Consider the following 57671-nt stretch of genomic DNA (forward strand, 5'->3'; position numbering starts at 1 on the left):
CCCGTTGCAATGCACGCCTCCACCCGCGCAAGCCGAGCAGCCTCGCACGCTGCTGGGCACTCCTGCTCGCAGCCGTCGCCCTCTATGTTCCTGCCATGATGTTGCCAGTCATGGTGACCACAAGCCTGGGCATCACGCAGGCCGACACCATCATGAGCGGCGTCGTACTTCTCTGGTCGTCTGGATCGTGGCCGCTGGCCGCGATTGTTTTTATCGCAAGTATTGTTGTTCCCATGCTCAAAATCGTCTCGCTGGCCTATCTCGTCTCGAGCACACAGTTGCGTTCATCCCTGATCCCAAAACAGAGAACGCGCATCTACCGCATCATTGAGTTTGTCGGCCGCTGGTCGATGCTCGATTTCTACGTCATTACGATTCTGGTCGCACTTGTCCAGTTCGGTCAGATTGCGACAATCGCGCCGGGGCCCGGCGTCATTACGTTCGGCGCAGTCGTCGTGCTGACCATGCTTGCCTCCCAGTCATTTGATCCAAGGCTGATGTGGGATGCCGTGGAGAAAGAAGGTGAATAATCTCCCCGAGAAAAAAGATGATCCCGAGACGAGACGCGAGTTTCCGGTGGCCGTCACGGCCACGGGGTCGAAGTGGGCGCTTCGACTGGTCTGGCTCGTTCCAATCGTAGCAGTACTGATCGCTGGATGGATAACAACGCAATCAGCCATGCAGCGTGGTCCCACCGTCACAATCCGTTTTGCCACAGGAGACGGCATTGAGGCCGGCAGAACCCGGGTCAAGTTCAAGAACGTTGACGTCGGCGTGGTCAGGAGCATGACGCTATCGGACGATCATAAGACCGTGATTGCCAGCGCTGAAATGTCACGGAATGCATCGAGCATGCTCGTTGAGGGCACGCGTTTCTGGGTTGTGCGACCGCGCATTGCTGGGGGAACTGTCTCGGGTATCACTACCCTGATTTCTGGCTCTCATATCGGCATGGATATTGGTACATCAATTACGGCCCGTCGTGATTTTGTGGGTCTCGAATCGCCTCCGGCCATTTCCTCCGGTGCACCCGGCCGGGAGTTCGTGCTCATGAGCACGAACATCGGCTCGCTCGATAACGGCTCCCCCATCTACTTCCGGCGGCTTCAGGTCGGGCAGGTCATCTCATATGAACTCAATTCCGATGGCAAAGGCATGACGCTGCATGTTTTCATCAACGCACCATATGACAGGTTCGTGACGAGCGACTCGCGCTTCTGGCACGCGAGCGGTGTGGACGTAACGCTGGACACCACAGGCGTGAAGATCGACACGGAGTCCATGACGTCGATCCTGACAGGTGGCCTCGCGTTCGAAAATCCGCCCGACACGACCACTGCCACGGAAGCAGTCGCAGGTTACCGGTACACGCTCTTCGCGAATCGGGCAGCGGCAATGAAACGACAGGACGCGACCGTTGACAGTTATGTGCTGAACTTTAAGGAGTCCGTACGCGGACTGAGCGTTGGCGCTCCGGTGGACTTCCGCGGGATCGTTATCGGTGAGGTGTCGGAAATTTCCGCGCACTTCGATCCGGTTCGGAAGGAATTCAGTATTCCGGTTGAAGTCAACCTCTATCCGGAGCGCCTGATCCCGCGTCGAAGCTGGGACCCGCACATTGGGACCCGCCAGTCGGCGCACAGACAGTTCGCGGACTATCTGGTGTCACAGGGAATGCGGGCGCAACTGCGTACGGGAAGTCTGCTCACGGGGCAGCTGTATGTAGCCATCGACTTCTTCCCAAAGGCCCCAAGGGCCACCGTGGACTGGAACGCCGCCACACCGCAGTTACCCACGGTGCCGGGAAATCTGCAGACGCTGCAGGACTCGATCACAAGTCTTATAACAAAGCTCAACGCGATTCCGTTCGACGGGATCAGTTCGGACCTGCGTAAAACGCTGGCTGACGCCGATGCGGTCCTGAAGACAGTGAATATGGAGGTCGCACCCGACGCAAAATCGACCATGGCAGCCGCCCGGCAGGCGTTGGACTCGGCGAATCGCGCCTTACAGAGCGATTCGCCTTTCCAGCAGAACACAACCGAGACGATGCAGGAACTGTCTCGTGCCGCGGTTTCAGTTCGTTCGCTGGCCGAGTATTTGGAGGCTCATCCAGAGTCCCTGATCCGGGGCAAGCAGGAGGACAAGCCATGAGCCGTTTCGCCGTGCTGTTCTGGACAGCGCTCGCCCTGACCCTTACCGGGGGTTGCGCAAGCTCGCCGGCCACGAAGTTCTATACCCTGAGCTCCGCAGAGGTGATCCGGCAACCGTTGAACGTCCAAACGATCACGATCGATGCGGTGAGTGTGCCCGAGTTGATTGACAGGCCACAGATCGTATCCACCACGGATGCAACTCGAGTATCCATTGACGAGTTTGCAAGGTGGGCCGAGCCGCTGAAGCGGCAGATTGGGCGGGTGCTAGCGTCAGACCTGACTCAGTCGTTTCCGGGGGTAATGGTCTCGGCTTACCCCCAGCGCGCGGCGGGGAACGCCTGTCGTGTTTCGGTGGACGTTCAGAGTCTAAAGTCAGCATCCCTCGGCCCGGCAATGCTTACGGCAATCTGGACGGTCAAGCCATCGGAACGCCAGGACGCGGTGAGAGGAAGGACCGTTGCCCAAGAAAGAGTCAGTGGGCCGGGCTACGAGGTGATTGTAAATGCATACAGTCGTGCGATCGCGACCATGGCAAACGATATCGCAACCGCGGCCAAAGTTTGCACGCAGCAGACACCGCCATGATTCTCCAGAAATGATTCGCCGCGTACCCGCTGCGAAACGGTGGACCTCTTACCCGACCTCGCGGCATCTGACGCGAACGGGCTTCACAAAAAAATGGCCGCTCAGACAAGGAGCAGAAACGCAAATGCCACTTTCGGAATTTCCCACGGATCTCCTTTCCCCGGCATCGCACATTGTCGAAACCGAGCGAAGTCTATTTTCGGGCCGGGGTGTCGTACAGACTCCCTGCGATTGGAGTAGGGCCGATATCACGCTCGTCCCCTCCCCCGCCACACAGAAGACAGCCTCTCAAGTCCTCTGGTCAAAGTACCGTCAGGCAGCAATTGATCCGATTATCGTGCGATTCCAGCATGACAGGTCTGGAGGGACAGGAAACGCGGATATGACCCAGCTGGGTGCTCATATGAAAAAAACTATTTGCGAGAAGCTCTGTGAACACTCTGAAATTATGAACTACGCCGCACGTGGCGTGCTTCGAGTCGCGCTCACCCTGACGGGGATCCATTCGACCGGAGCTTCAGACAGAACACCAGCGCAGTGTCAAGATGGCGCGAAATTGTCCAGTGCTACGGCGAGCTCCTGCAGGAGCGCATCGATCAACGCAATTTCCCTCAAGGCAATGATCTACGATGGGGCTAGCAATCGATTGCTGCATACGTACGAAGCAGAGAAGAGGATGAATCCGATCGCTATCGCGACTTCCTTCGGCGCGATCAACGCGGCAAGACGTTTCCTGACAGGAAGCGCGAACGCGCTGGCCATGCAGATCAGACCCGGCGTAAATCAGACACATTGAACCTCGTCGACACGATTTCTGCTCGTTATCTTTCTGCCGCAGTTCATGTTTTCACCCACAACGTTAGAAGCGCCTCTTCGGTTATCTATATTCTCATGTCTGGTTCTAGAGCGTGTGGAGCGAGACGAGAAGGCTTCAACGGGCACTCTGCCAGTCTTTCTAAACATTAACCTGATCTCTAAGGAATACGAAAATGGTAAAATACAATATCCTCCCTATTCTTCTCGCAGGTTCCACCGTGCTGGCGCTATCCGCATGCGCCGGTGTCCAGCCTGTCGCATACTCTGGCCTCTCGTCCTCCCCACAGTTGACGCAAAACCGGGACGACGATTCGGACAAAGTACCGTATCGGTACACAGCGCCGGTAGTCTGGTCCCGATATTCACAAGTCGTTCTGGATCCAGTCGTCGTTTATAACGGATATGACGCCCAATTTGGTGACCTGAAAGCTGAGAATAAGGCTGAACTGGCCGACTACATGACGAAAACGTTTTCGGAGAAACTGTCGAAGCGATTCGATATTGCGAAGCAGGCAAGCGCGAGTTCGCTGCGGATACGGTTGACGCTGACCGGTGTCGAAACGACAAAACCATTCGTGGGCCAATTCACCCACTTCGGTATCGGTGGAAACGTCTATAACGGCGTACAGGCGATTCGTGGCGGTAAGGCAATGTTCGGTGGCTCAGTGTCCTATGCCGTTGAAGTGTATGACGGGTCCAGCGGTCGGTTGCTGAGGGCCTATGTTTCGAAACAGTATCCGAATGCGATGAACCTTCCTGCCGCATTTGGTTCATTGGGTGCAGCGAAGACCGGACTCGACAAGGGAGCGGAAGCGCTGGTTACGCAACTTCGATAGAAATTGAGGACTGGAGAAAAAAGTTGTGGCTCCGCAAGAAAGCTCGTGATGCCGCAATTCGTTCTTCCCATGCTTTTGTCAAAACATCGCGCCGTCCGCGCGGATCGATGCATCGAGATGCCCAGACTTCACGTCCTAGAGCCGACTACTCGCATGCGGTAAATCGATTCACACGGGATTGAGCGCGACACTTAAATGCAATAGGATCGGCTTTCGACACTAAGGTATTCCTCCATGCACGAGATATAGATGTTTCTTGGGGCGGCGGCCCCGCCTCCGTTGGTGGTTGCACTCGTGTTCCTTGCTGTCTATCTCGCCGTAGGTATTCCTATCCAACTACTGAGAGGCAGTCTTTCAAGAAACCTCTGGGGAACGTTCGCAGGCGTTGTTGCTGGCCTGCTATACATCACGTTTATCGTTGGAATCTATCCCGATGTACGAACCAATCGGATTTCCGGTTCAACCCACCAACAGGTGGTGGCGAAGAAATGAAGTCTGCGGCCTCGGTCCTATGCACGCGCCGTATGGCGAAGCCTCTGTCAAACATATCGCACGGCCTATGGCAGAAGCCGCTATGAAACGAAGCGTGCTCCGTTTTGTTCGCCAGTTAGCTGTGAGGATCGGTACCTTCGCGAGAGCGATATACCTTGTAATTAGAGGCGAACTCTGACCGGCCCGTGCATTGACGGGCCCCACGAGGAGCCTGGACATCACCGCAACCTCACATCAATGTTTAGGGAGAAAATTTATGGGCCATTGCAATCCAGCCCTAACGCAACGCACAAATTTGCGCCCATTCGTCGTATTCGTTGTTCCAACTATTGTGGTCCTTGCCAGCGTCTGCATATCGACGGTTGTTTTCTCGCAAGCGGTGCCAAAGATTTCGGCGGGATTTCCTTCGGTCTCTTGCGCTCCATCACTACAGAAAGGTGCGCCAGGGGACTGTCCTTCTCCGGAGCAAACCTAACCCCTTAACGCGTGTTTGCAATGTGCATCGTGAAAATCGGCAACTTGCAGCAACTGCCGCCGAACCGGCATAAACCTAAAAACATGCCGGCCTCCACGTTTCCCGGAGCGGTTCACAATAAAACGGCGCTCTATTGCCGAGATACTGTGAGGGCAGCGAGCGCGAAGCCGGTGGAGTAAAACGGGTATGTGTACGTTGTATTCTTCGTGGGAGCACGCAAATGGACACGACACGGATGATCCGTAATGGAAGGGATGCAGAGGTGATCGGCTCGCTGTATCTGGCTTTCGAGTCGGGCGATAGAACTGGAAGCTTTGTCTAGGCGATGGTGTGCGCTCACCGAGTCGATGTACGGTGAATGCTGGCGATACAGATGCCGTCCTGAAGGCCATTGCGCGGTAAGCGTCGCGGCAAGGCCGTCCTGATTCGCGCAATCAGAGACGCCAAAGTGGTTTTCACCACTTCAAGTAGCGGGAACCACTTTGGGATCGGAAGAGAAGCTGGCCTCAGGAACGCGTAGAGGAAGCCCATACCACAGCCCTAAATTTCGACGCCGTCTGGCCGCAGTGGCGTGTGAGCCGGGCGTCTCGGTTTCGAAACTCGCCAGAGAGCATGGCATCAACGCCAATATGTTGTTCAAGTGGCGACGTCGATATCGGGCCGAGCAGCTCGCCGTATCAACCGAGCTTGTTCCGGCGACGGTCGTGGAGGACGCGCCGGGCACAGTCACTCCGACACCGTCGGTCCAACAGGAACAGCTAATCGTAAAGCCCGCCGCGAGCGTGGGCACGATCGAAGTTCGGATCGGACGTGCTATGGTCAAGGTCGATGGAGCGGTCGACGCCGAAACACTATGTACGGTACTGAAGAGTGTGCGATCGTGATCGGGCTTCCAACAGGTACGCGCGTGTGGATCGCAGCAGGTGTGACTGATATGCGCAGCGGATTTCCGGCGCTGGCCGCGAAGGTACAGACCGCACTTGAAGACAATCCGCTGGGTGGCGACGTGTTCATCTTTAGGGGGCGTCGCGGCGATCTAGTAAAGATCCTTTGGGCAACCGATGACGGACTATGGCTGCTTGCAAAACGACTTTCGCATGGGCGATTTATCTGGCCCCAAGCCGATGGCGGCAAGATCTATTTGACGTCCGCGCAGCTATCGATGTTGCTGGAAGGCATCGACTGGCGACAACCCCGTCGCACGACCGCGTTGTCGATGTTGTAAACCAAGTCAAAGGCTCGTAAACTGCCGTGCATGCCCGATCATGCTCCTCTTCCGGACACCGTTGCCGAGCTCCGCGCCTTGGTGCTCGAGCAGCAGGCGTCAATGACGAAGATGCGTCAGGAGATCGCCGAACGCGACCGGGAGATCGTTGAGCGAGGCCAGGAGCTCGATCGCCTGAAGGCACAGATCGACAAGCTCAGGCGCATGCACTTCGGTCGCAAATCCGAACAACTCGACCGGCATATCGATCGGCTCGAAACTCAACTTGAGGATCTGGCAGCGGGTAGCGGCGTCGCCAAAGTTCGACGCGCGCGTGCTCGTGCATCGAGTTTAGGCGCGTCTGCCACATCTTCGAAGGAAGCCTTAGCGCCGCATCTTCCACGCGAAGAACGCGTGCTTGAGCCCAATTCGATCTGCCCGAAATGCGACATCGGCATGGGCCTGCTCGGCGAGGATGTATCTGAACAACTCGCGCGCGTCACAGCGATGTTCAAGGTGATCCGCACGATCCGTCGCAAACGGGTTTGCGCCAACTGCGGCCATATCGAGCAACGTCCCATGCCCGGGCTGCCGATTGAGCGCAGCATCGCACATCCGCGCTTGCTGGCCGAGATCCTTGTTGCGAAATATGCGAACCATACGCCGCTGTATCGGCAGTCCGAGATCGCGGCGCGCGACGGCGTCCGTCTCGATCGAGCGACCATGGCACGTTGGGTCGGGCAATGCGAAGAACTGTGTCGACTGCTGACCGAAGGCCTGCGTCGCTACACGATGGCGACTGCGAAGCTCCACGCGGACGACACACCGATCCCGGTGCTCGCGCCCGGCAACAAGAAAGCCAAAACGGGTCGGTTGTGGGTCTACGTGCGTGACGATCGACGCTCAGGTTCGAGTGAGCCTGCTGCGGTCTGGCTCGCGTACTCGCCGGACCGCAAAGGCATCCATCCCCAGACCCATCTTGCCGAATTCCGAGGTGTCCTTCAGGGTGATGGCTATGCAGGTTTCAACGAGATAACCGAAAACGGCGAAGTTCGACTGGCATCGTGCTGGGATCACGCCCGACGATACGTGTTCAATGTGCACGAGACGGCCCCATCGGACACCACGAAAAGATGGCTTGACATGATCGGCGATCTTTACGAAATCGAGGCTGCTATCCGCGGTAAGCCACCCGATGAGCGGCAACGCGTCAGGCAAGAGAAGAGCAAACCGCTGCTCGATGGCATCGAGACGTCGATGAGGGAGAAGCTAGCGACGCTATGGCCAAAGGCGCCATTAGTCGAAGCCATTAACTACTCTCTAAATCGCTGGGACGGACTCACGCTATTCTGTGATGATGGTCGGGCCGAGAGAAGCAACGTCCTTGCCGAAAACGCTTTGCGATGCGTCGCGCTTGGTCGGCGCAATCTTATGTTTGCTGGCTCAGACAGTGGTGGTGAACGAGCCGCCGCGATGTACAGCCTCATCGGCTCGTGCAAATTGAACGACGTCAATCCACGCACCTACCTGGAATACGTGCTCACGCACATCGCAGATCATCAGGCCAACCGCATCGACGAATTGCTGCCTTGGAACGTCGCGAAGCACCTGCACAGGCCTGCAACGCTCAACCTTTGAACCCTTCTGCCGGGCGACACTCCGCAGGTGCAGCGCTTAACGTCTGTCCAGGAAAATCTAAACGGCCCTCACGCGACGCTTACATTGCGCGCGCGAAGACGCGCTGCAATCTGTTCGATGATGCTCCGCTTCGAAACTGCTACGAAGCCGGACGTGACGGCTTCTGGCTGCATCGGTCGGCGAGCGCCCAGAAGATCTTTAACCTGGTCGTGGATCCTGCCAGCATCGAGGTAAGCCAACATGCACGGCGCGCAATGACCGACAGGCTCGACGCTGACCGCCAACATCTCGATGTTGATTCGTTACCACGAGGGCGAGTGGGCTTTGGGCGATCGCGCGGGTCCCGAGCGCTGAAAAGGAAAACGAACGGCGCGTTCATCGAGAAGTTGAACGTCTGCGGCAGGAGCGTACTGCGCACAGCAACCGTGTCCGCTCGCTCCCGGTGCTTCACGACCTGCGCACTGAACACATCGGCGGGCGTAGCTGGGCAAGCTGGTGGACTGAACATGCTGCGAAGCTCCTTCCCGACTCCGCGCCGAGATCGATCGCGAGCTCGAGCGACTCGCGCTTCTTGTGCGGCAGATCAAGACGCTCGGTTCAACGCAGATTCGACAAGAACGCAACGGCGAGCAACCCGCCATCGCCAGGCTGGCAAGGCTCGCGGGCATCGGCACAGGCAGTGCCTGGAGGCTCGTCAAGGAATTGTTCCGATGGCGGCGATTTGCGAGCGGGCGACAGCTCGCAGGCTATCTGGATTTGGCGCCAACCCTATATGCAAGGTAAGCGTCGCGGCACGGCCGTCTTGATTCGCGCAATCAGAGACGCCAAAGTGGTTCCCACCACTTCATGAAGTGAACCCCGAAGGTTGGACTCCGACCTGAAGGGACTATGGGAAAATACACGGACCAAGCCAAGCTGGTGGCCGTCAGAGATTACTGTTCCGGCGAGGGTGGCCTCAAAGCGGTTGCTCAACGGCATGGCGTCAACGTTTCATCGCTGCGGCAATGGATTGCCGGCTATCGGGCTCATGGTGAAGAAGGCGTGCGCACGAAGAAGCGGGCTCCCACGAATTTCAGCACCGAATTCAAGCTATCGGTTCTGAAGCGGATGCACGAGGAAGGCTTGTCACAGCGACAAACTGCAGCCCTGTTCAATCTCCGCCGCTTCAACGTGATCGGCGAGTGGGAAGATAAATTCAAACAAGGCGGTTCGAAAGCACTCGGCCGAGTGTCTGGCGAACGCCGCAAGACGATGTCAAAGACACCCTCTGACCAAGCGAAACAACAAAATTCGGATCACGATCGCAGCCGCGAGGACCTGATCGATGAGCTGAACAGCCTACGGATGGAGAACGCATACCTAAAAAAGCTCGAGCCCTTGGTTCGGGCGAACGATCGGCAACCGCAAAAGAGCGGACGCTGATCGTGCTTGAGCTGAGGCAACATTACCCGCTTGCCGGCCTGCTGCAGCTTGCCGGACTTGCTCGCAGCACGTTCTACTATCAGCAAAGGGCGCTGCAGCGGGAGGACAAATATTCAGACTTGAAGCTGAAAATTCGGGAGCTGTTCGACCGACACAAAGGGCGTTATGGCTATCCGGGCCGCCAGGCGCGCCGGCTCGTTCGCGACGCCGCCCGTCATAATGGCCGCCGCATTGCGAATCAGGGTAGTCGTCATGCCGTTGCGTTCCTTAGAGTTCACTTTCATGCCAGCCGCGCAGGCCCAGCCGGGACGCCCAGACAGTAATGCCGAACAGCACCACGCCCGTGACGGTAATCAGAACCAGCGCCGCGAACAGGCATGGAATGTTCAACTGAAAGCCGGCCTGCAGGATTTGGTACGCGAGCCCCGACCCCGTGCCGCCCGTTCCCGCGACGAACTCCGCCACCACCGCGCCGATCAGCGAGAGGCCGCTCGAAATGCGCAGCCCGCCGAAGAAATACGGCAGCGCGCTTGGAATGCGCAGACGCACCAGTGGCTGCCAGCGCGTCGCACGATTGATGCGGAACAGGTTGACGTGGCCCGGATTGACGCTGCGCAGGCCGAGCGCCGAGTTCGAGATGATGGGGAACAGCGCGACGAGCGTGGCGCAGATCACGAGCGCAAAGGTCGTGTCTTTTACCCAGATGATGATGAGCGGCGCAATGGCGTTGATCGGCGTCACTTGCAGCAGGATCGCATACGGAAAGAAGCTCGCCTCGATAAGCGGACTCTGTGCGAACACGAGCGCGACCGCCACACCGAGCACGGTCGCGAGTGCGAAGGCCAGCAGCGTGATCTTGAGCGTGGCGAAGAGCGCCGCGAACAGCATGGGCGCATCGACGACCAGTTGCCGCACGATGTCGTGCGGTGCTGGCACCAGATACACCGGCACCTCGAAGAGCTGCGGTGCCCGTCCGTGTTCAGCCCACGCGTGTGGCAGCCCGGAGGAGCAGCCGGGCGGGAGCGTCACGCCCCCGCCACCTCCTACTTGTGCTTGGTGGCCGATCAACGCGCCGGCAGGCGCTACTACATCCTCGGCCGTTGGTGTCTACCAGCGCAATCCTTCGTTCCGCGGCGCACACGCCGCGATTCTAATCCTGATAATTCGTATTAGCAGGATTGGCTTTAATGCCGCCACCATTGAGCCGGTCGAGTCCGTTCCATGTGGGCCACACGCAATCATTTCGAAGAGTTGTCGAGCTTGCCCATTCCATCAACCCTGCGTCACCCGTTACGAAATTGATGGAGGATCTGTACGTTGCCATTTCGATGGCCGTCAACGATAAAATTCCCGAGGCGTTCAGCCGTGGCGATCCTCGCTTGGTTCCAGAGTACTTGGCGACAGCAGGAACAGATTTCTTCTAGAGAGAGTGTCGGCTTGAGGGGCATTGCGCTCAGGAGAAGATCGCGATGCCGGCGATGGACGCCGCACAACTACCGCAAAAAGACCCTCATTTGACTTCTCGATCGGCGCGGTAATCGTAAGAGACCACCTCACCGTCAGCAAAACTAATAAAAATCTTGGCATCCCGATCGGGCGGATCAACGTCCATCCGCGTGCCGTCGCTCAGCTCGACGTAAAAATTGAGAATCTTCTTGTCCGCCTGAGGTCGCTTAAGTAGGGAAAAGAGATACTTCATCAGTTCAGATAAGCCCTCGTCAACAGCCTTCTCCGCCAACTTCTTACTGATCCATAGCACTGCTGGAATAACCGCGTAGTGCAAGGCCGTGCCCGCCCAGCTCCCAAGCAGTTCGACCATTTCATGAGGCTTAACATCATTCGTGTCGCCCCAGTCCAAAACGATTAAGCCAGTATCTGGCGACAATGCTTCGTTGAGGGTAACTTTCCGCAGCACATGCAATTCAACGGCTCTGGGAGAATCGTCAGGAAGATTTTCAAACCTGTTCTCAAGGCGACGATATACACTCAGTTTAAATTCACGCGACACGTTCGTCATGGCTGTTACTCCATCCACCGCTCCCGCGAGCGTCGATCCGGCATCGCGGCTTTCACTAAGAATAGGCGATCGTCATGGGGAAGCAAGACATGGCGTTAATTGAGTGATTCGCGGCATTCGACACCATTCCTTGGAAAGCCTGTTTTCCCACGTCAGGTCGTTGGTGGCGGAAATACCGGATTTGCGTACCTCCACTCACTTGCCCCACCCTGCCCGGGCTCAACCTCTGCTACGTTCAATACACTCTTTCTTCACCTACTACGTCAGGACTCTGGTGATTGAACTTCCGCCAAAAAACCTGCCTGATAATCGCGCTATAAAGATAGCTCTCAAACCCGCAAAGGTCCCTGTGTAAAACCGAAAAGATGTCGGTGTCCACATAGGTTTATGTTAAACCAATACAAAAATTCTTCGCACGGGTCGACGGACTGGAGCGGTCTTCGTTAACGTCGGCAGCGCGCAGTCAAATTTCAAATTTTGGTTCGGCCGGTAGGGCTCGTAGGCTGCTCGGCGTAGCCGAACCGGGTAGCTCTAGTGTAACGACCGCAAGTGTTGAAGCCGCTGGTCGCAAAACAATGCCGGAAAACTTTGCTCCCCGGGTTTCTTCGGCTCGAGTATCGAGCGAGTGGGCATGCCCGCACGCCGTTATCAACTGTTTTGCCAGCCGTGATAAACGTTATGAACGGCGTAATGCAAGACTTCCAACCAGCAGGAAGCCGACGAACATCAGCACGCCACCCGCGACGAGGGTCGCCCCGATCGCCTCGCGATAGATGCCGACGACAAGCGCCTGTTGCGACGCGCTCATCTGTGCAATTGCCGTCATGCCGTGATCCAGCAACGCCTGTACGTCGAAAGACCTCGCCAAATCCGCAAGCCGATGCCTGAGCACCAGCGTCATGATGCCGCCCGAGAGCGCGACACCGAGCGATCCGCCGAGCGAGCGCACGAACGACATCGTGGCGGTGGCCGATCCCAGCAAGCGCTCGGGCACCGAGTTCTGCACGATCACGGTCGCGTTCGGCATGCCGATGCCCATTCCCGCGCCGAGCACGGCCATCGCGAAGAGAAACGGCACGACGCCCGTTCCCCTGTGCGCCATGACCGAGAGCAGCACGAGTCCGACGCATTCGAGTCCGACGCCCACGCACAGCAGTATCGCGATTCGGCAGATGCCCACCGAAAAGCGCCCGCCCGCAACGGAGGTGATCAACATCATCGCGACTTGCGGCAGCATCATCGCGCCGGATTGCTCGGGCGTTTCATGCAGCACGAGCTGGTAGTAGAGCGGCGTGAAGATGAGCGAGCCCATCATCGCGAAGGCCATGATGCCGGAAGCGGCCACGCACGTCGCAAAGGGCACGTTGGCAAAGAGCTGAAGGTCAATGATTGGCTCGCGCGCGCGTCGCTCCACTTTCAGCAGTGCCACGAAGCACACGACGGCGAGCAATAGCAACGCGGGCATCCGCACGCCCGACATGAACGCGGCCGAATTCGAATTGAGTAACAGCAGCAAGGCCGACGTACCCACGCAGACGAGCACCGCACCCGCGTAATCGACCACATGCGTGCTGCCGCGGGCGACCTTGGGCCGCGACGTCAGCGCGAGCGCGAGCGAAAGTGCGCCAATAGGCACGTTGACGTAGAAGACCCATCGCCATGACGCATGGCTCGTGATGAAGCCGCCGAGCAGCGGGCCCGCGACACTGCTTACCGCGAATGCGCCCGTGAAAAGGCCTTGATAGCGTCCGCGCTCGCACATCGGCACGATGCTGCCGACAAGCGTCTGCGACATCGTCATTAACCCACCGGCGCCCAGACCTTGCAGCGCCCGGAAGGCGATCGGCGCGGTCATCGACTGCGCCGCGGCGCACAGCGCCGAAGCAACCAGAAAGATGCAGATGCTGATGGCGAAGAACTGCTTCCTGCCGTACATGTCGGAAAGCTTGCCGTAGAGCGGCGCGCTCACGGTCGATGTCAGCATGAACGCCGTGACGACCCAGGTGAGATGATCGAGCCCACCGTTGACTTTAGAGCGCTACCAACATGGCTAGCTGCGCCGTATTGCGGCAACGTGTAATCGTCCAATCTGCGATATGCGTTCAGATGTCAAATGAAGCCTCGTCGTCACCGCGCTTGGCTAAGAGGATAGCAAGGTCGCGGTGGCGCGTGCTGCAAGTCACGCTTGTGTCCAACGCAACGGAACCGCCTTCGCGCAAGACTCTGACGTCGCACCCACTTTGAACACCTGCCCCGTGACTCATGATCCGGTGCCACCGGATAGTTGGTCCCAACCGCGATCACGTCATTCCGCCATTCTCATGATTGCTGTCCGTCAGTGTTGCACGGGAACGCAATTGAATGGCGGCCCAGCAAAAATCTATGGCTACGGCGCCTTTCGAATGACAAAGCGTATCTCAGTTGTCTTAAACTGCTTCCACTCGGTTGAGAACGGGCGAGACGAGAGTCCGGGGCAATCGAAACATGTCCGATGCTAGGCAACTCTGCGCGCCGTGAAGCCTGCCCACTGCTGCTTGCAAACCATCGCTTTCCGCCCTGATTGTGCTTAACTGGACGCAAGCCTTGCGCGAGAATTGTCTCTGGCTGCTTGTTCCGCACAATCGACTTGCGGCGTGAGGGTCCGCTCGCTGGCGTTACGACGCGCCGCGACCTTCATCGTAGCTACGTTCAGGAAGCCTATTCGCTCAGCGTTCGCCGCAACGCGTGAGAAGTACGGGCAGATGGGGGCTCAATCGAATCGGCCGCCTATGAAACCGTACTATGCGGTGGATTTTTCCTTCTGCGTAAGGCCAGCGGCTTACCCTTGGTGAGTTTTAACATAAATGTCCAGCGAAAGCTCCGCTGTGCCCGCATTTGCGAGCGCAGATGCCGACCTATTGTCGTTTTCTTCCTTTCGTTCACTGCTGGCCGTGCGGGTCGCTTGGACGATAAGCATCCAGATGTTGTTCGTCGCCATCGGCTGGCAGATGTATGCGCTCACGCACGACGCGTGGGCCCTGGCATTGGTCGGGCTATACCAGTTTTTCCCCGTTATCCTGCTCACGCTGCCCGCTGGCCACGCGGCCGACTCGTGGCGGCGCTCGCGTATCGTGCTTGTGTGCCTGGCGGGACAGGGCCTGATTGCAGCAGCAATGGCGCTAGTTACACTCGGCCACGGCCTCACGCGCGAAGCGCTGCTCGTCGCTTCGTTGCTGCTTGGCGCGGCGCGCGCGTTCCAGATGCCAGCGCTGCAAGCGCTCGTGCCTTCCACGGTGCCTGCGCCGGTCCTGAGCCGCGCAATGGCCGCGGTTTCCACAGCATCACAATCGAGCGTGATACTCGGGCCCGCCCTGGGCGGGGCGCTTGTAAGCTTCGGAATCGTCGCGGTCTATGCACTTGCGGCCGTGTTGTTCATCGTAGCGACACTGCTTGCGCTCGGCCTCAAGGTAGGCGACGCGCGGCGTGAACGGCGCGCTGCTACGCTCGAAGCAATCATGGGCGGCCTGCGCTTTGTATGGCGCAAACCGATCATTCTCGCGGCAATCAGTCTTGATCTTTTCGCTGTACTATTGGGCGGCGCTGTTGCGTTGCTGCCGATTTACGCCGATACAATCTTGCACGGCGGTCCCGCCATGCTCGGATGGCTGCGAGCGGCGCCTGCGATAGGTGCGTTCTCAATGTCGCTGTGGCTCGTGCGTCATCCACCAAGGCGCCGCGTGGGCGTCACGCTCCTCGCCTCGATTGGCGTGTTTGGTCTTGCAACGATCGTGTTTGGCATCTCGACGAGCCTTTGGCTTTCCATGCTCGCTCTAATCGTTACCGGGGCGGCGGACATGGTGAGCGTGGTGATTCGTCAAACGCTCGTACAACTCGAGACACCCGACGAGATGCGCGGACGCGTAAGCGCCGTGAACGCCATTTTCGTGGGCGCGAGCAACCAGCTCGGCGAGTTCGAATCGGGCTCGCTTGCGAGCGCAATAGGGCCGGTGGGCGCGACCGTGCTGGGCGGCCTGGTGACCTGCCTCGTGGCGATTATCTGGGCGTGGCGCTTTCCGCAGCTGCTTGCGCGCAAAACGCTCGACGTTTGACTGGCTCGGGGCCGCATAGGAAGGGCTTTTCGGGGGCGCATTCGAACGGACAATCGAAGTCCATTCACACCCGTGCACAGATTTCAAGCTGTTGAGAAACTGAATAAAGTACACGGAAGAGCTCACCTTCCGTCATCTACGCAGGCGCCTCCACTCCTATCAAGAGACGTTGAGCTAAGGGTCCAGCGCCTCAGCATAGTGACCCCTATGACTGCCGCAGCGCAACCGGAGAGTGCTCCGATCGCTAGCGCCCAACGCGGGCCATAGTGATTTGCGACCCATCCGGCGATCGGTGCCCCTATAGGCGTCCCGCCCAACGCGATGCTTAGCCGAAGCGCCATCACTCGGCCGCGCATTGAGGGTTCGGTCGAGATTTGCATTAGACTGTTGCTCGTGTTGGTGAACGTCAGCGCGGCCATACCGGTCACCACGAGCGCTCCCGCGAACATCCAATAGCCGGGAGCGAGCGCCGCCAGCGCGCAGCCGAGCCCGAAGATCGCGGCGCCGCTTAGCAGGGTCCCGAAGCGAGGTTGTTCGCGACCCGCCGCCAACAGCGCGCCTGACATCGTGCCGATGGCCATGATCGAAGTTAGCAGGCCGTAACCGCGTGCATCCGCGTGGAACACCCCGACCGCCATTGTCGATATGAAGATGGGGAAGTTGAGCCCGAAGGTGCCGATCAGAAACAGCATGACGAGATTCGCTCTTAGCTCGGGCTGCGTCCACGCATAAACGAAGCCTTCACTCATGCCTTTGCGGGAGCGATGAGCCCGTTTGCTTTCTCGCAACTCGGACAAGCGGAACTTTGACATCGACAGCAGCACCGCGAAGAAGCTCAAGCCGTTCAACAAGAAAGCCCAGCCCGTGCCGAGCGAACCGATGACGACGCCCGCCACCGCCGGACCAATCATCCTGCCAGCGTTGAACGACGTCGAGTTGAGTGCCACGGCGTTGTGCAAATCCGCGTCGCTGACCAACGCGCCGACAAACGTCTGCCGCACCGGGCCGTCAAACGCAGACGCGCATCCGAAAAGAAAAGCGAACCCGTACACCTGCCACAACTGGACTGCGCCCGTAATTGTGAGAAGGCCGAGCGCCAGGGCGAGTGCGCCCATCGTCGCTTGGGTGATCATGAGGAGCTTGCGTTGGTCGAAGTGATCCGCCGCGATGCCCGTCCACGGCAGAAGCAGAAGCTGCGGCCCGAACTGGAGCGCCATGACCATTCCGACCGCGGATGCGTCGTGATGCGTCAGTTGCGTCAGCACGAGCCAATCTTGCGCAGTGCGCTGCATCCATGTGCCAACGTTGGATACAAAGGCACCCATCGCCCACAGCCGGTAGTTGAAAATCCTCAACGAACTAAACGAACGAAGCACGCGTGCATTCATAACTGCCCTGTCACCCCGCTACTATGAAACCTGCTCAAAATGTCTTGCGGCAAACAGCATATCCGTGGCATACCCAATGCCGGCACGGATCGGGACCGCGTCGGAGATCTGAATCGACAACACGGCTAGTCAGTGCATAGCTGAAGACGAGCGGTTGAGAGAATAACGTCTGGGAACGGTCACTTTTCGCGTCGTCGACTGATGCCAGAAGCACACGCGTCAGCAAAGCATCCCGAAGACCAGACGAAGCCAATTCTCTAACCTGCGCCTTTTGCGATGGTTGCTTTACTCGTTTGAAGACGAGCCACGTAAGCATGTTCGATGCCTACGGCAAGCTGCTGTTGTTCTGCCGCTTTCAAACATAAGTGGATCGCGCGCGAGAGCCCGTATTGTCGCACGCTGTGGAGATATTCAAACAGCTTTCCGCCCGCATCAGCGAGTAACAGAATGGTGCGGTCGTCATTTGTGGAATCGTCCATACCTGAAATGACTTCTGCTTACTCAAGCTTCACCAGCGCGCCAGATCTTATCCTTAAGACAAGACGCAGGCTCGCGAATCAGCGCCGACTTGTGTTCTTCCGCGGCAGTAAGTTGATGCCTACAGCTGCGGCGTTTTCATTCACAAAATGCGCGCACATCAACGTATGGCAGTCCAAAGCGTATCTAACGACCTCGGTGACCAGAAAGATCGAGCACTTGCGGCTCTTGCGTGCGTCCCAATCGTCGCCCCCGCCACGCCATAGTTTTTCCTGACGCTTGCCTTACCCAACAATCCTTTACTGGCTTGCGCCAACTCCGACGCCGGCCTTCTTCTGTGCTTTCTGAAGACCTTCAGGATAGTTCGGATCGTTTGCTCTCGAAGGATTGTAGCCCGCATCCTCAAGCTTCTTTAGCTCTGCATTTTTCTTAGCGCGCGCCTGTTTCCTCGCCGCTTTTCTTTGTGCTTTCGTAGTCGGCGCGGCTTGCGTTGCATCAGTGGCGGTTGAGCCCGTATCTTGTGCGTACGACGGTATTGCGACGGACGCGAATACACCCGGTACGAGTAAAGACAATGCCACCTTTACGATCTTTGCTTTCATCACTAAGTCTCTATAGAATGATGTGCTGCAAGTTACTGATTATAGAGTCGTTAGCTCTTGGAAACGAGCCTCGATCTATCAACGCAAGGCGGCTTACTGAACCAATGGTCCGTGTCTACCCGGCCTTGTGAACCAACCTCTTAGAAGTCTACAGATCGACAACGAGTCGCTGCGACTTGGCGCGCGAGCAGCACGGCGTGAATTGGTCGCCACGCGCTTTCTCATCATCACTTAAAAGCCAGTCCCGATGGTCGGGATCGCCGTCAAGGACACGCGTGAGACACGTTCCGCACACTCCTTGCTCGCAAGACAACGGCACGTCGACGCCAGCGTCGATCAACGCATGTGCCGCAGTCTGCCCTGGCGCAACCCGAATCACCCGCCCCGTACTGGCGATGACGATGTCAAAGGCCCGATCCCCTTCCCCGCCTTCGACTTGTACGTCCGCCGCTGCGGCAAATCGCTCGACATGCAGATTTTCGATCGGCCAACCGCACGCGATTGCGCCTTGCACGACCCAGTCGATAAAACCAGTCGGCCCGCATATGTAAGCGTGCGTGAGCGCGTCCGGCGCCCCTATGGAAGTCGTGACCTCGAACCGCGACGAGTTGGTTACATCATCAGCATGAATGTGGACATGTCCGGCGAATCGATCTTCATTAAGCCGCTCGGCGAAAGCGACATGTGCTGTGGACCGCACGCAGTAGTGCAAATCGAATGACGCGTGCTGTTGTGAGAGCTGTTCCATCATGCTTATGAGCGGAGTCACGCCGATGCCGCCCGCAATAAGCACGCTGCGCCGCGCGCGCTCGACGAGCGCGAAATGATTGCGCGGTGGACTGATCGTTACGATATCGCCTTCTTGCAAGCGATCGTGCACTGCGCTCGATCCGCCGCGAGACTGCGGATCGCGCAGCACAGCGATTTCATAGTAATCCGTGGAGCCAGGCGCATTACACAGTGAATACTGTCGAACGAGCCCTTCGCTGATGTGCAGATCAATGTGAGCGCCCGCTGAGAAATCGGGCAAGGCATTGCCATCGACGGCCGCCAGTTCGAACGCGCAGATATTGTGTCCTTGCTCACTGCGCCGGACGATTCTTACCCGCAAAGCCGGTGCGCTCATGGACGCGCCACGCCGTCGCGTGCCAAGGCCGGGGCGATCGGAACGATCTTCTTCGCTAACGTCGCTTCTGCCGCGACTTGCGCAGCGAGTTTGCGACGCACCCGTAGCGCGCCAACGTCTGCCTGGCAAGACAGTTCGCGCTCGGTGGCGGCATGACGATCGACGTATGCCTCGATGGTGTTCAGCACGATCACGTCCTCGTCGATCACCCGCTTCATCTGCGCCAGCACGCCGTGGCTGAGATCATCGTCGTCGAGCCGGAAATTTCGGGCGATTGCATTGAAATAGTGCGTGGTCGTCGAAGTCTCTGGCGTCACGCCGTGGATAAAGTTGAACGCTCGCGCCTGGCCTCCGCTAACGGGCACGATATAGCGACCGCCGGTTCGCACCAGGGCAGGCCCGAAATAGTCCGACACGATGCGGTCTTCGCAGATCGTGCCGGACAGATCAGGATGAAGGTGTGCCCCAAAACCTTCGAGTGGTCCCGTCGGCAGCTTCCGGTCGACCCGAAGAATCTCGCCCTCCTCGGAGATCGTCGCGGGGATGGCCGCGAGCGATGTGCTGCCCGGCAGGCTCTTCGCGTGTGCGAAACTGACGTGGCTCAGGTCCATCAGGTTTTCGAGCAGCAGCGAAAAACGTGTGCCAAGCGGAGTGAGCACACCTGCATCGGCCCGCCATCCAACCGCGCCGAGCCCGATGGATTCGATCGGCGGGATCCGGCTCTCGTCGGCGAGCGCCGGGTCGCCCATCCAGATCCACGTCCATTCCCACCGGTCGACCACGGGAAAGCGGCGTGTCGCAAACCGCGACGGCACTGTTGTTTGCGACGGTATGTCAACGCACGCGCCAGTGCAATCGAATGTGAAGCCGTGGTAACCACACTCGACTCGATCGCCGACAAGCCGGCCTTCGCGAAGCGGATATAGGCGATGCGGACACAAACCTGCCAGCGCGACCGGATCGCCCGCCTCGGTACGGTAAAAGACGACAGGTTCGTCGAGGATTCGCCGCTCGAACAAGGTGCGCCCGATCTCATTGCGCCATGCGGCCACATACCACTGATTGCGGGGATAAGGTTCTGGCTGATTCAAGGGATACACGTCTCGCTCCTAGTGGTTTGTCTTGATGCAGTCATGCATCGTTGTCGTTGATGCCGACTATAAAATCGGTCATGCTCGGAGCGATATGCCTTTTCCGCTGCAATAGCGGCTGAATCCTCCAATGTGGCTTGCTGCCTTGTAAGCCCGCGCAATTCGGAGACCCATGTGGATCTGCTTAGCGAAGCACTGTCGTCCATGAAATGCGATGGCCATGTGCTCGGTGTTTTTCGTCTGTACGGCGACTGGGGCTTCGATATCGAGGGTGTGTTGCCGGGCTACTACTACGTCGTGCTTAGTGGTAGCTGCTGGGTGTCGTGGGACGGACGCGATGGCATTCAGCTCGACACCGGCGATTCGTTGCTCGCGCCGCAGGGCGGGCCGCTTAAGCTGTCGGCACACGCGAGTGCGCCGCGCGCGCCCATGCGCGATGTGTGGAGCTCGCATCACATGCCGCCGTATCAGCGAGGTATGCCACCCGCTGCTCCGGTACGCCTGGACTACGTGGCCCCCGGCGGCGCGGCGTCGGCGGAGCCGGCCGCGCATCTGCTTGCGGTCGCGTTTTCGTCCGGAGAGGAAGACGAGCGTTTGCTGAAGGCACTGCCCAGGCAGATCGTGACGCGCGCGGCCAATCGGGCGATCGCGCCATGGCTGCGCCCGGCCATCGAATTTATCGCGGCCGAGGAATCCGCCGCGCGCGCCGGCTTCAGCGGACTCTCTGGCCGACTCGTCGAACTCATTCTCGTCGGACTGGTTCGCGCTTACGCGTTGAGCGACGCATCCCCGCCATCAGGCTGGCTACGCGGACTGAGTGATGCGCGCATCGCACGCGTGCTCGAAGCCATGCACCATGACCCGGCGGCATCGTGGCCCGTCGAAAGAATGGCGCAGCAAGCCAGAATGTCTCGTTCCGCATTTGCCGCACGATTCGCGGAACTGGTCGGTGAGCCACCTGCCGAGTATCTGACCGCACTTCGGATGCATCTCGCGCGGCGGTTAATCGAACGCTCCGATCTGCAAATCCAGCAAATCGCGGCGCAAGTCGGTTACCAATCCGAGCGCGCATTTCGCGCCGCATTCAGCAAACATACAGGTGGCAGTCCGTCCGCCCGGCGGCGAACAGCGCCGCAGCCTTCGGACCCTGTGCCCAATGCGTAACATACGCGTGGCGTGTTGGACACTCAGTCCACATTGCCCTCGGCGAACAATCGCCCCGCGTTGTCGATGGCACCACGCCAGCCGCCGAGTCGCAATCCGCCCCATAGCATGGCCTGGTTGCTGGTGACAACGGGCAAGCCGAGCGACCGCTCAAGTTCCGGCACTGCCTCGAACGCACGCACGTTGGCGCAGGATAAAAACACCGCCTGCGTGCCGTCATCGATATGCTGCAACACACGCTCGACGACTTCGGACGGCTCCATGCGCGCGGCCACCTTGGCATCAGTAAAATTGAGCGACACCGAACGATGTACGTCGAGGCCGGCATCGGACAGTGACTGCGCTTCGACACGCGAGAAGGTGTCGCCGAATGGGCAGACCTGCAGGATGCGCGCAGCGCCAACTGCACGGAGCGCATCCTTCACCGCTACCATCGTGTTGGTCGAGGGCACACCGAGGCGCGAGCTCATGCGTTCGGCCAGCCGTGTATCGCAATTCGGGCCGTAGGCAATGCTCGCGCCGGTGCAGTTGAACGCAATCACGTCGGGCGACATGTCCTTCAGAAACTCCGCTTCTTCGGTTGCTTCGAGATACGCGCGCGTCAGACTTTCCTCGGTAACAATGCCGTTTTCCTTGCGCAGCCGCAGCCGATGGACGTGATAAGCCACTTCGGGCGGGCAATACTTGCGGAAGTCGTCCTCCGCAATGGTATTTAGTGATGGTACGATCATGCCGATGCGCAGACGCTTCATGATGCTTCTCCTCAACGAACTCAGAATTTGTGCATGATGCCGGCTTCGATCAGCGTCTGGCTCTTGCTAGAGGACGGACTCGCCGTATAGATTTGCGCGTACGTGTTCGGTCCCGAGGCACGCTGGAGAATGCCGATCAAGAACAACTCCGTGCGCTTCGAAAGAAAATAGTGCGAGGCGAGATCGATCTGGTTGTAGTGCACCGAGCGGCCCGCCGAATAGTCTCCATGCGTGTACACATACTGCAACCCCATCTCAAAGTCCGGCCTGAAAAACTTGTAGATCGAGCCTTCAAAATTTTGCAGGCGCAGACCGCTCGAATCGGAATAGTTGTACAGGACGTTGGTATAGTCGGCGATCACGCTGAAAAAGCCGAAGTCGTATGTGCCTCCCACGCCCATGATGCGCTGCTGGTTGACGCCCGAACCGCCCGGGCTCGTCACGAACGGCGAAGAAAATCCCCAGCCTGTGCTGTCGACAGCACCGGTGGTCAGGTTCGGCGTCGGTGAATTGGTGCGCCGGTTGAACTGCGTCAAGGCGGCGCCGACCTTGAGCGGACCGCTCATGTACGTGACCGAACCGCTGAAGCCGTTGTTGTTGGAGAACTGCGTCGTGTTCGAGAAGGCGTAGCTGCCCGCGACCGTGAGGCCCTTGATTGTGGGTGAGGCATAGCGCACCGCATTGTTGAAGCGGTTCGTGAAGAACATGTTGTCGTTGTCACCGATATGCGCGCCGTAGCCTGAGAACGTGTTCGCCGCCGTCGCGAACCACAGCGATTTCGTCATTTCCTCGTACTGACGGCCGAACGTCATCGTACCAAGTCGATCGTTGGACAAGCCGACAAACGCTTGTCGTCCGAAGATGCCGCCGCCTAGCATTGCGCCGTTTGTGACGTTGAAGCCGTCTTCGAGCGTGAAGATTGCTTTGTTACCGCTACCGAGATCCTCGGACCCAAGAAGGCCCCAGCGCGGTGGCATCATTCCCGCGTTCGCAAGCGCGTACTGATGCGAGCCGCGCGAGTTGCTAACGTACTCCAGGGATGTCGATATCACGCCGTAGAGCGTGACGCTGCTCTGCGCGTTTGCGGGTCCAGCCAACGTATAGGTTAGCAAGGCTGCGCCCCCAAGTTGTTTGAACGGTAAGTTTTTCGTTTTCATGTCCAGTCTCCAGTGAGACGGCTTTGGAGCCGTCTTCGTATGCGAATATCAGTGCGCGTCGACATCTGCGCGGTACGCGCCTTTTCGGGCACGCAGCCGCCCCGCCGGCGCGCGACGTCGCGCCGGATCAACTAGCGGTCAGAAAGGACGATGGCTCGGACCAAGACGTCAGCCGGTCCGCGCCTCATAAAAGATCAGTTTGGATGCAATGCATGCGTCTCGGCGGAATCGCCGTTCCGGCGGCCCGACTGCGGGCGCAGCATCACCGGCGCGATTTGCAGCAGCGTCGCCAGCACGACAAGCATTACCCGGATCGACCATCCGCCATCGTAGAACGTCGCGAAGATCGCAGGCGGCCCCAGCAGCACACCGAGGTAAGTCGCCTGGGACACGAGGCCACTTGTTGCGCCAAGCGTAGCCGGTGTCGGCGCCGCCGATGGCAACAGCGTCCAGATCGTGGCGATAACCGTGCCGACGCCCGCAGAGAATGCACATACGGCGACGCTCGCGCCGATCAGCGACGTCGCGGGCAAATACAACACCACCCCGCCTGCCAGCATCACCGTGCCGCCGACAAGTGCGAGGGTGCGTACGCCCGCACCCGCCTTCAGCAAATGACCGACCGAAAGACACGCGATCGCAACGAACACCTCGGCAAGCGTGCCGATGCCGGCGGCCGCGGCGATCGAAATCTGGAAGCGCCTGGCAAGATAGACGGTGAGCGCGGCCATCACGCCCGTCTGGATAAAGGCCGACGATCCCGACGCGAGCGCGAGCTTGTATGGTGCTCGACTCTTCAGCACCAGCCAGATATCGCTCAACCGGCGATCGTGCGTCGCGCCCTGCTTGGCCGGCAGCAGAAACGCAGCAAGCGTCAGGGCGCCCATGAGGATCGCGTGTCCGCCGAAAGCCCACCGCCACATGTCGCCCCGTTGCGCCAGCGGCGCTACGACGCTCAACGTGAGGCCGATGCCGACCGCCGTATGCGAAGTCCACAGTCCGAGCGCGATGCTGCGCCGCGTCCCGCTCGTCGTACGCATGATGAGCGTGACCGCGCCGACAGTCAGCGACAGATAGCCCACGCCTTCGAGCAGACGGCTTATGAACAGCATCGTCAGTTCGTGCGAGAAGAACACCCCGATATTCCCCACGAAGGCGAATACGGATCCCACGACGATCACCCGCTTGTCGCCGATGCGATCGACCAGCCACCCCGCGAACAAGGCGAAGATCGCCGTGATGAGCGACGGGATTGAGATGACCCAGCCTGACATCGCATGCGAAAGATGAAAGTACGCGGCGATGTCGCCGATTACCGGCACCGATTGAGTAACCAGCGACGTCGCTACCGTGCCGAAGATGTACAGCAAGATGATGCAGGGCCAGCTTCCTGCCTTGAGCATTACCGTCTCCTGAAGATAGGCCAATATGTTTTGGCTTCGATCATTGTGTCATTGTCAAAATGCGATTGAACCGCCCTTTCTCACGTTCCCCACCTCAATAGGCGCAGCAGGTTACCGCCCATGATCTGTTCAAGATCCTCGGGCGCGAGCCATGGAAGGTGCTCGCTGAAATGCGTCACGCACAGCCGATACGAATGGTGCAGCCGCGACAGATCGCTGCCCCAAATGACGCGGTGTGCGCCAAACGCATCGACCACCCGCCGAAGTGTCTCCGTCAACGAGTGAAAGGGAAACGGATCGAGCGCGTAGTCGCCCACGCCCACAGCCTTCACGCTGATGTTTGGATAGCGCGCAAGCGCGAGCAGCACCGGCAAGTGTTCGAACGCACCCGGGCCTGACGCCCCGCGCGGCACGCCGAGGTGGTCAACGACAAGGGGTAAATTCGGATGACTTTGCGCGATCCTGGCGGCCTGCTCCAGCGCGTTGGGCACCAGTAGCGCGGTTGGCATCGCCAGCTCTTCGAGCACCGGCCACACGGCTTCGTAGTGACCGTCAGTGAGCGGCGCGAGCCGCTCTTTCGTGTTGAACAGGAAACGAATCCCGCGCATGCCAGGCTGATCGCGCCACGTACGCATACGCTGCGCAGCGTCCTCGGGCGGCACGTCGAGAAGCCCCATCACCGCGAAACGCTGCGGCTGCGCTTGCGCAAGTGCGAGCGAATACGCGTTGCCCTGCGGATCCCAGAGGGGCGGCACCAGCACCACGCGGTCGACGCCCGCCTGCTGCATCTCCGAGTCCAGCACTTCAGCAGTGATCGGCGTGCGCCGGTGGTGTCCCGTCGATTCACCCTGCGACCAGGCGTGAACTTGAGCATCTACTATCTGCATTTTGGAATCTTCTGTGAGCGAAGTTTCGAACACGGCGGCTGGCTGCTTTTTCTCGAACTGTGGCCAGTCTATGGCAGGGCGTTTTGCAGTTCCAATCGGAAACGCGTAGCCGCCATATGTTTTTGCTGTGCCGCTATCGCACTTTAGCCGCGTTGACTTTGCTTCGATTGGTCAAGCACCGGGGCGTCGTTCGCTTCGGGCTGGTCGAAAGATTCGAGTGTCCTGCCACGCGCCTCAATGCCGATCGTCAGGTACGTCAGTCCGCACACGGCCAGACACGCGGCCAGAAACTGGAAGGCCGGAACGATCACTGACACCGTCGCCGACGGCATCACGACGTTGCTTGATCCTGCGGTCAAAGCGAGCCCCAGCGGCCCGAGAATCTTGCCGACCGAACCGGCAAGCCCGGCGAAACCGGCGCCTGAGCCGCGCAAGCGCGACGGCCACACCTCGGTCGAGTAGGCGGCGCACACGGACAAGCTACCATCGGCGAAGACGAACGCGACCAAAAGTGGCAGCCAGAACAACGACGGCGAGAACAGATCGCCGTGGCCGATATAACCGGCAAACACAAGCGCGATCGACGACGCGAGCGCAAAGAAACCGCCGGTCTTGCGACGACCGAACCGGTCCGCAAGCGCGGCCGCCGAGAGCCGGGACACGATGCCGAGCAGACTGAAGCCGATCATCACTTTCGATGCGGTCACCGGCGCGAGCGATTGAATCTGCGACATCAGCGTCGGCGCCCAAAGCACAATGCCGTAGTATCCGGAAATCAGGCCGATATTGACGAGCGCCGTTGTGATTACGTTGCGCGGGCACTGGAAGATATCGAACCAGCTGCGCGTTGCCGCCGGTGGCGCAATGGCGCGGTCGAATTCAAACGAATCATCGCCACGCGCCCATGCTACAGCGCGGCGTGCGTCATCGCGGCGCCCATGCAGGCTGAGCCACCGGGGCGATTCTGGTATACGCAATGCGCCGATCAGAGCAATGGCGGCGGGCGCTGCGCCGAGAACGAAGGTCCAGCGCCACCCTATCGCCGGAATCAGCCACGCGCCACTCAATGCACCAAGAAGCAATCCGCCCGTCGTGATCGCAGATACAACGCCGGTCAGCATGCCGCGGCGCTTCGGCGGCGTGAATTCCTGCACCAGTGCGATCTGAATGAAATAGCCTGCCGAACAAAAACCGATGACCACGCGCAGCACTGCCATGTATATCCAGCCGCGCTCCGGCGTGAACGCCAGCGCAACGCTTGCTGCACCCAGCACCAGGAGCGACGCGACAAACACCGGCTTCCGACCGAAGCGATCGGCCATCGCGCCCCACACCGCCGCGCCGATGATCGCCCCCGCGCCCGACGCAAACAGGACCGCGCCCATAATGCCGTAGGTCAACCCCCATGGCTTGATCAGGAACGCCATGATGAAGCCGATCAGATACGCGTCCCAAAACTCCAGCATGCTGCCGATGCCGACAAGCGCAATCAGCATTTTCTGGTTGGAGGTTATCTTCGTCTGATCTTGAAACGGGCTGCGCCCAGTGTGCTCGCCAAGCATGATTCGTCTCCGTGAGTTCTCGTTCTTTCAAGACGCGGCGTTAGCCCTTAAATACAACCTCAACCGCGTCGCATACTAGTTTTCGTTTGACCCCGCCGCAATCGCCGCTGCGTTTTCCCTGATATTGCGGACAAAATCCGCCTGCACCTCATTGGGCGTCCAATCGCGCCGCATGGTGATGCCGAACATTGGTCCTTTCCATGGCACGTCGACTCGCAATGGTGCGAGTAGTCCAAACCGCCGTTCGCTGAGGATCTCGGTCCAGCTGAGCACGGTGAGCATGTCCATGTCTGTCAAAACGATACGGATAGTCGACAGTGAATACGTTTCAATGCTCGCGGGCGGCGGCGTGCCCTCGGAAAACAAATTCTCATAGGCCTCGCGGCGTGGCGATCCTTTGGGCGGAAGCACCCACGGATATGCGCGCAACGATTCCACCGATAGCACCTGTTCGCGCGTGAGCGGATGATCGCGGCTGGCGACGACGAAGTACCGCTCGCGATACAACGGCTCCTCGACAAAATCAAAGTCGCGACCCGGCTGCTTCAACAACCCGATCATGAAATCAATATCGCCGCGCGATAGCTTGTTAAGAAGCGTCTCATATATGCCACTCAGCATCGTCACCCGCGTGTCCGGAAACTGTTGGCCAAGTGCGCGGATTGCGTTGACAACGAGGATGGTCGGGTCGAGAAGCAGCACGCCGACCGTCACTGATCGCTCTTTCGGATACTCAAACGCGCCTACCGCTTCGACGAGCGCAGCGATCTGGTTCGACACGAGCTTCAGCCGCTGCGCGAACGCCGCGCCGGTCTCGGCGGTCATGACGCCCGACGGCGTATGCCGATATAGCGCCACTCCAAGATTGTGTTCGAGCGTGCGCGCCGCGCGCTGCAATGACGCCTCGGTGATGCCGAGCTTGCGTGCTGCCGCGCGGAACGAGCCGCATTCCTCGATCGCGATAAGGCAACGCATTTGTGTGCGCGTGATACCGCTTGCAAGCGCAAGCGGCGACACCTTGCGCGTGCTGTTCAGAGCCGTGACGGCTTCTTCTGCACTCTGCAGCATGCGCCGCGCGCGCACCAGCGCCGCGACGCCCACTGGCGTGAGCCATGTGCCCGTCGTTGAACGCTCGAACAGCGTGACGCCAAGCGCCGTCTCGAAGGCCGCGATCGACGAGGTGGTGGTGGGTTGAGACCGCAACAACTCCTGTGACGCCTGCGTCACGTTCTCGTGCCGTGCAACGGCTTCAAATACGCGCAACTGCCATAAGCTCGGCAGTTCACGCATCGTGGGCGGCGTGCTGGTAGCGTAAACATCGGGTTCGATCTTTCCCATCTCAGCCTTTCGACCTCTTGTCATCACGGACGGAAACGGCTCGCGCGCGTCTAGTCCACGGCGACCTGATTGGACAGCGTGCCGATCCGATCGATGGTGATCTCGCAGGTGTCGCCAGGTTTCATGAACAGCGGCGGTTGGCGCGAGAAACCGACGCCGCTGGGCGTACCTGTTGCGAGAATGTCGCCGGCCACAAGAGGCGCGATCGTCGACACGTATTCGATGAATCGGGGGATTTTATGAATCATCGCACTCACCGACTCGTCCTGCATCGTCTTACCGTTGAGCGTCGTGACGATACGCAGCGCATTGACATCCTCGATTTCCTGCGCGGGCACGAGCCACGGACCAATCGCTCCGCTGCGCCAGAAGTTCTTTCCTGGCGTGATCTGGCGTGTATGAAATTGCCAGTCGCGCACGCTGCCCTCGTTCATGATGGTGTAGGCCGCGACATGATCGAACGCATTCTCGGCGCTGACGCGGTAACCTGGCTTACCGATCACTACCACCAATTCGCCTTCGAAATCGAACTGCTCGGATACGCCCGGATGACGCAGCGTCTGGCCGTGGCCGGTCAAGGAGTCGGCGGCGCGCGCGAACAGCGCAGGCTGCTTCGGCAGTTCCTGGACGCGGCCGGCGCTCTGCACCTCATTATGATGCTCGGCATAGTTGAGTGCGAGGCACCAGATGTGCGCCGGGTTCGCGACAGGCGGCAGGAAGGTAATCGCATCGAGAGCGTGGTCGGCAGGTTCGCCGACAAGCGCGGAGACCTCGGCCGGAAAACCCGCCGCAACCAGCGATTTCAGATCCGGGTAGCGATCGCCGATCCGGCGTCCCAGATCAATTACCCCGTCCTTTACGACGATGCCGTAGCTCGAGCGTTCGCCGATTGAAAAGCTTGCATATTTCACGCTGAATCTCCGCTTGAGCGTTATGGAAGTGAATCAGACGAGGCCCGCGTAGGAGCCACCGTCGAGTTGAAGGTTTTGTCCCGAGATAAACCCGGCCTGCGCGCTGCATAAAAACGCGCAGGCATCGCCAAATTCCATCGGCTCCCCGAGACGCTTCGCAGCGATGGTCGCCGCAATGCGCTGCTTCGCCTCGGCCACGCTGATTCCCTCCTTCTTCGACATCCGCTCGGCCATGTACTTTTGCCGGTCAGTATCGAAGCGCTCGGGCAACAGGTTATTGATCGTTACGTTGTCGACCACGGCATCGCGCTGCACCGATTTACTCAGGGCGGTCACCGCCGCGCGCACTGCGGCCGACAGTCCCATCGTGGCGCTGGGCGACTTGACCATCGCCGAGGTGATGTTGACGATCCGGCCGAAGCGCCGGCTGCGCATGCCCGGCACGTATTGCTTGATCAAGAAGATCGGCGCGAGCATGTTGGCCTCGACCGCGGCGAGCCAGTCGTCGCGGCTCCAGTCAGCGATTTTGCCGGGCTCGGGTCCCGCGTTGTTGTTGATCAGGATGTCGGGCGCGGGGCAGGCGTCGATCAGCGCGGCGCGGCCCGATTCGCTATTCAGGTCCGCGCACGCAATCGTGGGGCGGCAACCGGTTAGCGCCTCAATCTGCGCTGCAGCCTCATCCAGGGCGCTTTTCTCGCGCCCGTTGATCGTCACGTTGCAGCCTTCGCGCGCCAGCGCCGTCGCGCAGGCGAATCCGAGTCCGCGCGACGACGCGCAGACGAGCGCGGTTTTGTTGTCGAGTCCCAGGTCCATCGTCGTTTCCTTGTCGAGGTCAGGCAAAATGCGCGCGTAACGCCGGGTAGACGTCAAGCGTATTGCCGCTGAATACATTGGCGCGTGCCGCGTCGTCCAGGTTCGGTGTCGCGGCCACATACCGGCGTGTGTCATCGTAGTGATGGCCGGTCCGGGGATCGATGCCCTTGACCGCACCGATCATCTCGGAGCCGAAGAGGATATTTCGGTGCGGCACCACACCGGTCAGCAGGTCGATGCCCGGCTGGTGATAAACGCATGTGTCGAAGAACACGTTTTTCATCAGGCCATCGTCAAGCTCGCCGTGCCCGAGGTCCTGCGACAGCCCGCGATAGCGTCCCCAGTGATAGGGCACCGCGCCTCCGCCGTGCGGAATCACGAAGCGCAGCGTCGGGAAGTCTTTGAAGACTTGCGGGTTCTGGACGAACTGCATGAACGCGGTGGTGTCGCCATTCAGGTAGTGCGCGCCCGTGTGATGGATGCACGCGTTGCATGAGCCGCTCACGTGGATCATTGCGGGCACATCGAGCTCGACCATTTTTTCGTAGAGCGGGTAGTAGATGCGGTCAGTCAATGCCGCGGTCTTCCAGTACCCGCCCGATGGGTCCGGATTCAAGTTGCAACCCACGAAGCCGAGTTCGGTCACACAGCGTTCCAATTCACGCACCGAGGCATCGAGGCTTTGGCCCGGCGACTGCGGCAACTGGCACACGCCTGCGAAATTGCGCGGATACAGCGCAACGACCCGCGCAATCAGATCGTTACAGACGCGCGACCACTCGATGCTTTTGTCGAGCGTGCCCAAGTGATGTCCCATCTGCCCTGCGATCGGTGAAAACAGCGTGAGATCGAGGCCGCGTTCGCGCTGAATCTTTAGCTGACCGTTTTCGATCGCGTTGCGCAGTTCATCGTCGCTGATAGAGAGCGGCTCGCCATAATGACCGCGTTCGCAAGCGAGTTGTCGCTCGCGCCAGGCGTGCAGCGTCCTGGGCACTGTCGTGAAGTGCCCGTGGCAATCGATAATCATGTTGATAGTTCCCTGGGGATCGGTATTGGACGATTCAGTTTCGCCAGGCCACGATGGGCGTCGCCTGTTTGACGAAGCGTTCCGGCGGTCGCTCGCCGCTGTCGTAACTCATGCCTTCCCCGATCTGGATATCGTTGAAGCGGCTTTGCGCATTCATTTTTTCATGAGAGATCCAGTGCTCGTGCATCTGCTCGAACGGACTCATCCAGTAGTTGAAGATCTGGCTGCCAAGCGCATGCCGACCGATGCCTCGCACGTGATCGTGCGACTGACGCGTCATGTGATCGAAGCCGAAGAATATGTCGTCAACGCCTTCAACCTGATATGAAACGTGGTGCATGCCGGCTCGCGCACCGCGCAACAAAAAGATGACGTGATGGTCGACGAGTTCGTCGCCGAGATCGACGCGGCTAAAACGGCCGATAACATTGTCACGTGAGCCGACGAAAAGCTCGTCCGTCGGCAGCAGGCCGAGGGTGCGCTGGTACCAGTCGATCATGTCAGCAAGATTGGGCGTTGCATACGCGGTATGCGCAATGCGCACCACGCGCGCTGCACCGAGCACGCGGCTTTCGCCATCAGCGCCCCGCACGACGACGCGCGGTTGCAATGTCGGAACGCGCTCTTGCTCGGCCATGAATTCCAGCGTGAATCCGTTCGGATCGACAATACGTACCCGCTTGCCGCCACCCGGCGCGTCGATCGACTCGATCCCCTGTGCGCCTGGCAGCTTCGCGACCTCATCGAGCAGCGATGGATCGCGCAACTGATAGCCGAAGCTGACGACGCCCGGTTCACCAAGTTCAGTCACATGCAGAAATGGCGAATCGCCGACCCCTCGCATGTACAGGCGCTTCTCGTCACGATGCGCGAGCGCCATGCCGAAATCCTCGAGAAACGCCTGCATGCGGCCCAGATCCGGCGCACTCAAACGCACGTGTGTCATTCCCTGTATCGCTGATGTCATGATGTCCCCTCGATTTGTGTCGGCGTGTCACGCGAGCTGGCCCGCTACATCGCCATAAAGTTCTTCGATGCCGAAGCGGCGCGATATCAGCTTCTGCTCAAACGCGTAACGAATGGCAATGTCGAGCGCCGGTGCGAGCGCGTCGAAACCGATGGGTTGCAGGTCAGGTCCGGTCGACGTGGGCGCCTCGCCGCTCGCGGCGCGGCTTTCGCATAGCATACGGAACAGCTCCGGCACGACGCCGTTGCGCGTCGCCGCAATGGATTCACGCACCACAACGACATGATTGATCGGTACGGCGTGCGTGCGCTCATACCACGCAAGCGCTGCCGCCTTTGCATCGGGAATCAACTGACGCACGCCAGGGTTGCCGGAGGACTTGCCGCCCGAAATGATCGCGTCTACTTCGCCCGCCAGCAGCATTGCTTCCAGGTCGCGCTTTTCCGGCATTTGCGTGACCCATTCCGGTTCGATGTAATCCGCGACATGCGCACCCTCTTGACTGACCCAACGGACCGCGCGCAGATCGACATCGTACTCATCGGCGAGAATGCCGCGCACCCAGGCGGGCGTCGTCTGCGTATAGGCGCGCATGGCCACAGTCTTTCCAGCAAGTTCGCGGGGAGTGGGTGGGTCGTCAGCGCGGCACAGGATGCTCTTGTGATGGAAGTTACCGTTCATCACGAACGGCAACATCCGGTACGGTTTCCCGGCATCGAACGCCTGGAGGAAGGTCATGATCGCCAATTCTGCGACGTCGAATTTAAGTTCGCGCACGACCTCCTTGAATGCCGTCTGCGCGGTGTCGACCGGTGCGAATTCCAGTTGCACGAGCGGCGAAACAACGACGCCCTCTTTCAGCGCAGCGGTCTTTGGATAGCTGCCCATCATCGCGTTCAGCGTGGCCATGCGAGTCTCCTGCTTTTCAATCGTCGTGCCGGTCATGCGAGCACCTTATGTGTCGTATTCGTCACGGTCGCCCGTTGCGGGTCAAGCACCACTTCATCGAGCGCGGGAAGGCTCTCGATCAGGCGTTGTCGATGCGCGTAGCGAATCAGCGCATCAAACGAGGCACGGTTTTCTTCGAAGCCATAGGGCAGCGGATCTCCGACAAACGTCGCGAGTTTGCTATAACGCGCGTCCTCCGGAGTGTCCGCCTCGCCCGAGCGCACGCGCGCAAGATAGTTGCCTTTCGCTTCGCTGAACGCATCGAACAGCGCCGCCGGCAGATGCGGATGAGCATCCAAAACATCGTTTCTCACGACGATCACACCATGCAGCGGATAGATTCCCGTGCGCTCAAACCAGGCGCGCTCGGCGCTTGCGGCATCGTCGACGAGATCGACGAGTTCATCTTCCAACCCTTCGGCTCCGCCAGCCAGCCCGGCGAACACGGCATCGAGCTGACCCGCGCGCAGCAAATCGGAGAACGGCTTTTCCTTGCCGACGCAGAGCACGTTATGCGGTAATGCAAAACCGGATACATTCTCCGCTTCCTGCGTGAGCCAGCTGACCTTGTCTGGGTCGAGACCGTATTCGTCGGCGTAGATGCCGCGCGTCCATACGGCGGCCGTCACGGAGTATGTGCGCACGCCGACCGCGCGGCCTTCGAGATCGCTGGGCTGCCGCACCACCGAATGTCGCAGACGCTGCACGCCGCCGTGGCGAAAACGGCGCGTCATCGGAAGCGGCAACGCAGTGAGCGGCGCACCGGCTGCGCGCGCCATCAGATACGATGTCGGCGCCATTTCGCAAACGTCGTACGGTTGCGTTCGCGCCATCTCGCGATACACGTCGGGCATGCGCTTCACTTCGGTGAACGCCAGATCGAAACCATCCACGCGCACGGCGCCGCTCTTCAAATCCTGCACTTGACCATGAGGCCCAAGCACGATCGACAATGTTTTGCTCATGTGGAATCTCCCGTTCTATGCACGCTCGGCAAGCGAACGTCCGGTATCGAGTGCCGAGAAATCGCGCCGTGGGTACGTCATCAGAAAACGGTAGCCCTGCTCGATCACGCTCGCGACGTTGCTCTTCGTCACATGCGGATGGCCGACCGGAATGTCGTGCGCCTTGCCGACTTCCAGCACGTGCTGCATCATCCGCAGCAACTCTGGGTTGTCGTATTCGCGCGGACAGCCAAGCTCCTGCGTGAGATCGCCCTCGCCGATCAGCAACACGCCGATGCCCGGCACCTCCTTGACAATCCGTTCAATGTTCTCGATCGCCTGCGTGTCCTCGATCATCAGGATCGTCAGTACTTCGCCATCTGGCGCAAGCGGCCACACGTCGGCACGCTTGTAGTACTCCTGCTGCGACACGCCCCAATAGCGCGCGGCCGGCATCGGCGCATCGCCGCGCAGACCCGCCGGTTCATATCGCGGCGCGGTCTTCAGACGCGGATAACGGCATGCCGAAACCGCGTTATAAGCCTCTTCCGGCGTGCTGATCCGCGGCCAAACGATGCCGTATGCACCGAGATCGAGCGCTTGTTTCGCGAACCACAAGTTCATCTCGCTGCCGCTTGGCGGAATGCGCACGATTGGCGTCATCTGACACGCGACCGACCCCGCCTTCGCGATCTTTTCGCGCAACAGCAGAAACTGCATTGCTTCACGCAAAGCGCGAATGTCCCATGGGTTATGTTCGAGCTCGAAGACGACGCCGTCATTGGGAGACTGCGCGAACGCGACAGCGTTTTCTATCTCTGCCTGAAGAAATGACGTGAAGGCGATGCGCTTGCCGGTTTCGAGCGCACGGATCACACCGTTGAGTCGTTCTGCCATTGCCGTCTCAATATGTTATGGATAACGAAGTGTCGTGTTTTCGCTTACAACATGGCCGTGCAAAAACCATCGCCTGCATTGGCGGGAAGTGGCTTCTCGGTCCATGTCTTACAACCATCAGTCGTGAAGAAGACTTGACCGCCACGCGTCACAGTGATTACCCCGCGCGGATCGCTCAGATGAACGTTAAAACCCAGCATCGTGCTGCGCGGATCGACGGCAGCATCGGCCCGATACCAAGTCTTACCGACATCGTCGCTGGCGTAAAGCGCCCCCGCTTCGCTTCGCGATGAAATGCTGAAGCAAGCAAGCATTTTGTTTGGATCGTCGCAAACGAATCGGCAGTCTCGTGCATACGAGAAAGGTGCATATTTGCCGACTTGGAGGTCGCGAAAAGTCTTGCCCTTGTCGCGCGTTTCAAACACGCCCATACGGCAGATATAGAACGCGGCATCAGGGTCAGCCGGCGTTGTAGCGACGGCGTGAGCGTCGAACATACCCTCCGCTTCGTCGTCGGTTTCCAGCCTGCTCTTTAAGTGCGATTCTTGCGCAAGCGCGGCGAGCCCTTCGTTTGCGCCACGCCACGTTTCACCACCGTCCTCGCTTACCAGAAACCCGTTGATCTCTGCAACCGCATACATGGTTTCCGGATTTGAGGGGTGAAACGCAATGCGCATCACACGAGAGGAGCCAAATGAGATCTTGAAACGCTCCGGATAATCCGCCTTTAACTGGCGCCAGGAATCGCCTCCATCGTCGCTACGATAAAAGCTCACCGGACCGGCGCCGGCGAATATCGTGCGAGGTTGGTTCGGATGGAGTACCACGGTCCAGAATTGCACGTTTTTATCGGTGACGTCGAGGCGGTGCCAACTCTTGCCGCCGTCACGACTGCGGAAAAGGCCCTTCCGTGCGGCAGCGTAAAGAACGTTCGCGTCCGTAGGGTCAGGCGTGATCGCCTGAACAGAGGCATCGGAGGGAATACCGGTGACCTGCTCCCAATCACCGCCAGGTTGAAGCGCGTAAATTGACCCCACAGTATTGGGACGATTTGCGGCCGTGCCTACCAGCATAAGATTCTGCATCGATGTCTCCAGAATTTTGTTGCCTTGACGAAGCGAGTGATACGAGTCTAAGCGCCAGGACTTGCGCTTTGTTATTGAAAAGAGGCCTACGCAATAGATTTATGCTTAACACTAGGCTGATATCTCGGACCGTTACCGCGCCTCGTTGGTGTAATGGCTGTTGCACCAAGGCACGGTCTGCGGCCGTGACGTGGTTTGACAATGCGAGAAGCGAGCGACTCGTGAGTAGGCGCGCAGTGGGCTTGAAGTCGCGACATAAATGAGGTGATGACTTGCTCGTCCGCAAACGCCTTTTACTGATCTCGTACCGATAGTTGGATTAACTGCCACTCGCTGTCGAAAGTTGTTCGTTTTCCCAATTTGTGAAAATCCCACATTGGGTCGGCTGCAGCCCGGCCGCTGTTTGCGGACCAGCAGTCGCGGTGAATTCGAGAAACTGACCACTTCCCGCCGGCGGCCAGGTAGGCAACGATGATCCGTTCGGATTGCCTGTCTTGGCGAAATTCGTCCAGTACTCTTGCATTTGCGTCGATGTCTGGAAATCCAGAGCCGTCCAACTTTCAGCCGGCGTCACGGCACTCAGCGTGCCGAAAACGTACGGTACTTCGGCACCATGTGTCGCGCCGGCGGACGCCTGATTCGGCCAGGCGTGGTCGAACTGGTACTCGAACGTTGGATTTTTGGCGGCTGAATGCCAATCCGCTTCCATGATCGCCGCGCAGCGTTGCACGGTGTCCGTCCAGAACTGAGCGCCCGCATTGCCGTAGAGCGGGTCGGAAATGCCCGTACCGCCGTTCGAAAGGCCATACGCCGCTAGTGCCATCGGGCCATAAATAGGCCCATAGAAGGTCGAAACGTCCGCCACCAAATTCGCGGTGGTGTAACCGGGAAACAAGGATTCCGGCATGATCTCGCGCGCGTTGTTTCCGACCATCAGCGGGATCGCCATTTCTTTCCCCTCCGAAAAGACTCGCCCGGGAATATCAGGTAACACCCAGCCGTCCACTGCTGTTAGAAGGCCTGTGGTCGTTCCCGGCAAAGTCGCCGTACCGGATGTCCATTTGCCGGCTCCCGCGACGACCTGATTTGCCGGTATTGACCGCAAATACGCAAGCGTTGACGCGCTTGACCCTTGAGGCGCGGCGAGCGCTGTCGCAATGTTCTGTCCCATCGCCTCGGCCGTGGTCTTAGACATCGACCCGCCGTAGGATAAAACCTGCCCGCTCTCGCTAATAGCGCGGTGAAACAAGCCCGTCGAAAGAGGCGATGTCACGAGCAGCAGTACGTCAAAGCCCCCGGACGACTGACCAAACAAAGTGACGTTTGCCGGATCTCCACCGAATGCGCCGATATTCTGCTGTATCCAACGCAACGCCATCAATTGATCAAGCAGCGCGTAGTTACCAGATGAATGATTCGTCGATTCGGCGTCAAGCGCGGGGTGCGCGAGAAAGCCCATCACGCCAAGACGGTAGTTTGCCGTCACGACAACCACGCCTTGTTTTGCCAACGCCGAGCCGTCGAACTGAGGATTATTCGCCGACCCGCCCGTGTTCGATCCGCCATACAGCCAGAGCATCACCGGATGTTTTCCAGTGATCGGCCATTCGGGTGTCCAGACATTGAGGTACAGACAGTCTTCGCTGCCACTAACATTGATACCGTCGAATGTTTGGACGCACGCTGAGCCATACGCAGTCGCGACTTTTGTGCCCTGCCACGACTGCGCAGGCTGGGGCGGAGTCCATCTCAATGAGCCAACCGGCGGTTGCGCGAACGGGATGCCCTCAAACACCGCGCCCGGGGCGCCCGACGGTCTCGCCCCTTGTAACGCGCCGTTGGCGATCGATACAGCAGGCGGGCCGCTGTCGTCCGAACCTGATGAGCAGGCCGCTGCTGCAGCTGCAAAAAGAAGTGCTCCCGCAATCCGCGTGTTCATTGTCACCCGTCCTTGTTCAGCAGAAGTTCAGTTTGCCTTGCGACTTGTCACCGGAGTCTGAGTATCTCCGGAAGCTCTCATGCTGCCGACGTCTTCAAGTTTTATAGTCGGATGCCGCGACCCGGTGCGACGCAAAGCATCGCGCGCCTTTCGCAACGATTGCGAGAACCGCGCGCCGACAAAACGTTTAACATTGGATTCATGCGGGCGTTATTGCCAACGCGTCGCTCTGGAGAAGACGCCCGCTGCTTATGTCCCGAACGAGGTCCATGTTCCTGTTGGCGACTGCTGACTCACACCGGGCTTGGTCCAATCGCATACGCCGTCGGGAAACGTGGCGTGAAGCTGCGCGAGTTCCGTTGCTGTGAACGCCACTTGGTAATCCTTAATATCAATTAGCTTTAGTTGACACTTGAGTATGTACATAGCAACTGAGTCACCCGCAACCTGGCGCGGTGATGAATGCGGCGGGTACAGTTGATTGCACTGTGTATTGCCCGTATATACCTGTGGTTCAGCGATCTTCGTCGCGTCATTTGCGGCAAAGCATGCATCGACTAGATCGGCCGGCTTCGCGCGAACAAGCCGGACATGGACAGAGTCTCCAGAATTGTCAGCGCGAAGATTGGTCAGCCATTCATCCATTTGCGTCAGCGCATGTTGAACCACTGGACTGTCGTCGCTCATGTTTCCGTAGGTGTTGGCCTCTGTCAGCATGACCTGATTGTCGAAATTGCCGTTCGCCTTCTGCAACCGCGCCCGTACCGCGAAGCTTTGCGCTCGCTGATGGGTCTCCAGGCCGCCAGTAACGAGATCCACATAGGAGCGATAGTCGATAATTGGCGTTGTCGCCAGGCCTTGTGACATGCTGAGCACCCGACCGGTCTTATATGCGACATCCAGTGCCGTCGGGTCGGCGACCGCGCGCGACGCGCTGTAATTCCCGTTGTTGTCAAAGCCGCCGATGTTTGCGTTGAGATCTAGAAATTGTGTCTTGGTGATCGCGCCTGCATTAAGCGCGGCAAGGCCGTATTGAACCCCTACATTGTCGATCGTACGGCGCGCATAACCCGTGGCCGGATCCTTGCCGAACAAGTTCACATTGTGATCAAAAAAGTCGCAGCGCACGCCCTTTGGGTTGGTTGTCGCATTGAACGTCTCCGAACTCGACAGGCCGGGACAATTGGGATTGATGGGCTTGTGCATTGGCGCGATGGTGTTCGCAAAATCTTGTACGACGGTGCTACTCGGTAGACCGGATGTCGCGACAATCTGAGCTTCGCTCCATCCCACGGTAGAGCCTTGTAGGTAATGCCAGAGAAGGTCGGAATCTGTGTATGGGAAAGTAAGCGACGCAGTCGGTTCACTGAAGCTGCACCCCACGATGATGCCGTCGAGTAGTCCCGGGTAGTTGTCGGCCGTGGTGTGGGCTTCCTCTGCACCTGCCGAACATCCAAGCCCAATTGTCAAGTCCGGCGGTCCGTATGTCTTGATAAAACGCTCTCGAACCATCATGGTCGTTTCAGACGCTACGACATCGTTGCAGTTGTTGCCGAACACATTAAGCGTCGAACTGGCGATTGCATAGCCTTGGCGCAGTTCAAGATCTTCGAGAACGCCGTTACTGTTTCCGATACTCGTGCCCTGCGTGTACCAGCCGCCGACGCATCCGCCGCCATACGTATAAATAAGCCGTCCATTCCAGCTAGGCGGAGAATTGGTTGGCGACGGTGCCACATCGGTGCTTGGGTTGAAGAGTACCGCCGTCTGATAGATCGCTCGATTGATCGTGCCCGTTTCAACACGCACGATATAAGGCACGGCTTTGCCGCGCGTCGTCGTCGTTTGTACAAGGTCGGCCGGATAAGTCTTTGTTGAGGGAAGTGCTTTGAAACTACCATCCGTTGCGCGATAAACGTAATCGACTCTCGTCGCTACCGAGCAGTTGGCATCTAACGCCGCCCCGAGCGTCGCGCCGGGAACGCCCGGCACCGGGAATTTTTGCGTTTGGCAAACAAAAGGTTGTTCTTGTGTTCCGGAAAAGACGGGCCCGGTGATTGGATGGTTCACAAGCGTTAAGTCGGCGCTTGGGCTACTGCCAACGCGTGCGACCATAGTGTTCGCGCCCGTTTGCAGTCCTTCCACGAGGCCAACCAAGCGTCCGTTGCTCGCCGCGGCAAACGCGCTAGTCACGTCGTGCCCGTTGAGCGTCACGCTAAGCGCACCGCCTGTTGCAGTGACGCTGATCAGCGCATTACCGCCGCTAACCATGTCGGCGCGCGGCGTAGAAAGCACTTCGACACTGGGCGCGGGAGGATTGTCGTCTTTCCCACCGCATGAAACGATTGACGCGAGCAACATCGTAACGCCCACGACGAGTAATGCCGTGCGATAAGGCATGCTTTGTCTCCGTCCATTTTTATGATCATGCGCCGGTCGTGAATGCGATCAAGCAGGCGCTGGACGCCAGTGTATTGATTGCGGCGCTTCATTGCGCCATAGGAAAAGCGAGGTAGCCGATTGAATGTTGCTGCTTAACTATCGGACGCACCGTTTCGGTCGTAGGAGGTCCGGAGCTATCGGATATTCTTACGTTAGGTGATCAGCGACGTCATCAAACATCTTTCGAGAGAAGCGAGATAGGCGGGCACATTTATTCGATGGCAGTGTTAGCATTGCGTGCGTCAACCGGGAACCGGTTGAATTAGGCACCTCGAGTCTGCCTTTATTTATGGTCCGCATACGTGGTTTGCGCGTCGCCGATCTCGCCCATACCATCGCATTCTTTAATTCGAACAAATACGGAGCGATTCCTCAGTTCGGCCTTGATAGATTGCTATCCATGTCGATGGCATCGCTGGCAAGCGATTCATAGCTTCGTCAGACCGCGAGCGGTTATCCCTCTAACCCCGCTGCGGTCATGATGTCGATGGACTACGCTTACTTCTTGGTTCCCGAATCTTCATTGATCTCGGGTGCACCCCCAAGCGCAGTTGCGCCGTTCGGAATAGCTTTAGAGGCGACGGCCATTTGTACGTGGGCCTCCGCTGCTTGCAGATTAGCAGGATAAGCAGGGTCGCTCTCTGAGGGCACATATCCGACGTGCTCTAGCTGATTCAATTCCGCCACGACACGAGCATGGCTGAGGTCTTCGCTACTGGCTGCGACGGCGATAAGGGGGAAGCTCAGAAAAAAACAAATCAAAGGTTTCGCAAGGTTCATTGTGTGATTGCTCGGTGTTGTAAGTGTTAACCATTTTAGGGTTTTCCCTGCTCGGTGAGGTGAAGTTAAGCCTAAATCGATTGCGGTGCGCTCGTAATCTATAGCGGCTGTGGCCGTTTCGCCGTTTCGCCGTTTCGACAAGGCTGCTGCTCGTGCGATGTTCGCTCGCCGGGTCAAGACTCATGGCTGTCCGCGGACGGCATTACACGAGATCTTGGCGGATCGTAGGCCGCGAAACCATCTACTCGCCAAGCGTTCGCCAAAAGGCAGCATCTGGCGGTCACGGGTCTCTCGGCGTACTACTTCGTAGTTTCGCGTTCGTTCCTTGCGAATGGCAGCCGACATTTAAGTTTCATCGCTGCTTTTGTCGTCGCGCTTGTTGGCGGCGGTTGCGAGTTCGTACGGATGGACGGCCGAAAGCTGGCTCTTGGTCGCAGGGCTGCTTTCAATCGGCAGTGAAGGTGCGGAGAAGCGACCGACTCAAATGAGTATGGCCACCAGCGGGCAAAATCGATCAAGGCGATCTTCTGAGAGCGGAGTAAGCGTGACGTAACAGGAATTAATGCATCGAAGTCGTAAAATACGACTATCAAGATAACTGCTCTTATCCTAATAGCCGTATTTTTGAACTAAACTGGCGTTCATGAAATCGCGCCTGCCCTCGCCCGCGTCAGACCCATGTCCGTCCGATCGGGTCGATATGCCCAGCGCCGACGAACTGGCGGCACTGCGCGCGTGGTACGCGGGCCTCTCCTTGCGCGAAGCGGTCCGACGCTTCCTGCCGAACGAAACAGCGAAGTCAGCGCGCGGCGCGATCGGCCGCATTCGCCGCCAACTCGTCAGCCGGGCAGAACAGGTCAAGCGCGCCGACCTTGCCGACGTACTGCGTCACCCTGCGGTAGATCGTGAGCGTCACACTCACGCCGCAACGCAGGCGATTGAAGCCCTGCGTCACGCGCAAATACCGGTGCCGGATATCGGCGACCTCGTTGAGCTGTGGTTCTCACCGCGCACGGTACGCGCGCTGCACGCATACGGCATCGTCACGCTCGCTGATCTGACCGTACGCATTCCACGACGGCGTCTGTGGTGGATCGTCATTCCCGATCTGGGCGCGGCCAGCGCCCATGCCATCGAAACCTTCTTTGCGGCACACCCAGCCCTCACCGAGCGGGCGCGCGCGTTGATCCGCTCTGAACCGCGCGGCATCATCGTGCCCTGGGAGTCACTCAGGCTGCCGCATCAGGTCGACGGGTCGGCAGGCACGTTTCGGGCATCGGCCGCTACCTGTACGCTCGACGCCAGCAATGACTACGACGCGATTCATGCGTGGCTCTCCTTGCACGAGTCGCCAGCGACCCAACGCACCTATCGAAAAGAAGCCGAGCGTTTAATCTTGTGGGCCATTGTCGAGCGCGGCCGGGCGTTGTCGTCGCTGACAACCGAAGATGCGGTGGCGTACCGCGCGTTCCTGCGTCAGCCGACCCCGCACGCGCGGTGGGTGGGGCCGCTGCGCCCGCGTACCTCGCCCGACTGGCGCCCATTCGCTGGCACCCTGTCGACGCGCTCCATCGCCCACGCGCTCTCCATTCTCAATGCGCTGTTTCGCTGGTTGATTGAGCAACGCTATGTGTTGGCAAACCCGTTTTCGGGCGTCAAAGTGCGCGGCGCCGCGCGCGCGATGGCGATCGACGCCACACGCGCTTTCACTGAAAGCGAGTGGCAATTGATCCGGGTGATCGCCGACGGTCTGGAGTACTCATACGGCTGGTCGGTACCCGCGGCACAGCGGCTGAGGTTTCTACTGGATTTCGGCATCGCAACAGGACTACGGCTCGGCGAACTGGTGGGGACGACACTGCGGCAGGTCGAGACCGATGCCAGCGATCTGCACTGGCTGCGGGTCACTGGCAAAGGGGCGAAAGTCGGCAAGGTCGCCCTGCCACCTCTGGCCTGGAACGCGCTGACGGCCTATTTGCTCGCGCGGCACCTGCCCGTTTTCCAAGCACGGTGGAATCTCAACACCCCCTTGATCGGGCATCTGGACTCGGACACGGTTCGCGCAATTAGCGGCGTTCGCCTCTGGGTCGTATTGAAACGGTTTTTTAAGCAAGTCGCGCAGGTGCTCAATGCGGACCACCCGCCGCTTGCCGACAAACTGCGCGCTGCGACCCCACACTGGATGCGACATTCGCACGCCTCATTGGCGCTATCCAAGGGTGCGGAGCTCACGTCGGTTCGAGACAATCTCCGGCATGCGTCGGTGGCCACAACATCGATCTATTTGCACTCGGACGATGCGAAACGTGCACGTCAGATGACGGATGTCTTTAGCGCAAGTCGTCCATCGAATAATCGTGAATAGCGCGAATGCAAAAAGACGGTAGAGAATTTTAAATATTTAGCGGAAGCGCTTCGCCCCCTCGCGATGAAGCGATGGCTGTGCATTTCCTCGTCAATCACATCTCGTCTTTGTAATGAGGAACTCATGAAGCACGACGCCCGCTTAGGTCCCGCGACATGTCTTTTGTAGGTCTGCTATGGCATAGTGCGATGATGACCAACAAGGGGAAATAGATGGCTACGCTCAAAGCAATACAAAACCAGATCGCAAAGCTTCAAGCGCAAGCCGAGGCGGTCGCGAAGAAGGAGTCATCGGCCGTATTCGGAAAGATTCGTGACATGATGGAGAAGTACGGCCTAACGCTGGACGATATCACGGCATATTTTCGTAAGCCGGCCACGGGCCGAAAATCCGCCTCCGCAACCAAGGCGGCGACCTCGCGTGTGGCCAAATACACCCATCCGAAGACCGGTGCGACATGGACCGGGCATGGACGCGCGCCTGATTGGATCGCCAGTGCGAAGAATCGTGACAAGTTTCTAGTCAGCGGATAGAGCGAGCCGGCTGCAGTCGCTAAGAAGAACCCGAAAGCAGGCAATTACGTGCGTGGTCCGCAAGCGCCAAAGTATCGGGATCCGATGAGCGGGGAGACCTGGAGCGGACGGGGTCGTACGCCGGCCTGGTTAGCAACGGTTAAAGATCGAACACAATTTCTGATCGAGAAACCAGAGATCGCGTCGGCAAAGTCTAAGTCGACGCGCGCCAAGAGAGCAGCGAAGAAAGTTGTCGCAAAGAAGGTGGCGCCGAAAAAGACTGCAACCAAGACGGCGGCAGCGAAGAAAGCGTCGGGCACAGGTTCAGCGAAGAGGATCACGTCGGCGACCAAGAAGACCGCAGTAAAAAAAGTGGCCGTGAAACGCGTGCCGACGAAGCGTACTGCGGCGAAGAAGTCATCCGTTGTAAAAGCACCGGCACCTTCGGTCGAACCCACTGTATCGAGCGTCGAGAGCTCGACGTAAGTGGTGTTACGCCGCTAGGATCGTTGGTTACTCATCCGGCTCGAATTATGTCAGCTGACGAGCCGCGAGTACTCTTGCGTTCGCTTCAAGGGATTCAGATAGCACCACGCCGCAAGAGTCGTTGGTCGGTTTCCCACTCATCGTGAGTGCCAATCTCGATGCGCGCAAAATCCGGATGACTGGGGTTGATGAGGTAATTGGATTCTGCAGGAACCACCGCGCTGGGTACCGCCAGCACCGCGCTCGTACGCTTCTGTGCCCACAAAGCGCCAATCTGTTGCAGATCGCCCCTTGCATCGAGTTCACGCCAGTCCGTTGGCAACGTCGCAAGATCGACGCGTTCAATGAGATTCTCGGCGATTCGGGCCGGGATCATTACATAGCGGGCTCTAAGGGGCGAGTCCTGTACGAGCATCTCAAGCAATGCGAGCGATTGTGTCTGCGCGGTATAGACAAGGGCAACGCCTTTCGGATTCCAACGTCCACCGTATAGTCGCGCACCTTCCCCAGAAAAGGCACTATTCGCATAACGTTTGGTGACGACGCGCCACGCAGTCACCGTCACGCAAAGATACCGTGTTCGATACGGCCCAGCGTGTCCATCACGCTGTCAGCACCAATATCTGTGTCGATCAGGCTCAGTGGCGTGACATTGCCCAGCACGGGCGCAGGTGATTTGAGCCAACTGATCGCTGGATCAAGGCTTTCAAATACCTCTGCCGCGCGTGCTGCCACACGTGCCAGCCGTAGCAGTTTGGCTGATTCTTCGCGACTGAAAACGCCTTCACGCTTGCGACGCGCCAATGTACGCTCTGGAATATCGAGTGCCTGCGCCAATTCTGACTGCGAGATTCCGATGGATTTAAGGATGGAGTCAAGGGCTTGGGACGAGATGCCATGGCGCACGACATCCACCCAGTCAAGCCCCGAGCGAGGCGCGTGTGGCAGCACTGACCGCCCACCCAGTAACGAGTCCGCTGAAATGTTCTCGGTGACGCTCATAACACCTCCTGCCATTTGGCATCTATTTTATACCAAAATGGCAGGAAAGTGCTCGACGACGGGCTTCTCCTTTTCGTGAGACGCGGCTTTTTATCTCGTAGGCAAAGCGCTTGCATACCCGAAAACGCGTCAGTGGGCTGAGGCCATTCATGCAAACCATGATGACATCCAAGGGCTCTCCTGGATTTCGCGCCAGGACAACACGGCACGCGCTGTGGTGCTGTTCGGTGATCGGGTTTCCCAAGGGACGTTGAAGCAGGTCGGCAGCTCACGAAATCTACTGAGAGACGAGCAGGCTTACGCGGAACTGTTGGACCTTGCAGACCGCATTGGCGTTGACGTAACGTCAGGGAAATAGCGGGTCAGCGTCGCAGCAACAGGATCTCTCTATGACTTCTCCTGCTAAACGCAACCTCATGAGGCGAAAACCGCCGCGCAGCACGATCGCGCGCTATGGCGATCGCATTGTCGAGGTCCTAGGTGAAGCACGAGGCCGACGCGTGATGATCAGATCGATTCATCCGGATGGCTCGGAACGCCTGAGCGCTGTCAAACTCACCAATATGCAGCCGCTCGGCGGCCAGCTCTTCTGAGTGGCTCGTTAACAACCGCGCGCAATATTACGATCCGTTGACCGCATCCTTAAACGCCTTGCCGGCCGTGAATTTGACGGTCTTTGTCGCAGCAATTTCCATCGATTCGCCTGTTGCGGGATTGCGCCCCGTTCGTGCAGCGCGCTCTCCGCGGCCAAACGTGCCGAACCCCACAAGCTGAACGGCGTTTCCTGCTGCTACCTCCCTCGAGATCGTCTCCAACACAGCTCCGATTGCCTCTTCAGCGGCGCTTTTGCTAATCCCGACTTCGGATGCGACTGCATCGACCAAATCTTGTTTGTTCATCCCTTCCCCCATTTCTAACGGGAACGAGCTATCGGCGGACTGCAGCAAAGAAGCTAAATTTACGTTTACTCGGTATCGGTCGCTTCCAGATCAAATTAATTTGAAGTCGTATCGCACTCCCCAATCAAGTCCGACAGCTCGCCATTCCGAACTTTTGCGCGCGTTTCGGGCGAGAGCCAAATGTCTTCCATCCCATCAATCCCCTCCTCGATCATTCGCTGCAAAAAAAGCGACTGTTGCAGAACCGGAGCCTCATCTCGTGAAGTGCATCGCCTGGCTGCCCTGGGGCGACTTCTGTTCGATAAACGCAGCAATTCTTCTTGAGAAGAACGCCGTCCGCAGCAGACTCAAGCAGCCAATCGTGCCAATGAAGGTCGGGCGCATACACACGCCTCTTTGCATCAGACCCGTTGCATTGCCTCCGAGATCGCGGCTGATCAGAGCAGGCAACCGCCAATCGTCTTTGGTTGACAGTCCCGTTTCCTTCCACACTTCTAATGGCACAGTCAAGCCATTGCGCGTGCTGGCAATCGTGGGATAAAACTCTGACGTCGTCCTTTCCGAATGACCGTCATAGCGCACCTCTGGCTGATCTGCGATGGACATCAACACCAGTTTCGAATACTTCGCGAAGTGTCATCGAAGAGCCAAAGGCGGGAACGGCCCGATGAATGAGAACGACACAAACTCTTACAAAGAATGTGACACTACATTACGAACAAATTCAAGGTTTTGTCTGATCATAGGCACTATTAAGGTGCGTCATCGATGCCAACTTTCTTATGCGCCATGTCGAGCATCCGCTGCGCAAACATCGTGATCTCAGCTGGCGTCATGAGCTCTGCCAAAGAAATCCGAGAAATGGTGAGATGCAGCGTTGTTAGATCCGCGTTGCCGTCTACAGCCAAGTGCGGAAAAGTTGATTCAAGACGCGCTATAAGCTCGGCATTCAACGGGCGGCGGTTTCTCTCCGCAGCTGCCTTCAGCTCCTCGTAGAGTGGCCAAGGCAGGCGGTATTGAGAGCGGTGGGTATCTTCCATAGTTAAATTTGACACTACACAGGCACTGTCGTATAGTGACTCATAGTCACTATATAGTGACAAAACAAAGAGAGAGGCGAGGATGGGCGAATCTGTTCGATCACAGTATCGAATTCCCAAGGAGCTGAACGAGTGGCTCAGTGCGCGCGCCAAGGCCGAAGAGCGATCTCGAAATGCTCAACTGGTCGTTGAGCTCAAGATCCGTATGCGAGAAACAACTCACTCCCAGCCGGACGCTATCACCGAATTCGATCAAACAAGACGCGACTAACCAAGTTTTTCCAAACGAGATAGGGCCGAGTTATACGTTAGTACTGCATATAAGTTATTGAATATTTTCAAAAATCAATGAACCTCGAAGGTTCAGCTCATGAGAGGGCCGAAAATGCAAGTTCAGAACTCAACCCAATCCGTTCGAACCCAGAAAGCCGATCGACTGGACACGGTGCTCAACTTGACGGCTAACGCTTGTGTGTTCGCCCTCCTCCTTCTTCCGCAGTTCGCGCACGCTCAGGACGCATCAGGAACATTTGGTGGAATCACTGCCTTTTTAAGGTCGGTCACTCAACTCCTGATCTATGAGTGGGGCTACTACATCGGAATCATCACCTTGGCAATCCAAGGATACCGCTGGAAAACCGGCCGCATAGATCTCATGACGCTCGGCGGTTGGGGCCTCGGCATTGGCCTCGTCTTCTTTGCTCCGAACATCGTATCTGATCTCAAGGCACGCTCGGCCGGAACGATCGTATGAATTTGAGTGAGGAATCTCACGACGATGAAGGGGAAACGCTTGTCGCTGCGATGACTCGGCCCACGATGGTCGGTGGGTTGACGCTCGCAAGTCTCGCGATGAGCTTCTACATTCCGGGCATGACCGCGATGGTCTCGCGGTCAGCATTGCCCGCAATGGCCATCCCCTTCCTGCTGCTCGCCAGTTACTTAATCTGTCTCAAAGACGTTTACTTGTTCGACATCTTGGCGGCCGCAATGCATTTAAAGGCGTGCCCGAACAAGCGCTTTTGGAGATGCCGACGCTATGCGCCTCGTTGATGTTTTAAAAGAGAAGTTCGACATGTCGCTGTCGATGCCGCTGCCTGACGGGGCTGCCCTCGACGACAAGGAAATGGCGGCAAGCGACATGATCCCTTATACCGTGCATTACGACGACGAAACCATCATCACGAAAGATGATGGTCTAGTGCAGGTTATTGAGCTTGATGGACTGTATTTCGACTCGCTTAGTGCGACGCAAATCAAACAGTTCGAACGGCGGCGGAATACCGTGCTGCGTTCGATCGCGAACAGCGACCGCGGCGTCTACGTTCACCTGATTCGTCGCAAGGTGAACCAATACCCAGAAGGTGATGGCGGCACATGGTTTGCACGGCGCTTCAACGCAGCTTGGCGGGAGCGGTATGAGAAGCGCTCGTTCTACGTGAACAAGATCTACATCAGCATCGTTCGGAATCGCTTTCGACAAGGGGCACCGGGGCTGCTGGACCGCATTTTCTCGCTCGCCACGGGTGCTAAGATTTCGTTCGAAGACCAGGAGTCGTTCGAAGAGCAGGCAAAGGACCTGAACGAAGCCACGAATCTGACTGTGCAGACTCTATCCGGCTATGGCGCTCGAAAACTTTGCGTCCAGCGTCGGCCAGAATTCGCTCATCACAAGGTTAGTGCAGCGCATGCTCAACTCGCGATCCAGCGATTCAATCTAAGCTGGAAAGACTTCCAGGCTCAGTACAACGTGCGTCCGGCGTATGACCGCGAGAACGTAGAAGACTTTCTCGGCGAAGATTATTCCGAGATTGCTGGGTTCTTCCACTATCTCATCAATTTGGAAGACGAGCGAGTCCCCATCACGGAAATGCAACTCGACCGTACGCTTGCTGTGTCGTGGCTTGATTTCAAGGTAGTCGGCAACATGATGGCCGTGCAGAACCTGAGCGCGACCCGCGCCGGCGCCATGCTAAGCATGGCCGAATGGCCGGCGCGCACGCCATCAAACATGCTTAACGAGTTCTTGAAGCAACCTGTCGAGTACATCGTCACGCAGTCGTTTTTCTTCAGCGATCGTATTACTGCCGAGCACGATATGAAGCAGGAGCGGCGACGCCTTGTGGTCAACGATCGTGACGGTGGTGCAGAAGAAGACAAAAAAGAAATCACTGATGGTTTGCGAGATTTAACGAGCGGTCGAGCCGTTAACGGTCTCCATCATTTGACGATCCTCGCCCATGTGCCTGCCGCAACGTCACACGCCGACCCTGTTGAGAATAAAAAGCAAACGATTGCGGACCTTGATAGCGCGATCGCGTTGCTGAAGAAATCGTTCGTGAACCTTGGCGTCAAGGCGGTGCGTGAATGGTTTGCTGTCGAAACTTTTTTCTGGTCGCAGCTTCCCGGCCAGGCGCAGCACTTCATCGGCCGGCGAGGAAAGATCAAGTCCGGCAACTTCGCGGGATTTGCTTCGCTGCATAACTACGCGATTGGAAAAATAGACGGCAACTTGTGGGGACCGGCGATCATGCCTTTCGAGACGGAGAGCGGAACCGCCTACTACTTTAATTTTCACCGCGAAATGGAGGGGATGGTTGCGGGGCATATGGCACTGACCGCAGACACCGGAGCGGGAAAGACCACTCTACTGTCGGCTTTAATCACCATGGCAGACAAAGCTCGACCGCGCGTGTTTTGGTTCGATAACCGCGAGGGTGCGAAGGTGTTCATGCGCGCGATGGGTGCACCTCACACCACACTGTCCGTGCAGGGAAACACCGGCTGGAATCCCTTCAAGTTGTCCGACTCGTCCGAAAACCGCCTCTATCTCGTCGAATTGATGACGCTAATGCGCACGTGCTATGGCGGCAAGCTCGTTCCCGACGACATTGAGCGATTCAAACGAGCTGTCACCGAGAACTACGATGTCTTGCCTTTCCAAGACCGCCGTTTGCGCAACGTCGCATGGTGCTTCGGTCAGGGCGAACTAGCGAAAGACATGCGAATCTGGCACGGAGCGAATGGCTCAGCGGGTGCCAACTGGGGGGTGTTCGACAACGAGCACGACAGCATCAACCTCATGAAGAGCCGGCACTACTGCTTCGAGATGCGACAACTTATTAAAGACGGAGTCGCTCGGCCCGAACTGCCCGTCGTTTTGAGCTATCCGTTCCACCGCATCGAGCAGTCCATGAACGGCGAGCCGTTCATCCTCGTGCTGGAAGAAGGTCAGAACCTTGTCAAGCACGCCTACTGGCGCGAGAAGATTGACAGCTACATCATGCAGATTCGCCGTAAGAACGGTCTGCTGATCTTCGTCACGCCCGACGCGAAATATCTCTACTGCGAAACCGACTCGATCCAGAAGCAAACAGCGACAAAGATCTTCCTTCCGAATGGCGAGGCGAGCAAGACAGATTTGGTAGACCGCCTCGGTCTTACGGTCGCCGAGTTCGACTTTGTTCACGACACTCCGCCCGAGAGCTTCAAGTTTTTGATACGGCGCGGCAACGAGTCAATTCGGGTGAAGTTCGATCTATCTGATATGCGTGAGTTTATCCCTGTCCTGTCCTCGAACGACAAGGGAGTTGCGCTGATGGAGCGAATCATCAGTGAGCTTGAGACCGATGACCCGGAACAGTGGGTACCGGTCTTTATGCAGCGCGCGCTCGCAGAGAACACCCATAACCTAAAACGGCAAGGAGCGTGACCGTGCGAAATACTCTGCTAGCCATTGTCCTTGGCACGTCACTCAGCGTTTCGGTGCCAATTTATGCCACCGGCATCCCCACGTTCGATGCCGCAACCTTTCTGCAACTCCAGCAGCAACTGTCCCAATTGCAGGAACAGTACAGAACGCTAAAAGATCAGTATGCAGCAGTCACCGGAAGCTATGGTCGCGGCTCCATTGGATTGAACCAGTCAATCAACGCGGCCTCGGTGGTACCCGGATCGTGGCAAGAGGTCGTTTCGCAGCAGCAGAGCGGCACCTTCGGCGCGAGACAGAGTTTTTACGAGAAGCTCATCAACACCATGCCGCAGGACGTATTCGCGAATCCAAATGCGCAAAATGCGACCACATACAAAATGAGCACCGATTCGGTACGCGCTGCTTTGGCGGGTGGGGACTCGCTGTATTCCGAGGTTCAGACGCACCTCAATAACCTATCTGTGCTGAGTCAGCAGGTCGATACAACGACCAACGTCAAAGATGCTCAAGACTTACAAAACCGCATTTCCAGCGAAAACGGCATGATGTCGAGCGCCATGGCAAAGCTCAACGCAATGAACATGAATTTACAAGCGAATCTGGTGAATCAGCAGAATCAAGCAACAGCCGCGACACAGAAATATTTTCGTCGAACTGGCCAATAAACATCTGCGTTTGCGAGAAAACATAGTCCCTGAGAGAACTGTCATGAAATTCGTCGCGTTCCTTCCAGTCTTCATCCTTTTCTGGCCTATCACGAAAGTTGCGAAGAAGGCTTGGTGCTTGTTCGCCACGCTACTTCTTATTGCTTTCATTGGCGGATGCGCAAACTCGTCAGGCAAGCTCGACAAATCGCCATGCGCCTGCAAATTCGAATCGATCAACACGCGTAGCTAGGGAAGGAGCCGCAATGCGCAAACTTTATTGGATGCTGGTTTCAGGTGCCGTTGTCGTCATCGCGATCGGCGGTGCCGTTTATTATTTTTTTTCAAAGCCGCCGGTCGATCAAGGTGCCAATCAGCCCACTGCGGCCCAGTCGCCCTCGGCGGATAGTCGCGTGCTCGTAGTTCCAGCGGGCAACCCGTTGTTAACCGCCGATTCAAAACAGTTGAATAGGTGGGTTCCCTCTTACCCGATTCGATGCGGTGACATCGTCTTTGGAAAGGGCAATTCAAAAGTTCCGAACTTTTCTTTTTGCGTCGCAGAGATACAAAAGCGTGTCACCACGGTGACAGGTTATCAATTGAGTCGTGACGAAGTGGTGGACGCTCGCGTCGCGGTGCATTGGCGCGAAGTGACGGGAGCCAAATAGCATGGCCGATATGTCCTTGCAAGGCTTGGTTGGTGCAGCGGACGGCGTCACTCAGTCTTTCTTGACGCAAACGTATCCGGCCATCTCAGCGGCTATCTCGACGCCGATTTACTTCGCTGCCGTGCTCTACTGGGCTTTGTTTGGATACAAAGTGTATGCGGGGTACGCTGCCATGCAGTGGAAAGACCTCTTGGCAAAAGTCGTCATGACGATCGCTGTCTTCGGAACGCTCAATTGGGCAGGTTTGGCACAGACCCTCTATTTCGCGTTTGTGTCATTCATGGAGGGCGCTGCTGCGACGGTCATGGCCGGCAAGCCAACGGCGCAAATGCTGGATGCACTCTGGAATAACGTGGAAGCAGTGTCAGAGCGGCTTCGTTCTGTGGACTTCTATCAGTTTGCGATGATTTGCGACGGCATTCTGTTGTTCGTCATGAACTGCATTTTATTCGTGCTTGCACTTGTATATATGACGATAGCCAAGTTCGGGCTTGCAATCACGATGGTGCTCTGCCCGCTGTTTATTGGCTTTCTCATGTTTCCCGAGACGCGACAGTGGTTCATGAACTGGGTGAGCAAGATGCTGACTTTTTGTTTGATGTACATCCTTGTGATAGCGATCGTTCGTTTCGGCTTTCTCGCGTTTGGCGACGCCATCGACACGGCGGGCAAGGTGGCGCAGTCAGATGGACTGGCCACCAGTGAGCAAACCGCGCAGCTCGTCATTGTGGAGGGCGTGTTGATTCTGTTCATGCTAGGAGTGAGAGGCTGGGCGTCTGCGCTAGCCGGTGGTGCCTCGACATCCACAGGCACTCTGGTGATGGTGGCACGCATGGCGCTAGCGAAAGGAGCAGGGAAATGAAATCTTTCGCAAAAGGGACTTTCGCGGGCGATGAGGCCACGCGTCGCACGCAACTCGGCGGCTCGAACAAGCTCAAGCAAGAGCGCAATCGTGCATACCTGTTTATCGGCTTGCTTCTCTTTGTGGTGGGCGGCATGGCCAGCGCGATTACCGTGCTCGCCAACATTCACACAGTCATACCTGTCGTGTCGGTACTCGATTCAAACGGACACGTAGTGAAACAACAGGTAGTGAACAAGGAAACAATCTCCGAACAGGAAAGCTTTGTCCAGAGCCAAGTGTACGACTTCATCATGTACTGCAATACGTTCGACCCAGACTGGCGTCAGCGCTTCGCCGATCTGTGTCGGTTGCATTCGACTCAATCGGTTGCCGCCCAGTACGACGCCGAAACCAGCGCCGACAACGCGAACAACCCCTACTACCAGCTCGGCCAGGGTGGCCGTCGTTATCCAAAGATTACAGGTATCACGTCGCTCGGGAAGGATGCCTACCAAGTTGCGTTCCAATCGATCACCGAAAAGCCCGGCAGCCCGCCGAAGACCGACTACTACACGGCGCTCGTGCGCTACACCTTTACGTTCAAACCGCTTGCGTTGGGTGATCGTTGGGAAAACGCGCTCGGCTATGCCACGACGGGATATCGGAAGGATCAAGAGTTGAGCCGCCAGTAACGCGACGTCAGAAAGCGCTTCGTGCAGGAATCAGACCATGAACTTCAAATCCGCTCCTATTGCTTTTGCCATCATCAGCAGCGTGACGATTTCGCTGATTCCAGCCTCATCAATGGCGGCCAAACTTCCGCACGCGCTTGTGACTGACGACCGCGTGAAGCAGGTTCCATATGATCCCAATCAGGTGTACGAGGTGGTCGGCACATACGGTTATCAGACCTCCATCGAGTTTGCCACTGATGAGGTCGTCAAGGTCGTATCGTTGGGTGACTCGATCGCTTGGCAGACGGTGCCCTACCAGAATCGCTTGTTCATCAAACCGGTCGAGCCGAATGCGGCAACCAATCTGACCGTCGTGACCGACAAGCGCACCTACTACTTCAAGCTCACCAGTTCGAAGGCCCGCATGACGCAGACGTTTCTCGTGCGCTTCGTCTATCTGAACTCAGGTTCGAACCAAAACGCGAACTTGGGCGGCGTCGGTGGCGGGAGCCGAACCGACGCCAGCACGAGTAACGGGATTGATCCTGCGCGACTGAACATTGACTACGGCGTCTCGGGCGACAAAGCCGCCATTCCGCTCAAACGCGCTTTTGACGATGGGCAGTTCACTTATTTTCTGTTCGATCAGAACGCCGAGATTCCCTCGTTTTACACCGTTGGCCCAGACGGTGCTGAGTCCGCGGTGAGTCCGCGTCGCGAAGGTCCGTATATGGTCGTCAAGCGCACCGCGAGCCTCTTCACGCTGCGCAACGGCGACGCCCACCTGTGCGTCCAGAACAACGCGAATCCTTATCACCGTGCCGATATGAGCACCGCTTCAACGCTCGGCGCTGTGGAGCACTGATATGGCAGATCCGAACAACAACGCTCCCGATGACCGCGAAGCAGCCGTTCGCGAGTGGGAGAAGCAGGCGAATGCGTCGATGGTCGTCGACAACCGTAAGAAGCGGTTTGGTGGCATCGCCATCGCCGCGATCGCGGTCGGTGCTATCGCAGCAGTGTGGCTGGTCAAGCATAGCGGCAATGACACGGCGAAGTCAGCAGCGAGCAGCGATATCTCGATTCCTGATCGGAAGCCTGTGCCGAAGCTCAAGGATCGTGAGCAGGCGAGTACTGCGTCTGTCGCTGCAGCCCCCGCGCCAACACCGGCAAGCACGGTTCAGACCGATGACCCGATGAAAGCTCAGCGGGAGCAAATGGAAATGCAGCGTCGAGAAAAAGCGCGACGTCTGCTGGAAGCTCGCATGAAATCGGCCATCATCCCGCCAAACAGTGCGAATCAACCGACGGGCGTTCAATCACAGTCCGGCTCCGATGCGAGCGGCCAAGTTCGGCAGAACGCCGGGATGCTAGGAGGACCCTCAGGCGATCAGGGCCCGCAAGATGCCAATTCGCGCTTCGCACGCGCGGTTAGCGGCAACGCGGTCCCGGTGAGCGTGGCGAGCCAGATCGACAACCTTCCCTACAAGGTTTTGCAGGGCGAGTTCGTCGAAGCGGTACTGGAGCCGCGAGCGATCTCAGATCTGCCGGGTCAACTGTGCGCGCTGGTGCAACGTGACGTGTACGGGGCACAAGGCCGGCTCAAACTGATTCCGTGGGGCTCACGTGTGTGCGGCACGTACAACGCTGAGCTGCGCAAGGGTCAAGATCGCCTCTTCGTCGTCTGGAACACACTGCGTCGCCCGGACGGCGTGCAAGTTGCCGTTGACAGTGCTGGCGGCGACCAACTTGGGACAGCGGGTATGGGCGGCATCGTTGACACCCATTTTGCTGAAATCTTCGGTATGTCGGCGCTCCTGTCGATCATCGGCGCCGGTGCGTCGAACGCGGGTGTGAGTTCAGGAGATCAGTACAACTCCGCCTCACAATACCGGCAATCAGTACAGCAAGCGGCCGCACAATCCTCCCAACAAGTGCTTTCTCCGTACGTCAACTTTCAACCTACCGTCACGGTACCAGCAGGCTCCCGCGTGCGTATCTACGTCAACAAGGACTTGGACTTCACGTCGATTTACAAAGAGCAAATCGACGCGGCAAAGCACGTCGATGGCGTGACGTTCATTCAATGAGGAGGAGACATGTCGCAGATTGCCTCCTTCCGCGCCAAGCTTTCTTTGCTCGCGGACTATCTCGATGACAAGGAGGTCACCGAGATCCAGGTCAACAAGCCCGGCGAACTCTGGCTCAGAAAAAAAGACACCTACTATGCTGAAAAAATCGAAGTGCCCGGATTGTCGTATCAGCTTTTGTCGTCTTTGGCCGATGTCACCGCTTCCTTCAAGAGTCTTGAAGTGGACCGGGACAGCCCGATTCTCTCAGCCGAAATCCCCGTAAATCTTGACGATGGCATTCCGGATTTCGAGCGCGGAACCTATCGAGCCGAAATGATCCTCCCGCCCGTTGTGCCGGAGGGGACCATCGCGATGACGATTCGAAAGCAGTCGCTCGTTAGGATGAGTCTGCCGAAGTACTTAGAACAGGGAGCGTTCCGCTTCGTGAACGGCGAGGTGGTCGACGAGCCGTACTCGAATGCACGACTGCAGGAGTTGTACCGGGAAAAGCAGTGGGATGTGTTCCTGCGCGGCGCCGTCTTGGCGCACAAGAACATCGTCATCTCAGCCGGCACCTATTGCGGCAAGACGACGTGCCTCAATGCATTGGTACAGGAAATACCTGCGCACGAACGCATCGTCACGATCGAAGACTCTCGGGAAATCGAGCCGGCGCAGCCGAACTGCGTCCGACTATCCTACGCCCGCCAGCAGGCATCGGGACGGGCTGCGGTAACACCAACCACCTTGCTTCGCTCGTGCATGAGGCTCACACCTGACCGGGTCATCATGGGTGAGATCCGCGGCCAAGAGGCGGTCGAGTTCGTGAACATGCTCAACACGGGCCACAAAGGATCGCTCACGACCATCCACACGGATTCACCCGCCGAGATGTACGACCGATTCGGCGAGCTGATGGATGGTCATACCTCGATGACGCGCGAGCAGATTATCGAGCGCGTCAAAAGGCGCATCGACGTCGTTGTCCAGTGGAAATACACCGAGCGCAACGGCCGTTACATATCGGAGATCCTTTATGCAGGCGCGTGAGCTGTCAGCAACTTTAGCGGCGGCCGGGCTGCTGATCGCTATGTCCCGATTCGCTGGCGCGCAACCGTCGGCAACGGCGCCTGCCGTGCCCTTCCAGCAGCTAGCCACCGAGTGCGCCCCTGGCGTTCATCCAACGACACTCAAAGGCGTGGTGAGTACCGAATCGGCAGGCAATCCCTACGCGATTGGTGTCGTGGGCGGTCGGCTGGAGCGTCAGCCGCGCAACTTGCCAGAAGCGGTCGCGACGGCCAGAGCGCTCGAACGCCAGGGATTC

55 protein-coding genes and 2 pseudogenes (2 of these 57 running past the window's edge) are annotated in these 57671 nt (G+C 58.2%); 26 read left to right on the forward strand and 31 right to left on the reverse strand.

All coding sequences use genetic code 11. The annotated features are described in order from the left end of the window. From ACYQ47_RS35470 to ACYQ47_RS35510, 9 genes are all read left to right on the forward strand, one after another. Positions 1–530: the 3' portion of a paraquat-inducible protein A gene (locus ACYQ47_RS35470; protein WP_459909768.1), read on the forward strand. Its footprint begins 748 nt before the window's first position; only the last 530 of its 1278 coding nucleotides appear in the window; the start codon falls outside the window, past its left edge; the stop codon is at positions 528–530. Next, positions 523–2154, forward strand: coding sequence for a PqiB family protein (locus tag ACYQ47_RS35475; protein ID WP_459909770.1), 1632 nt, complete (start codon positions 523–525; stop codon positions 2152–2154). Before ACYQ47_RS35470 ends, ACYQ47_RS35475 begins: the two co-directional genes overlap by 8 nt. Further along, positions 2151–2741, forward strand: a complete 591-nt coding sequence (locus ACYQ47_RS35480) for a PqiC family protein (RefSeq protein WP_459909772.1) — start codon at positions 2151–2153, stop codon at positions 2739–2741. Before ACYQ47_RS35475 ends, ACYQ47_RS35480 begins: the two co-directional genes overlap by 4 nt. A gap of 124 nt (positions 2742–2865) precedes the next feature. Further along, positions 2866–3537, forward strand: coding sequence for a DUF3313 family protein (locus tag ACYQ47_RS35485; RefSeq protein WP_459909774.1), 672 nt, complete (start codon positions 2866–2868; stop codon positions 3535–3537). A gap of 193 nt (positions 3538–3730) precedes the next feature. Next, positions 3731–4393 carry a DUF3313 domain-containing protein gene (locus tag ACYQ47_RS35490; protein WP_459909776.1) on the forward strand — a complete coding sequence of 221 codons (663 nt, stop codon included), beginning with the start codon at positions 3731–3733 and terminating at the stop codon, positions 4391–4393. A 1533-nt stretch (positions 4394–5926) separates the two neighbouring features. Continuing rightward, entirely contained in the window at positions 5927–6244 is a 318-nt protein-coding gene (gene tnpA / locus ACYQ47_RS35495; RefSeq protein ID WP_459909937.1) for an IS66-like element accessory protein TnpA, read from the forward strand. After that, on the forward strand, positions 6214–6585 hold the full coding sequence (gene tnpB, locus ACYQ47_RS35500) for an IS66 family insertion sequence element accessory protein TnpB (protein ID WP_459909778.1): 372 nt from the start codon (positions 6214–6216) through the stop codon (positions 6583–6585). Before tnpA ends, tnpB begins: the two co-directional genes overlap by 31 nt. A 30-nt stretch (positions 6586–6615) precedes the next feature. After that, the gene (gene tnpC / locus ACYQ47_RS35505; protein ID WP_459909780.1) at positions 6616–8202 is read left to right on the forward strand and encodes an IS66 family transposase; all 1587 of its coding nucleotides are present in this window, start codon (positions 6616–6618) and stop codon (positions 8200–8202) included. A gap of 888 nt (positions 8203–9090) precedes the next feature. Further along, positions 9091–9624 (forward strand): transposase, encoded by a 534-nt coding sequence (locus tag ACYQ47_RS35510; RefSeq protein WP_459909782.1) that lies wholly within the window; start codon positions 9091–9093, stop codon positions 9622–9624. Positions 9625–9737: 113 nt separating this feature from the next. On the opposite strand, the gene ACYQ47_RS35515 is transcribed toward ACYQ47_RS35510, so the two are convergent. The 4 genes and pseudogenes from ACYQ47_RS35515 to ACYQ47_RS35530 form a co-directional block, all read right to left on the reverse strand. Continuing rightward, on the reverse strand, positions 9738–9878 hold the full coding sequence (locus tag ACYQ47_RS35515; RefSeq protein WP_459909784.1) for a hypothetical protein: 141 nt from the start codon (positions 9876–9878) through the stop codon (positions 9738–9740). Positions 9879–9891: 13 nt separating this feature from the next. After that, positions 9892–10623 carry an ABC transporter permease gene (locus ACYQ47_RS35520; RefSeq protein WP_459909939.1) on the reverse strand — a complete coding sequence of 244 codons (732 nt, stop codon included), beginning with the start codon at positions 10621–10623 and terminating at the stop codon, positions 9892–9894. Between the two features lie 511 nt (positions 10624–11134). After that, complete coding sequence (locus ACYQ47_RS35525) at positions 11135–11641, reverse strand: hypothetical protein (RefSeq protein ID WP_459909786.1); 507 nt, start codon at positions 11639–11641, stop codon at positions 11135–11137. A gap of 676 nt (positions 11642–12317) precedes the next feature. Beyond that, a pseudogene (locus ACYQ47_RS35530) lies at positions 12318–13646 on the reverse strand (MFS transporter); the annotation flags it as partial. Between the two features lie 838 nt (positions 13647–14484). On the opposite strand from ACYQ47_RS35530, the gene ACYQ47_RS35535 reads away from it, so the two are divergent. Beyond that, entirely contained in the window at positions 14485–15729 is a 1245-nt protein-coding gene (locus ACYQ47_RS35535) for an MFS transporter (protein WP_459909788.1), read from the forward strand. A 122-nt stretch (positions 15730–15851) separates the two neighbouring features. On the opposite strand, the gene ACYQ47_RS35540 is transcribed toward ACYQ47_RS35535, so the two are convergent. From ACYQ47_RS35540 to ACYQ47_RS35560, 5 genes are all read right to left on the reverse strand, one after another. After that, entirely contained in the window at positions 15852–17117 is a 1266-nt protein-coding gene (locus ACYQ47_RS35540) for an MFS transporter (RefSeq protein ID WP_459909790.1), read from the reverse strand. Positions 17118–17374: 257 nt separating this feature from the next. Next, a complete protein-coding gene (locus ACYQ47_RS35545; protein ID WP_459909792.1) occupies positions 17375–17596 on the reverse strand; it encodes a hypothetical protein in 222 nt (73 codons plus the stop codon). Positions 17597–17893: 297 nt separating this feature from the next. Beyond that, on the reverse strand, positions 17894–18196 hold the full coding sequence (locus ACYQ47_RS35550) for a hypothetical protein (RefSeq protein WP_459909794.1): 303 nt from the start codon (positions 18194–18196) through the stop codon (positions 17894–17896). Positions 18197–18344: 148 nt separating this feature from the next. Beyond that, positions 18345–19322, reverse strand: coding sequence for a PDR/VanB family oxidoreductase (locus ACYQ47_RS35555; RefSeq protein ID WP_459909796.1), 978 nt, complete (start codon positions 19320–19322; stop codon positions 18345–18347). Continuing rightward, positions 19319–20422: a Rieske 2Fe-2S domain-containing protein gene (locus ACYQ47_RS35560; protein ID WP_459909798.1), complete on the reverse strand. Its 1104-nt coding sequence runs from the start codon at positions 20420–20422 to the stop codon at positions 19319–19321. The genes ACYQ47_RS35555 and ACYQ47_RS35560 overlap by 4 nt, the downstream gene beginning before the upstream one ends. A 165-nt stretch (positions 20423–20587) precedes the next feature. On the opposite strand from ACYQ47_RS35560, the gene ACYQ47_RS35565 reads away from it, so the two are divergent. Next, positions 20588–21577 (forward strand): cupin domain-containing protein, encoded by a 990-nt coding sequence (locus ACYQ47_RS35565; protein ID WP_459909800.1) that lies wholly within the window; start codon positions 20588–20590, stop codon positions 21575–21577. Positions 21578–21600: 23 nt separating this feature from the next. On the opposite strand, the gene ACYQ47_RS35570 is transcribed toward ACYQ47_RS35565, so the two are convergent. From ACYQ47_RS35570 to ACYQ47_RS35650, 17 genes are all read right to left on the reverse strand, one after another. After that, positions 21601–22329 (reverse strand): maleate cis-trans isomerase family protein, encoded by a 729-nt coding sequence (locus ACYQ47_RS35570; protein WP_459909802.1) that lies wholly within the window; start codon positions 22327–22329, stop codon positions 21601–21603. A 20-nt stretch (positions 22330–22349) separates the two neighbouring features. Then, on the reverse strand, positions 22350–23486 hold the full coding sequence (locus tag ACYQ47_RS35575) for a porin (protein WP_459909804.1): 1137 nt from the start codon (positions 23484–23486) through the stop codon (positions 22350–22352). Positions 23487–23680: 194 nt separating this feature from the next. Further along, positions 23681–24889 (reverse strand): MFS transporter, encoded by a 1209-nt coding sequence (locus ACYQ47_RS35580; protein ID WP_459909806.1) that lies wholly within the window; start codon positions 24887–24889, stop codon positions 23681–23683. An 80-nt stretch (positions 24890–24969) separates the two neighbouring features. Then, entirely contained in the window at positions 24970–25776 is an 807-nt protein-coding gene (locus ACYQ47_RS35585; protein ID WP_459909808.1) for an amidohydrolase family protein, read from the reverse strand. Between the two features lie 143 nt (positions 25777–25919). Beyond that, positions 25920–27338 carry an MFS transporter gene (locus ACYQ47_RS35590; protein ID WP_459909810.1) on the reverse strand — a complete coding sequence of 473 codons (1419 nt, stop codon included), beginning with the start codon at positions 27336–27338 and terminating at the stop codon, positions 25920–25922. Between the two features lie 75 nt (positions 27339–27413). Then, on the reverse strand, positions 27414–28676 hold the full coding sequence (locus tag ACYQ47_RS35595; RefSeq protein WP_459909812.1) for a LysR family transcriptional regulator: 1263 nt from the start codon (positions 28674–28676) through the stop codon (positions 27414–27416). 50 nt (positions 28677–28726) lie between these two features. Continuing rightward, entirely contained in the window at positions 28727–29587 is an 861-nt protein-coding gene (locus tag ACYQ47_RS35600; RefSeq protein ID WP_459909814.1) for a fumarylacetoacetate hydrolase family protein, read from the reverse strand. Positions 29588–29620: 33 nt separating this feature from the next. Next, a complete protein-coding gene (locus tag ACYQ47_RS35605) occupies positions 29621–30400 on the reverse strand; it encodes an SDR family oxidoreductase (protein WP_459909816.1) in 780 nt (259 codons plus the stop codon). Between the two features lie 19 nt (positions 30401–30419). After that, positions 30420–31427 (reverse strand): amidohydrolase family protein, encoded by a 1008-nt coding sequence (locus tag ACYQ47_RS35610; protein WP_459909818.1) that lies wholly within the window; start codon positions 31425–31427, stop codon positions 30420–30422. Between the two features lie 34 nt (positions 31428–31461). Continuing rightward, positions 31462–32394 carry a VOC family protein gene (locus tag ACYQ47_RS35615; protein ID WP_459909820.1) on the reverse strand — a complete coding sequence of 311 codons (933 nt, stop codon included), beginning with the start codon at positions 32392–32394 and terminating at the stop codon, positions 31462–31464. Between the two features lie 27 nt (positions 32395–32421). Beyond that, positions 32422–33303, reverse strand: coding sequence for a phosphate ABC transporter substrate-binding protein (locus ACYQ47_RS35620; RefSeq protein WP_459909822.1), 882 nt, complete (start codon positions 33301–33303; stop codon positions 32422–32424). Positions 33304–33335: 32 nt separating this feature from the next. Beyond that, a complete protein-coding gene (locus ACYQ47_RS35625; protein WP_459909824.1) occupies positions 33336–34307 on the reverse strand; it encodes a substrate-binding domain-containing protein in 972 nt (323 codons plus the stop codon). Positions 34308–34322: 15 nt separating this feature from the next. Beyond that, positions 34323–35183, reverse strand: a complete 861-nt coding sequence (locus ACYQ47_RS35630; protein WP_459909826.1) for an HpcH/HpaI aldolase family protein — start codon at positions 35181–35183, stop codon at positions 34323–34325. A 44-nt stretch (positions 35184–35227) separates the two neighbouring features. Then, positions 35228–36268, reverse strand: coding sequence for a WD40/YVTN/BNR-like repeat-containing protein (locus ACYQ47_RS35635; RefSeq protein ID WP_459909828.1), 1041 nt, complete (start codon positions 36266–36268; stop codon positions 35228–35230). A gap of 319 nt (positions 36269–36587) precedes the next feature. Continuing rightward, on the reverse strand, positions 36588–38207 hold the full coding sequence (locus tag ACYQ47_RS35640) for a carboxylesterase/lipase family protein (protein WP_459909830.1): 1620 nt from the start codon (positions 38205–38207) through the stop codon (positions 36588–36590). Positions 38208–38456: 249 nt separating this feature from the next. Then, complete coding sequence (locus tag ACYQ47_RS35645) at positions 38457–40607, reverse strand: DUF6351 family protein (protein WP_459909832.1); 2151 nt, start codon at positions 40605–40607, stop codon at positions 38457–38459. 540 nt (positions 40608–41147) lie between these two features. Beyond that, positions 41148–41429 carry a DUF4148 domain-containing protein gene (locus tag ACYQ47_RS35650; protein ID WP_459909834.1) on the reverse strand — a complete coding sequence of 94 codons (282 nt, stop codon included), beginning with the start codon at positions 41427–41429 and terminating at the stop codon, positions 41148–41150. 643 nt (positions 41430–42072) lie between these two features. Here ACYQ47_RS35650 and ACYQ47_RS35655 point away from each other — a divergent pair. The 3 genes from ACYQ47_RS35655 to ACYQ47_RS35665 all read left to right on the forward strand — a co-directional run bounded on the left by ACYQ47_RS35655 (position 42073) and on the right by ACYQ47_RS35665 (position 44792). Next, positions 42073–43794, forward strand: coding sequence for a phage integrase family protein (locus ACYQ47_RS35655; protein ID WP_459909836.1), 1722 nt, complete (start codon positions 42073–42075; stop codon positions 43792–43794). Between the two features lie 212 nt (positions 43795–44006). Further along, the gene (locus ACYQ47_RS35660; protein ID WP_459909838.1) at positions 44007–44327 is read left to right on the forward strand and encodes an H-NS histone family protein; all 321 of its coding nucleotides are present in this window, start codon (positions 44007–44009) and stop codon (positions 44325–44327) included. Between the two features lie 48 nt (positions 44328–44375). Next, positions 44376–44792 (forward strand): H-NS family nucleoid-associated regulatory protein, encoded by a 417-nt coding sequence (locus ACYQ47_RS35665; protein WP_459909840.1) that lies wholly within the window; start codon positions 44376–44378, stop codon positions 44790–44792. A gap of 94 nt (positions 44793–44886) precedes the next feature. Here the strand turns inward: ACYQ47_RS35665 and ACYQ47_RS35670 are convergent, their stop codons facing one another. Further along, entirely contained in the window at positions 44887–45357 is a 471-nt protein-coding gene (locus ACYQ47_RS35670) for an RES family NAD+ phosphorylase (protein ID WP_459909842.1), read from the reverse strand. Continuing rightward, entirely contained in the window at positions 45354–45794 is a 441-nt protein-coding gene (parS, locus tag ACYQ47_RS35675) for a type II RES/Xre toxin-antitoxin system antitoxin (RefSeq protein WP_459909844.1), read from the reverse strand. Before parS ends, ACYQ47_RS35670 begins: the two co-directional genes overlap by 4 nt. A 121-nt stretch (positions 45795–45915) precedes the next feature. Between parS and ACYQ47_RS35680 the strand changes: the two are divergent. After that, a pseudogene (locus tag ACYQ47_RS35680) lies at positions 45916–46152 on the forward strand (RES family NAD+ phosphorylase); the annotation flags it as partial. A gap of 262 nt (positions 46153–46414) precedes the next feature. Here ACYQ47_RS35680 and ACYQ47_RS35685 read toward each other — a convergent pair. The 3 genes from ACYQ47_RS35685 to ACYQ47_RS35695 form a co-directional block, all read right to left on the reverse strand. Further along, positions 46415–46693 carry an HU family DNA-binding protein gene (locus ACYQ47_RS35685; protein WP_459909846.1) on the reverse strand — a complete coding sequence of 93 codons (279 nt, stop codon included), beginning with the start codon at positions 46691–46693 and terminating at the stop codon, positions 46415–46417. Between the two features lie 252 nt (positions 46694–46945). Next, complete coding sequence (locus ACYQ47_RS35690) at positions 46946–47299, reverse strand: hypothetical protein (RefSeq protein ID WP_459909848.1); 354 nt, start codon at positions 47297–47299, stop codon at positions 46946–46948. 146 nt (positions 47300–47445) lie between these two features. Next, positions 47446–47733: an Arc family DNA-binding protein gene (locus ACYQ47_RS35695; protein WP_459909850.1), complete on the reverse strand. Its 288-nt coding sequence runs from the start codon at positions 47731–47733 to the stop codon at positions 47446–47448. 385 nt (positions 47734–48118) lie between these two features. Here ACYQ47_RS35695 and ACYQ47_RS35700 point away from each other — a divergent pair, with 385 nt between their 5' ends. The 11 genes from ACYQ47_RS35700 to ACYQ47_RS35750 all read left to right on the forward strand — a co-directional run. Further along, complete coding sequence (locus ACYQ47_RS35700; protein WP_459909852.1) at positions 48119–48487, forward strand: TrbC/VirB2 family protein; 369 nt, start codon at positions 48119–48121, stop codon at positions 48485–48487. Beyond that, a complete protein-coding gene (locus tag ACYQ47_RS35705; protein ID WP_459909854.1) occupies positions 48484–48786 on the forward strand; it encodes a VirB3 family type IV secretion system protein in 303 nt (100 codons plus the stop codon). The genes ACYQ47_RS35700 and ACYQ47_RS35705 overlap by 4 nt, the downstream gene beginning before the upstream one ends. After that, entirely contained in the window at positions 48773–51445 is a 2673-nt protein-coding gene (locus ACYQ47_RS35710; protein ID WP_459909856.1) for a VirB4 family type IV secretion/conjugal transfer ATPase, read from the forward strand. Before ACYQ47_RS35705 ends, ACYQ47_RS35710 begins: the two co-directional genes overlap by 14 nt. Further along, entirely contained in the window at positions 51442–52110 is a 669-nt protein-coding gene (locus ACYQ47_RS35715) for a TrbJ/VirB5 family protein (protein ID WP_459909858.1), read from the forward strand. Before ACYQ47_RS35710 ends, ACYQ47_RS35715 begins: the two co-directional genes overlap by 4 nt. Before the next feature lie 245 nt (positions 52111–52355). Continuing rightward, positions 52356–52757 carry a hypothetical protein gene (locus ACYQ47_RS35720; RefSeq protein WP_459909860.1) on the forward strand — a complete coding sequence of 134 codons (402 nt, stop codon included), beginning with the start codon at positions 52356–52358 and terminating at the stop codon, positions 52755–52757. Position 52758: 1 nt separating this feature from the next. Then, positions 52759–53619: a TrbL/VirB6 family protein gene (locus ACYQ47_RS35725; RefSeq protein WP_459909862.1), complete on the forward strand. Its 861-nt coding sequence runs from the start codon at positions 52759–52761 to the stop codon at positions 53617–53619. Beyond that, entirely contained in the window at positions 53616–54293 is a 678-nt protein-coding gene (locus tag ACYQ47_RS35730; RefSeq protein ID WP_459909864.1) for a VirB8/TrbF family protein, read from the forward strand. Before ACYQ47_RS35725 ends, ACYQ47_RS35730 begins: the two co-directional genes overlap by 4 nt. A 37-nt stretch (positions 54294–54330) precedes the next feature. Then, positions 54331–55140: a TrbG/VirB9 family P-type conjugative transfer protein gene (locus ACYQ47_RS35735; protein ID WP_459909866.1), complete on the forward strand. Its 810-nt coding sequence runs from the start codon at positions 54331–54333 to the stop codon at positions 55138–55140. Position 55141: 1 nt separating this feature from the next. After that, positions 55142–56365 (forward strand): TrbI/VirB10 family protein, encoded by a 1224-nt coding sequence (locus ACYQ47_RS35740; protein ID WP_459909868.1) that lies wholly within the window; start codon positions 55142–55144, stop codon positions 56363–56365. A gap of 9 nt (positions 56366–56374) precedes the next feature. Continuing rightward, on the forward strand, positions 56375–57397 hold the full coding sequence (gene virB11 / locus ACYQ47_RS35745) for a P-type DNA transfer ATPase VirB11 (protein WP_459909870.1): 1023 nt from the start codon (positions 56375–56377) through the stop codon (positions 57395–57397). Beyond that, positions 57384–57671, forward strand: partial view of a lytic transglycosylase domain-containing protein gene (locus tag ACYQ47_RS35750; RefSeq protein WP_459909872.1) — the start only. It continues 639 nt past the right edge of the window; the window shows 288 of its 927 coding nt (coding positions 1–288); the start codon lies at positions 57384–57386; the stop codon falls past the right edge of the window. The genes virB11 and ACYQ47_RS35750 overlap by 14 nt, the downstream gene beginning before the upstream one ends.

It is taken from the genome of Caballeronia sp. HLA56 (assembly GCF_054655155.1).

Coding starts and splice junctions, on each gene's coding strand:
- ACYQ47_RS35480 (WP_459909772.1), top strand. CDS start 2,151: ATGAGCCGTTTCGCCGTGCTGTTCTGGACAGCGCTCGCCCTGACCCTT.
- ACYQ47_RS35485 (WP_459909774.1), top strand. CDS start 2,866: ATGCCACTTTCGGAATTTCCCACGGATCTCCTTTCCCCGGCATCGCAC.
- ACYQ47_RS35490 (WP_459909776.1), top strand. CDS start 3,731: ATGGTAAAATACAATATCCTCCCTATTCTTCTCGCAGGTTCCACCGTG.
- tnpB (WP_459909778.1), top strand. CDS start 6,214: ATGTACGGTACTGAAGAGTGTGCGATCGTGATCGGGCTTCCAACAGGT.
- tnpC (WP_459909780.1), top strand. CDS start 6,616: ATGCCCGATCATGCTCCTCTTCCGGACACCGTTGCCGAGCTCCGCGCC.
- ACYQ47_RS35510 (WP_459909782.1), top strand. CDS start 9,091: ATGGGAAAATACACGGACCAAGCCAAGCTGGTGGCCGTCAGAGATTAC.
- ACYQ47_RS35515 (WP_459909784.1), bottom strand. CDS start 9,878: ATGACGACTACCCTGATTCGCAATGCGGCGGCCATTATGACGGGCGGC.
- ACYQ47_RS35525 (WP_459909786.1), bottom strand. CDS start 11,641: ATGACGAACGTGTCGCGTGAATTTAAACTGAGTGTATATCGTCGCCTT.
- ACYQ47_RS35535 (WP_459909788.1), top strand. CDS start 14,485: ATGTCCAGCGAAAGCTCCGCTGTGCCCGCATTTGCGAGCGCAGATGCC.
- ACYQ47_RS35540 (WP_459909790.1), bottom strand. CDS start 17,117: ATGAATGCACGCGTGCTTCGTTCGTTTAGTTCGTTGAGGATTTTCAAC.
- ACYQ47_RS35545 (WP_459909792.1), bottom strand. CDS start 17,596: ATGGACGATTCCACAAATGACGACCGCACCATTCTGTTACTCGCTGAT.
- ACYQ47_RS35550 (WP_459909794.1), bottom strand. CDS start 18,196: ATGAAAGCAAAGATCGTAAAGGTGGCATTGTCTTTACTCGTACCGGGT.
- ACYQ47_RS35555 (WP_459909796.1), bottom strand. CDS start 19,322: ATGAGCGCACCGGCTTTGCGGGTAAGAATCGTCCGGCGCAGTGAGCAA.
- ACYQ47_RS35570 (WP_459909802.1), bottom strand. CDS start 22,329: ATGAAGCGTCTGCGCATCGGCATGATCGTACCATCACTAAATACCATT.
- ACYQ47_RS35575 (WP_459909804.1), bottom strand. CDS start 23,486: ATGAAAACGAAAAACTTACCGTTCAAACAACTTGGGGGCGCAGCCTTG.
- ACYQ47_RS35580 (WP_459909806.1), bottom strand. CDS start 24,889: ATGCTCAAGGCAGGAAGCTGGCCCTGCATCATCTTGCTGTACATCTTC.
- ACYQ47_RS35585 (WP_459909808.1), bottom strand. CDS start 25,776: ATGCAGATAGTAGATGCTCAAGTTCACGCCTGGTCGCAGGGTGAATCG.
- ACYQ47_RS35590 (WP_459909810.1), bottom strand. CDS start 27,338: ATGCTTGGCGAGCACACTGGGCGCAGCCCGTTTCAAGATCAGACGAAG.
- ACYQ47_RS35595 (WP_459909812.1), bottom strand. CDS start 28,676: ATGGGAAAGATCGAACCCGATGTTTACGCTACCAGCACGCCGCCCACG.
- ACYQ47_RS35605 (WP_459909816.1), bottom strand. CDS start 30,400: ATGGACCTGGGACTCGACAACAAAACCGCGCTCGTCTGCGCGTCGTCG.
- ACYQ47_RS35610 (WP_459909818.1), bottom strand. CDS start 31,427: ATGATTATCGATTGCCACGGGCACTTCACGACAGTGCCCAGGACGCTG.
- ACYQ47_RS35615 (WP_459909820.1), bottom strand. CDS start 32,394: ATGACATCAGCGATACAGGGAATGACACACGTGCGTTTGAGTGCGCCG.
- ACYQ47_RS35620 (WP_459909822.1), bottom strand. CDS start 33,303: ATGGCCACGCTGAACGCGATGATGGGCAGCTATCCAAAGACCGCTGCG.
- ACYQ47_RS35625 (WP_459909824.1), bottom strand. CDS start 34,307: ATGAGCAAAACATTGTCGATCGTGCTTGGGCCTCATGGTCAAGTGCAG.
- ACYQ47_RS35630 (WP_459909826.1), bottom strand. CDS start 35,183: ATGGCAGAACGACTCAACGGTGTGATCCGTGCGCTCGAAACCGGCAAG.
- ACYQ47_RS35635 (WP_459909828.1), bottom strand. CDS start 36,268: ATGCAGAATCTTATGCTGGTAGGCACGGCCGCAAATCGTCCCAATACT.
- ACYQ47_RS35640 (WP_459909830.1), bottom strand. CDS start 38,207: ATGAACACGCGGATTGCGGGAGCACTTCTTTTTGCAGCTGCAGCAGCG.
- ACYQ47_RS35645 (WP_459909832.1), bottom strand. CDS start 40,607: ATGCCTTATCGCACGGCATTACTCGTCGTGGGCGTTACGATGTTGCTC.
- ACYQ47_RS35650 (WP_459909834.1), bottom strand. CDS start 41,429: ATGAACCTTGCGAAACCTTTGATTTGTTTTTTTCTGAGCTTCCCCCTT.
- ACYQ47_RS35655 (WP_459909836.1), top strand. CDS start 42,073: ATGAAATCGCGCCTGCCCTCGCCCGCGTCAGACCCATGTCCGTCCGAT.
- ACYQ47_RS35660 (WP_459909838.1), top strand. CDS start 44,007: ATGGCTACGCTCAAAGCAATACAAAACCAGATCGCAAAGCTTCAAGCG.
- parS (WP_459909844.1), bottom strand. CDS start 45,794: ATGAGCGTCACCGAGAACATTTCAGCGGACTCGTTACTGGGTGGGCGG.
- ACYQ47_RS35685 (WP_459909846.1), bottom strand. CDS start 46,693: ATGAACAAACAAGATTTGGTCGATGCAGTCGCATCCGAAGTCGGGATT.
- ACYQ47_RS35690 (WP_459909848.1), bottom strand. CDS start 47,299: ATGTCCATCGCAGATCAGCCAGAGGTGCGCTATGACGGTCATTCGGAA.
- ACYQ47_RS35695 (WP_459909850.1), bottom strand. CDS start 47,733: ATGGAAGATACCCACCGCTCTCAATACCGCCTGCCTTGGCCACTCTAC.
- ACYQ47_RS35700 (WP_459909852.1), top strand. CDS start 48,119: ATGCAAGTTCAGAACTCAACCCAATCCGTTCGAACCCAGAAAGCCGAT.
- ACYQ47_RS35705 (WP_459909854.1), top strand. CDS start 48,484: ATGAATTTGAGTGAGGAATCTCACGACGATGAAGGGGAAACGCTTGTC.
- ACYQ47_RS35710 (WP_459909856.1), top strand. CDS start 48,773: ATGCGCCTCGTTGATGTTTTAAAAGAGAAGTTCGACATGTCGCTGTCG.
- ACYQ47_RS35720 (WP_459909860.1), top strand. CDS start 52,356: ATGCGCAAACTTTATTGGATGCTGGTTTCAGGTGCCGTTGTCGTCATC.
- ACYQ47_RS35725 (WP_459909862.1), top strand. CDS start 52,759: ATGGCCGATATGTCCTTGCAAGGCTTGGTTGGTGCAGCGGACGGCGTC.
- ACYQ47_RS35730 (WP_459909864.1), top strand. CDS start 53,616: ATGAAATCTTTCGCAAAAGGGACTTTCGCGGGCGATGAGGCCACGCGT.
- ACYQ47_RS35735 (WP_459909866.1), top strand. CDS start 54,331: ATGAACTTCAAATCCGCTCCTATTGCTTTTGCCATCATCAGCAGCGTG.
- ACYQ47_RS35740 (WP_459909868.1), top strand. CDS start 55,142: ATGGCAGATCCGAACAACAACGCTCCCGATGACCGCGAAGCAGCCGTT.
- virB11 (WP_459909870.1), top strand. CDS start 56,375: ATGTCGCAGATTGCCTCCTTCCGCGCCAAGCTTTCTTTGCTCGCGGAC.